At 63.5% G+C, this 57,671-nt stretch carries 47 protein-coding genes and 7 tRNA genes (1 of these 54 only partly in view); 15 read left to right on the top strand and 39 right to left on the bottom strand.

Annotated elements, in window-relative coordinates:
- The 7 genes from B2S33_RS16090 to B2S33_RS16060 all read left to right on the top strand — a co-directional run.
- Positions 1 to 64 carry the 3' end of a DUF4381 domain-containing protein gene (locus tag B2S33_RS16090; protein WP_027916524.1) on the top strand. It extends 431 nt beyond the left edge of the window, so 64 of the gene's 495 nt are visible here — the last part of the coding sequence; its start codon lies off the left edge, out of view; the stop codon is at positions 62 to 64.
- Positions 57 to 1,133: a vWA domain-containing protein gene (locus B2S33_RS16085; RefSeq protein WP_145280833.1), complete on the top strand. Its 1,077-nt coding sequence runs from the start codon at positions 57 to 59 to the stop codon at positions 1,131 to 1,133. Before B2S33_RS16090 ends, B2S33_RS16085 begins: the two co-directional genes overlap by 8 nt.
- Complete coding sequence (locus B2S33_RS16080) at positions 1,130 to 2,848, top strand: tetratricopeptide repeat protein (RefSeq protein ID WP_145280835.1); 1,719 nt, start codon at positions 1,130 to 1,132, stop codon at positions 2,846 to 2,848. The genes B2S33_RS16085 and B2S33_RS16080 overlap by 4 nt, the downstream gene beginning before the upstream one ends.
- A complete protein-coding gene (locus B2S33_RS16075; protein WP_145280836.1) occupies positions 2,845 to 4,473 on the top strand; it encodes a BatD family protein in 1,629 nt (542 codons plus the stop codon). The genes B2S33_RS16080 and B2S33_RS16075 overlap by 4 nt, the downstream gene beginning before the upstream one ends.
- A 132-nt stretch (positions 4,474 to 4,605) precedes the next feature.
- Positions 4,606 to 5,841 carry an exonuclease SbcCD subunit D C-terminal domain-containing protein gene (locus B2S33_RS16070; protein ID WP_288650645.1) on the top strand — a complete coding sequence of 412 codons (1,236 nt, stop codon included), beginning with the start codon at positions 4,606 to 4,608 and terminating at the stop codon, positions 5,839 to 5,841.
- A complete protein-coding gene (locus B2S33_RS16065) occupies positions 5,838 to 9,482 on the top strand; it encodes an AAA family ATPase (RefSeq protein WP_288650643.1) in 3,645 nt (1,214 codons plus the stop codon). The genes B2S33_RS16070 and B2S33_RS16065 overlap by 4 nt, the downstream gene beginning before the upstream one ends.
- A complete protein-coding gene (locus B2S33_RS16060; RefSeq protein WP_028688150.1) occupies positions 9,479 to 10,072 on the top strand; it encodes a glutathione S-transferase in 594 nt (197 codons plus the stop codon). Before B2S33_RS16065 ends, B2S33_RS16060 begins: the two co-directional genes overlap by 4 nt.
- Before the next feature lie 24 nt (positions 10,073 to 10,096).
- Here the strand turns inward: B2S33_RS16060 and B2S33_RS16055 are convergent, their stop codons facing one another.
- The 10 genes from B2S33_RS16055 to B2S33_RS16010 all read right to left on the bottom strand — a co-directional run bounded on the left by B2S33_RS16055 (position 10,097) and on the right by B2S33_RS16010 (position 21,780).
- Positions 10,097 to 11,227, bottom strand: coding sequence for a lactonase family protein (locus tag B2S33_RS16055; protein ID WP_088523045.1), 1,131 nt, complete (start codon positions 11,225 to 11,227; stop codon positions 10,097 to 10,099).
- On the bottom strand, positions 11,193 to 11,483 hold the full coding sequence (locus B2S33_RS16050) for a DUF5629 family protein (protein WP_027916516.1): 291 nt from the start codon (positions 11,481 to 11,483) through the stop codon (positions 11,193 to 11,195). Before B2S33_RS16050 ends, B2S33_RS16055 begins: the two co-directional genes overlap by 35 nt.
- A gap of 76 nt (positions 11,484 to 11,559) precedes the next feature.
- Positions 11,560 to 13,935 (bottom strand): efflux RND transporter permease subunit, encoded by a 2,376-nt coding sequence (locus B2S33_RS16045; RefSeq protein ID WP_027916515.1) that lies wholly within the window; start codon positions 13,933 to 13,935, stop codon positions 11,560 to 11,562.
- Positions 13,936 to 13,955: 20 nt separating this feature from the next.
- The gene (locus B2S33_RS16040; protein ID WP_027916514.1) at positions 13,956 to 14,981 is read right to left on the bottom strand and encodes a WD40/YVTN/BNR-like repeat-containing protein; all 1,026 of its coding nucleotides are present in this window, start codon (positions 14,979 to 14,981) and stop codon (positions 13,956 to 13,958) included.
- 281 nt (positions 14,982 to 15,262) lie between these two features.
- Positions 15,263 to 17,920 (bottom strand): aminopeptidase N, encoded by a 2,658-nt coding sequence (pepN, locus tag B2S33_RS16035; protein WP_028688147.1) that lies wholly within the window; start codon positions 17,918 to 17,920, stop codon positions 15,263 to 15,265.
- Positions 17,921 to 17,933: 13 nt separating this feature from the next.
- Positions 17,934 to 18,764 (bottom strand): DUF2797 domain-containing protein, encoded by an 831-nt coding sequence (locus tag B2S33_RS16030; RefSeq protein ID WP_027916512.1) that lies wholly within the window; start codon positions 18,762 to 18,764, stop codon positions 17,934 to 17,936.
- A complete protein-coding gene (locus B2S33_RS16025; protein ID WP_023533690.1) occupies positions 18,761 to 19,021 on the bottom strand; it encodes a YeaC family protein in 261 nt (86 codons plus the stop codon). Before B2S33_RS16025 ends, B2S33_RS16030 begins: the two co-directional genes overlap by 4 nt.
- Positions 19,022 to 19,034: 13 nt before the next feature.
- Positions 19,035 to 19,922, bottom strand: coding sequence for a rhomboid family intramembrane serine protease (locus tag B2S33_RS16020; protein ID WP_280078070.1), 888 nt, complete (start codon positions 19,920 to 19,922; stop codon positions 19,035 to 19,037).
- A complete protein-coding gene (locus B2S33_RS16015) occupies positions 19,919 to 20,890 on the bottom strand; it encodes a metallophosphoesterase (RefSeq protein ID WP_088523041.1) in 972 nt (323 codons plus the stop codon). Before B2S33_RS16015 ends, B2S33_RS16020 begins: the two co-directional genes overlap by 4 nt.
- Positions 20,890 to 21,780, bottom strand: coding sequence for an NAD(+) kinase (locus tag B2S33_RS16010; protein ID WP_027916509.1), 891 nt, complete (start codon positions 21,778 to 21,780; stop codon positions 20,890 to 20,892). The genes B2S33_RS16015 and B2S33_RS16010 overlap by 1 nt, the downstream gene beginning before the upstream one ends.
- 90 nt (positions 21,781 to 21,870) lie before the next feature.
- On the opposite strand from B2S33_RS16010, the gene B2S33_RS16005 reads away from it, so the two are divergent.
- Together B2S33_RS16005 and B2S33_RS16000 are read left to right on the top strand one after the other, a co-directional pair.
- Positions 21,871 to 22,800, top strand: coding sequence for a DUF1853 family protein (locus tag B2S33_RS16005; protein ID WP_104926003.1), 930 nt, complete (start codon positions 21,871 to 21,873; stop codon positions 22,798 to 22,800).
- A 129-nt stretch (positions 22,801 to 22,929) separates the two neighbouring features.
- Entirely contained in the window at positions 22,930 to 23,475 is a 546-nt protein-coding gene (locus B2S33_RS16000) for a cytochrome b (RefSeq protein WP_049696336.1), read from the top strand.
- Here B2S33_RS16000 and B2S33_RS15995 read toward each other — a convergent pair.
- Together B2S33_RS15995 and B2S33_RS15990 are read right to left on the bottom strand one after the other, a co-directional pair.
- A complete protein-coding gene (locus B2S33_RS15995; protein ID WP_027916506.1) occupies positions 23,466 to 24,356 on the bottom strand; it encodes a 1-aminocyclopropane-1-carboxylate deaminase/D-cysteine desulfhydrase in 891 nt (296 codons plus the stop codon). The genes B2S33_RS16000 and B2S33_RS15995 overlap by 10 nt on opposite strands.
- A gap of 42 nt (positions 24,357 to 24,398) precedes the next feature.
- The gene (locus B2S33_RS15990) at positions 24,399 to 26,435 is read right to left on the bottom strand and encodes an NADPH-dependent 2,4-dienoyl-CoA reductase (RefSeq protein ID WP_288650642.1); all 2,037 of its coding nucleotides are present in this window, start codon (positions 26,433 to 26,435) and stop codon (positions 24,399 to 24,401) included.
- Between the two features lie 186 nt (positions 26,436 to 26,621).
- Between B2S33_RS15990 and B2S33_RS15985 the strand changes: the two genes are divergently transcribed.
- The 4 genes from B2S33_RS15985 to B2S33_RS15970 all read left to right on the top strand — a co-directional run bounded on the left by B2S33_RS15985 (position 26,622) and on the right by B2S33_RS15970 (position 30,586).
- Positions 26,622 to 27,740, top strand: a complete 1,119-nt coding sequence (locus tag B2S33_RS15985; RefSeq protein ID WP_027916504.1) for a nitrilase-related carbon-nitrogen hydrolase — start codon at positions 26,622 to 26,624, stop codon at positions 27,738 to 27,740.
- A 4-nt stretch (positions 27,741 to 27,744) separates the two neighbouring features.
- Positions 27,745 to 28,785, top strand: a complete 1,041-nt coding sequence (locus B2S33_RS15980) for an AraC family transcriptional regulator (protein WP_282478636.1) — start codon at positions 27,745 to 27,747, stop codon at positions 28,783 to 28,785.
- Between the two features lie 439 nt (positions 28,786 to 29,224).
- On the top strand, positions 29,225 to 29,917 hold the full coding sequence (locus tag B2S33_RS15975; protein ID WP_028688139.1) for a 3-oxoacid CoA-transferase subunit A: 693 nt from the start codon (positions 29,225 to 29,227) through the stop codon (positions 29,915 to 29,917).
- A 9-nt stretch (positions 29,918 to 29,926) separates the two neighbouring features.
- Entirely contained in the window at positions 29,927 to 30,586 is a 660-nt protein-coding gene (locus B2S33_RS15970) for a 3-oxoacid CoA-transferase subunit B (RefSeq protein WP_288650640.1), read from the top strand.
- A gap of 49 nt (positions 30,587 to 30,635) precedes the next feature.
- On the opposite strand, the gene B2S33_RS15965 is transcribed toward B2S33_RS15970, so the two are convergent.
- The 21 genes from B2S33_RS15965 to leuC form a co-directional block, all read right to left on the bottom strand.
- Positions 30,636 to 31,532: a DUF2242 domain-containing protein gene (locus B2S33_RS15965; protein ID WP_111475707.1), complete on the bottom strand. Its 897-nt coding sequence runs from the start codon at positions 31,530 to 31,532 to the stop codon at positions 30,636 to 30,638.
- 196 nt (positions 31,533 to 31,728) lie between these two features.
- Positions 31,729 to 31,805, bottom strand: a tRNA-Asp gene (locus B2S33_RS15960).
- 132 nt (positions 31,806 to 31,937) lie between these two features.
- Positions 31,938 to 32,014 (bottom strand) — tRNA-Asp (locus B2S33_RS15955).
- 98 nt (positions 32,015 to 32,112) lie between these two features.
- A tRNA-Asp gene (locus B2S33_RS15950) sits at positions 32,113 to 32,189 on the bottom strand.
- A gap of 66 nt (positions 32,190 to 32,255) precedes the next feature.
- A tRNA-Val gene (locus B2S33_RS15945) sits at positions 32,256 to 32,331 on the bottom strand.
- A gap of 207 nt (positions 32,332 to 32,538) precedes the next feature.
- Entirely contained in the window at positions 32,539 to 33,312 is a 774-nt protein-coding gene (locus B2S33_RS15940; RefSeq protein ID WP_027916500.1) for an SDR family oxidoreductase, read from the bottom strand.
- The gene (locus B2S33_RS15935; RefSeq protein WP_288650638.1) at positions 33,309 to 34,520 is read right to left on the bottom strand and encodes an O-succinylhomoserine sulfhydrylase; all 1,212 of its coding nucleotides are present in this window, start codon (positions 34,518 to 34,520) and stop codon (positions 33,309 to 33,311) included. The genes B2S33_RS15940 and B2S33_RS15935 overlap by 4 nt, the downstream gene beginning before the upstream one ends.
- Before the next feature lie 17 nt (positions 34,521 to 34,537).
- The gene (gene purF / locus B2S33_RS15930; RefSeq protein WP_023535974.1) at positions 34,538 to 36,043 is read right to left on the bottom strand and encodes an amidophosphoribosyltransferase; all 1,506 of its coding nucleotides are present in this window, start codon (positions 36,041 to 36,043) and stop codon (positions 34,538 to 34,540) included.
- Positions 36,044 to 36,085: 42 nt separating this feature from the next.
- Positions 36,086 to 36,643 carry a CvpA family protein gene (locus B2S33_RS15925; RefSeq protein ID WP_027916498.1) on the bottom strand — a complete coding sequence of 186 codons (558 nt, stop codon included), beginning with the start codon at positions 36,641 to 36,643 and terminating at the stop codon, positions 36,086 to 36,088.
- Between the two features lie 159 nt (positions 36,644 to 36,802).
- Positions 36,803 to 37,459, bottom strand: a complete 657-nt coding sequence (locus B2S33_RS15920) for an SPOR domain-containing protein (protein WP_028688136.1) — start codon at positions 37,457 to 37,459, stop codon at positions 36,803 to 36,805.
- On the bottom strand, positions 37,443 to 38,750 hold the full coding sequence (gene folC / locus B2S33_RS15915) for a bifunctional tetrahydrofolate synthase/dihydrofolate synthase (RefSeq protein ID WP_288650636.1): 1,308 nt from the start codon (positions 38,748 to 38,750) through the stop codon (positions 37,443 to 37,445). The genes B2S33_RS15920 and folC overlap by 17 nt, the downstream gene beginning before the upstream one ends.
- Positions 38,750 to 39,643 (bottom strand): acetyl-CoA carboxylase, carboxyltransferase subunit beta, encoded by an 894-nt coding sequence (accD, locus tag B2S33_RS15910; protein WP_023535975.1) that lies wholly within the window; start codon positions 39,641 to 39,643, stop codon positions 38,750 to 38,752. The genes folC and accD overlap by 1 nt, the downstream gene beginning before the upstream one ends.
- A 221-nt stretch (positions 39,644 to 39,864) precedes the next feature.
- Positions 39,865 to 40,485 carry a phosphoribosylanthranilate isomerase gene (locus tag B2S33_RS15905; protein WP_027916495.1) on the bottom strand — a complete coding sequence of 207 codons (621 nt, stop codon included), beginning with the start codon at positions 40,483 to 40,485 and terminating at the stop codon, positions 39,865 to 39,867.
- Positions 40,486 to 40,543: 58 nt separating this feature from the next.
- Complete coding sequence (gene truA / locus B2S33_RS15900) at positions 40,544 to 41,398, bottom strand: tRNA pseudouridine(38-40) synthase TruA (RefSeq protein WP_027916494.1); 855 nt, start codon at positions 41,396 to 41,398, stop codon at positions 40,544 to 40,546.
- A 111-nt stretch (positions 41,399 to 41,509) separates the two neighbouring features.
- Positions 41,510 to 44,128, bottom strand: a complete 2,619-nt coding sequence (locus tag B2S33_RS15895; protein ID WP_288650634.1) for a FimV/HubP family polar landmark protein — start codon at positions 44,126 to 44,128, stop codon at positions 41,510 to 41,512.
- A gap of 71 nt (positions 44,129 to 44,199) precedes the next feature.
- A complete protein-coding gene (locus B2S33_RS15890) occupies positions 44,200 to 45,204 on the bottom strand; it encodes an aspartate-semialdehyde dehydrogenase (protein ID WP_145280854.1) in 1,005 nt (334 codons plus the stop codon).
- 193 nt (positions 45,205 to 45,397) lie between these two features.
- Complete coding sequence (gene asd / locus B2S33_RS15885; RefSeq protein WP_027916490.1) at positions 45,398 to 46,510, bottom strand: aspartate-semialdehyde dehydrogenase; 1,113 nt, start codon at positions 46,508 to 46,510, stop codon at positions 45,398 to 45,400.
- Between the two features lie 62 nt (positions 46,511 to 46,572).
- Positions 46,573 to 47,655: a 3-isopropylmalate dehydrogenase gene (gene leuB / locus B2S33_RS15880; RefSeq protein WP_028688132.1), complete on the bottom strand. Its 1,083-nt coding sequence runs from the start codon at positions 47,653 to 47,655 to the stop codon at positions 46,573 to 46,575.
- Positions 47,656 to 47,709: 54 nt separating this feature from the next.
- On the bottom strand, positions 47,710 to 48,474 hold the full coding sequence (locus tag B2S33_RS15875; protein ID WP_028688131.1) for a class I SAM-dependent methyltransferase: 765 nt from the start codon (positions 48,472 to 48,474) through the stop codon (positions 47,710 to 47,712).
- Between the two features lie 139 nt (positions 48,475 to 48,613).
- Entirely contained in the window at positions 48,614 to 49,258 is a 645-nt protein-coding gene (gene leuD, locus B2S33_RS15870) for a 3-isopropylmalate dehydratase small subunit (RefSeq protein WP_027916487.1), read from the bottom strand.
- Positions 49,255 to 50,688 carry a 3-isopropylmalate dehydratase large subunit gene (leuC, locus tag B2S33_RS15865; protein WP_111475704.1) on the bottom strand — a complete coding sequence of 478 codons (1,434 nt, stop codon included), beginning with the start codon at positions 50,686 to 50,688 and terminating at the stop codon, positions 49,255 to 49,257. Before leuC ends, leuD begins: the two co-directional genes overlap by 4 nt.
- Positions 50,689 to 50,818: 130 nt before the next feature.
- On the opposite strand from leuC, the gene B2S33_RS15860 reads away from it, so the two are divergent.
- Both B2S33_RS15860 and B2S33_RS15855 read left to right on the top strand, forming a co-directional pair.
- Positions 50,819 to 51,697, top strand: a complete 879-nt coding sequence (locus B2S33_RS15860; RefSeq protein ID WP_027916485.1) for a LysR family transcriptional regulator — start codon at positions 50,819 to 50,821, stop codon at positions 51,695 to 51,697.
- 56 nt (positions 51,698 to 51,753) lie between these two features.
- Positions 51,754 to 55,038 carry a sensor domain-containing protein gene (locus B2S33_RS15855; protein WP_110606740.1) on the top strand — a complete coding sequence of 1,095 codons (3,285 nt, stop codon included), beginning with the start codon at positions 51,754 to 51,756 and terminating at the stop codon, positions 55,036 to 55,038.
- A gap of 66 nt (positions 55,039 to 55,104) precedes the next feature.
- On the opposite strand, the gene B2S33_RS15850 is transcribed toward B2S33_RS15855, so the two are convergent.
- From B2S33_RS15850 to B2S33_RS15825, 6 genes are all read right to left on the bottom strand, one after another.
- Positions 55,105 to 55,548, bottom strand: coding sequence for an Hsp20 family protein (locus B2S33_RS15850; RefSeq protein WP_027916483.1), 444 nt, complete (start codon positions 55,546 to 55,548; stop codon positions 55,105 to 55,107).
- A 132-nt stretch (positions 55,549 to 55,680) separates the two neighbouring features.
- Positions 55,681 to 56,652, bottom strand: a complete 972-nt coding sequence (locus B2S33_RS15845; protein WP_027916482.1) for a tRNA dihydrouridine synthase — start codon at positions 56,650 to 56,652, stop codon at positions 55,681 to 55,683.
- Positions 56,653 to 56,702: 50 nt separating this feature from the next.
- Positions 56,703 to 57,137, bottom strand: coding sequence for an acyl-CoA thioesterase (locus B2S33_RS15840; protein ID WP_027916481.1), 435 nt, complete (start codon positions 57,135 to 57,137; stop codon positions 56,703 to 56,705).
- A gap of 160 nt (positions 57,138 to 57,297) precedes the next feature.
- A tRNA-Glu gene (locus B2S33_RS15835) sits at positions 57,298 to 57,373 on the bottom strand.
- Between the two features lie 42 nt (positions 57,374 to 57,415).
- Positions 57,416 to 57,491, bottom strand: a tRNA-Ala gene (locus tag B2S33_RS15830).
- Between the two features lie 51 nt (positions 57,492 to 57,542).
- Positions 57,543 to 57,618: transfer RNA gene (locus B2S33_RS15825), tRNA-Glu, on the bottom strand.
- Positions 57,619 to 57,671: the final 53 nt, after the last annotated feature.

Genomic DNA, 57,671 nt, shown 5'->3' with positions numbered 1-57,671 from the left:
GGACGACAAGGCCATCGCCGGGCTTAGCCAGGCGGTGGAAACCTGGATTCGCAAGCATGTTTGAACTGGCCTGGCCGTGGATATTCGCCTTGCTGCCCCTGCCTTGGCTGGCACGGCTCGTCCTGCCTGCAGCCGACAGTGGAGAGCCTGTCCTCAAAGTCGGCTTCCTGCAAGAGCTTGAAAGCCTGGCGGGACGCCGCGCCCGCCTGAACCTGCCGACCTGGCGCCAGCAGGCCCCGTTCGTCGTGATCTGGCTGCTGTTGCTGTGCGCCGCCGCTCGCCCCCAATGGCTGGGCGAGCCGATGCCGGTGGCAGCCAGTGGGCGCGACCTGCTGGTGGCAGTGGACGTGTCCGGCTCGATGGACTTCCCGGACATGCAGTGGCAGGGCGAAGACATCACCCGGCTCGACCTGGTCAAGGCGCTGCTGGGCGACTTCTTGCAGGACCGTGAAGGTGACCGGGTGGGGCTGATCCTGTTCGGCAGCCAAGCCTACCTGCAGGCCCCGCTGACCTTCGACAGGCGCACGGTGCGCACCTTTCTCGATGAAGCCCAGATCGGCATCGCCGGCAAGAACACCGCCATTGGCGATGCCATCGGCCTGGCCGTCAAGCGGCTGCGCCAGCGGCCCTCGCAGAGCCGAGTGCTGGTGCTGATCACCGACGGGGCCAACAATGGCGGGCTGATCCACCCCCTCACCGCCGCCCGTTTGGCCGCTCAGGAGGGCGTGCGCATCTACACCATCGGCATTGGCGCCGATCCGCAAGCCACCGGCACCCCTGGCCTACTGGGCCTGAACCCAAGCCTGGACCTGGATGAAGCGTCCTTGCGCGAAATCGCCGAGACCACCCAGGGCGCGTATTTCCGCGCCCATGATGGCGCCGAACTCGATGCCATCGGTGACACGCTTGACCGGCTTGAACCGGTGGCGCAACAGCCGACCCAGGCGCGTACGGCAAAGGCCTTGTATGCCTGGCCACTGGCCTTGGCGCTGCTGCTGAGCGTGCTGCTGGTGATCAGCGTGCAGTGGCCGGACAACCCGCTGCAACGACAATTGCGCAAGCCGCGCTTTCTGCAACCGCACCCACAATGGCGGCAGCGCCTCAAACGCCTGCGCCTGAGGAGGCCGCGATGATCGATCTATGGCCCCAATGGTTGCGCCCGCTGTGGTTGCTGAGCGTTCCCGTGCTCGGCTGGTTGCTGTTCAAGCTTTGGCACCGGCGCAGGCGCGCCGGGCGCTGGCAAATGATCCTGCCCCCGGCCTTCCATAACGTGCTGCTCGGTGGCGGCAGTGGCAACACCAGCAAGCTACCCTGGATAGCCCTGGGCCTTGCCTGGCTGCTGGTGGTGCTGGCCCTGCTGGGCCCGAGCTGGCAACGCGTGGAGCAAAGCCGCCAGCGGCCTGCCGATCCTCTGGTCATCCTGCTGGAACTGACCCCGCAGATGCTGGCCGAGGACAGCCCGCCCAATCGTCTTGAGCAGGCGCGTCGCAAGATACTCGACGTACTCGAGCACCGCCGTGACAGCCAGACCGCACTGGTGGTCTACGCAGGGTCGGCGCATACCCTGGTGCCGCTGTCCGACGACCTGGCCACAACACGCAACCTGCTCGAAGCACTCGACCCCTCGATCATGCCCAAGCCCGGGCAGCGGGCAGACCTTGCCGTGCACAAGGGCCTGGCCCTGCTCGCCCAGAGCGGCCTTGGCCAGGGCCGACTGCTGCTGGTCGGGTCCTCGCTCAGCGCCGCCGAGCGCCAAGGCATCAGCCAGGCCCTGGGTCGCCATGGCCCAAGCCTGCTGATGCTGGGCATCGGCAGCCGTGACGGGGCGCCAGTGCGCCAGGCCAACGGGGAATTTCTCAAGGACGACCAGGGCGCGATCCTGTTGCCACGGCTGGACGGCGCGGCGCTCAAAGGCTTCATCAATGGCACTGGCGGGCGTTACCGGCATGCCCGCATCGATGACCTGGACCTGCGCGGCCTAGGGCTGTTCGACAACCCGCGCAGCACACGCAGCGAAGGCCAGACCCTGCAACTGGACAGCTGGGCCGACCAAGGGTACTGGTTGCTGATTCCGTTGCTGCTGCTGGCGGCCTGTGCTGGTCGGCGGGGTTGGCTGTTCTGCCTGCCGCTGTTGCTGGCCCTGCCCCAGCCCGGCCAGGCGTTCGAGCTCGACGATCTGTGGCTGCGCCCCGACCAGCAAGGCCAGCGCCTGCTCGAGCAGGGTCGAGCGGCCGAAGCGGCCGGCCGCTTCCGTGACCCGCAATGGCGAGGCATGGCCCTGTACCAGGCGGGTGACTATGCCGGCGCTGCCGAGGCGTTTCTGCAGGTCGACACGGCCGCCGCGCACTACAATCGCGGCAATGCTCTGGCATACAGTGGTGAACTGGAAGCGGCGCTGGACGCGTATGATCAAGCCCTGGAGCGTCAGCCAGACCTGCAGGCGGCGCTGGACAACCAGGCACTGGTCGAGCAAATGCTGGCCCAGCGCCAAGGCAAGGCTGCCGAACAGCCCGGCAGCACCGACGCCCAGGATTCGCCTGGTCGTGAAACCGAGGGCAACAGCAGCGCGCAAGGTAGCCCGGCAGAGCCTGCGCCGGGTTCCGACGAGCAGACGGGGGACGGCGCCTCGGCCCAAGGCGACGGCGGTGACCAGGGTGCATCTGGCAACCCGCCAGGCGAGGATGACGATGTGGTCGACCCACCCCACGCGCCTGTCACCACCGCGCTCGATGCCGAGCAACGCCAGGCGCTGGAACAATGGCTCCGAGAAATCCCCGACAATCCCGCGCAGTTGCTACGGCGCAAATTCTGGTACGAACAGCAATTGCAACAGGAAACCCCACGATGAGTCGCTGCGGCGTCTTTCTCCTCATGCTGCTCTGGAACGTGCTGGCTCACGCCGAGCCGTCGCTCAAGGCCAGTGTCGACCGTACACGCCTGGAAGCCGGCGAGAGCCTGGAGCTGACCCTCGAAAGCCAGGATGTGACCGAGTTCGGCAAGCCTGACCTGCGGGCACTGGAAGGTGACTTCGAGGTGCGCAGTACCCGGCAGTTGAACAGCCTGCACACCCTCGATGGCGAGACCCGCGCCAGCACCCGCTGGATCATCACGCTCCTGCCCCGGCGCAGCGGCAGCCTGCAGATCCCTGCCCTGCAACTGGGGCAGTCGTTCAGCCAGCCGGTAGACCTGCAAGTGCTGCAAGCCGATGCCAACCGCCAGGACAACGCCCAGGTGTTCATCGAGGCGACCCTGGACAGCACCGATGTCTACGTGCAGGCCCAGGCTGTACTGACCCTGCGCATCTACCATTCGGTTGCGCTGTATGACGACAGCAGCCTCAGCCCGCTGCAATTGGAAAACGCCAAGGTCGAGCCCCTGGGCGAATCGCGCACCTACGAAAAGGAAATTCAGGGTGTGCGCCATGGCGTGATCGAAACGCGGTATGCCGTCTATGCCCAGCAAAGCGGCACCCTGGACATTCCTTCGCTGACCTTCACCGCCACGGCTGCGGCCAATAGCCAGGGCGAGCAGAACGGCAACGGCGCTGCCCGTGCCGGCCGCCAGGTACAGGTAAGCTCTACGCCGCTGCGTCTGACGGTACGGCCCGTCCCGGCCCAGTGGCCGGCCGGGCTGCCCTGGCTGCCCGCGCGTAGCCTGACCCTGGAGGAACGCTGGAGCCCCGATCCTGCCGCCCAGCAGACCCAGATCGGCGACTCGTTGACCCGCACCGTCACCCTGCGCGCCGAAGGGCTGTCCAGCGCTCAGTTGCCGCCAGTGCCGCCCACCGAAGCCAATGGCCTGCGCCGCTACCCCGATCAACCGTTGTTGCGCAACGAGATCAGCGAACGGGGCATGACCGCCACCCGCGAGGAACGCGAGGCGCTCATTCCCACCCACAGCGGCCCGCTGGCCTTGCCTGCGCTGGAAGTGACGTGGTGGAACACCCGCGAAGATCACCTCGAGCACAGTGGCCTGCCTGCACGCTCGATCACCGTGCAGGACAACCCTGCCCTGGTGGCCGAGGCCCCGGTGGTGGGCAATGGCAGCAGCACACTGCTGTGGCCTTGGCAGCTGGCGACCCTGTTGCTTGCGTTGACCACGCTGGTGGGCTTCACCCTGTGGTGGCGCGCCCGCTCGCAGCCAGCGGTGCTGCGTGCGGCGCAGGCAGGGCCGAGCCCGCGCACCCTGCTGGACGACCTCAAGCGCGCCTGCCTGGCCAACGACCCCCAGGCCACGCGCCAGGCCCTGGATGCCTGGGCGCGGCAACAGCCGCAGACCCTGGCCGAGATGGCGGCGCGCTTCGTACCCTTGTCCGACGCCCTGGATGGGTTGAACGGCGCGCTGTACAGCGAAAGCGGCCAGCACTGGCAAGGTGAAGACCTGTGGCGGGCGATCGGCACCATTCCACCGGCCGAACAGGTGCTGCTGCCCACCGGCGAGAGCGGCAGCCTGCCACCGCTGTATCCCAAGTGAGCATGTGGCGGCGCGTCATCGACCGGGTTCGCGCCGCGTACCGACCGGCTTTACCGGCCCGCACAGCGCCGCGCCCATGGGGTACCATAACGCCCTTGCCCGCTCGCCCGACTTCATACCCACAGGTCATCCATGCGTCTGTTTCACACTTCCGATTGGCACCTGGGCCAAAGTCTCCATGGCCAGGAACGCGACTTCGAACACGCCTGCTTCCTCGAGTGGCTGCTCGGCCAGCTGCACCTGCGCCAGCCTGATGCGCTGTTGATCGCAGGCGACGTCTTCGACACCGTCAACCCGCCGGTCAAGGCCCAGGAGCGCTTGTACGATTTCATCGTCAGGGCCCACGAACAGCAGCCGAAACTCGACATCGTGATGATCGCCGGCAACCACGACTCCGGCTCGCGCATCGAGCTGCCTGCACCCTTGATGCGCCGCCTGCGCACCCATGCACTGGGCCGTGTGCACTGGCTGGACGATGGACAACTGGATGTCGAGCGGCTGCTGATTCCGCTGACCAACGCGCGCGGCAAGGTGACCGCCTGGTGCCTGGCCTTGCCGTTCCTGCGGCCGGCGGAGGTGACCGGCCTGCAACTGGGCGACGACTACCTGCAAGGCATCACCCGGGTCCACCAGCAACTGATCGCCGCCGCCCAGGCCAGGCAGCGCAAGGACCAGGCGCTGATCGCCATCAGCCACGCCCACATGGCCGGCGGTGCGGTCTCCGAAGACTCCGAGCGCAGCCTGATCATCGGCAACGCCGAGGCATTGCCGGCCAAGCTCTTCGACAAAGCCATCAGCTACGTCGCCCTGGGCCACCTGCACAAGCCCCAGAAGGTCAATCGCGAAGAACGGATCCGCTACAGCGGGTCGCCCATCCCGTTGTCGTTTGCCGAGGTGAACTACCCCCACCAGGTACTGGAAGTCACCTTCGACGGCGCGGCGCTGGCCAGTGTCGAGGCTCGCCCAGTTCCGCGTGCGGTGCCGTTGCAACGCATAGGGCCGGCCCCACTGGACGAGGTCCTGACGCAACTGGCCGACTTGCCGGTGGTGGACCTGCTCGATGATCCCAACCGCCAGCCTTGGCTGGAGGTGCGCGTCGTGCTGAAGGAGCCGCAGCCCGACCTGCGCCAGCAGATCGAAACCGCCCTGCACGAAAAGGCGGTACGGTTGATTCGCATAGGTGCCGAGTACGCCGGCCGAACGGCCGATGACGAAGGCCCGGCGTTCGTCGAGCTGGCCCAGATGACCCCGCAAGACCTGTTCAGCCGTGCCTGGGCGCAAGCCTATGGGGACCCTGCCGATGAGCAGACGCTGGCCGATTTCGCCCTGCTGCTGCAGGACGTACAGCACGAAGAAGAGCAACCATGAAGATTCTTGCCATTCGCCTGAAGAACCTGGCATCGCTGGCGGGCCCGATCGATATCGACTTCACCCAGGAGCCCCTGGCAGGCGCGGGTCTGTTTGCCATCACCGGCCCCACGGGGGCGGGTAAAAGCACCCTGCTCGACGCGCTGTGCCTGGCGCTGTTCGGTACGGTGCCACGCCTGAATGACATCGGCCGTGAGGCCAAGGTGCCGGACGGCGATGGCGAGATACCCACCTCGGACCCGCGCAACCTGCTGCGCCGCGGTACCGGCAGTGGCTTTGCCGAGGTGGATTTCGTCGGCGTGGACGGGCGCCGCTACCGGGCGCGCTGGGAAGCGAACCGCGCCCGCGAGAAGGCCAATGGCAAACTCCAGCTCAGCCGCCAGAGCTTCTACGACCTGGACAGCGAGCAGGTGCTGGGCAGCGGCAAGAACGAATACAAGCAGCTGATCGAGACGCGCCTGGGCCTTAACTTCGAACAGTTCACCCGCGCCGTGATGCTGGCGCAAAGCGAGTTCAGCGCGTTTCTCAAGGCCGACGACCGCGAGCGCAGCGAACTGCTGGAGAAACTGACCAACACCTCGATCTATTCGCGGCTGGGCCAACGGGCGTTTGCCCGAGCCCGCGAGGCCGGCGAGGCGCATGCCGCCTTGAAAGAGCGAGCTAGCCACCTGTTGCCCATGCCAGTAGACGCCCGCGCCGAACTGGACCAACGCCTGGAACAGGCGCAGCACCAGCTCAAGGCCGACCAGGCTGGCGAGCGACAGCTGGAGCAGCAACGCAGCGGGTTGATCGAGCAGGAGCAGCTTCAAGCCCAGCACGCGCAGGCCCGCACTGCCCTGGAGGCTGCCGAGCAGGACTGGCAAGCCTTGGCCGAGCCGCGCCTGGACCTGGCGCGCCTTGAGCGTCTTGCCCCGCAGCGCCATCAGTTTCACCGCCAGCAGGCACTGGCAGCGCAGCGCGCGCCGATCACCGCCAAACTTGACGAACACACCCGGCAGCTCGCCGAGCTGCAGCAGCGTACGGCCGAGCAGCAGCAGGCGCTGGAAACAGCCCGTCTTGCGTTGACCGCCGCCCAGGCCGCCCATAGCGACGCCGGTCCCTTGCTGCGTCAAGCCTTCACTGCCCAGGACAACTTGGCCCGGCTCGATCAGCAACTGGCCGTCCAGCGCAGCGACAGCCAGCAGGCCGAACATCAGGTGGCTGAGGCCCAACAGCAGTTGCAGCAACTGCACGCCAGCCAAGAACGCAGTCAACAGCAACTGGCCCAGATCGACACGGCGTTGGCCCACAGCCAGCACCTGGCCGGGCTGGCCAGCGCGTGGCATGCCTATCTGCCGCAGCTCAAGCAGGTGATGCTGATCGGCGGCCGCCTGGGCAAAGGCCGCGAGGAACTGCCCGGCCTGCAGGCTCAAGCCAGCCAGGCCACTGCGCACCTTCAGGCCGAACGCGACGCCCATGACGCCCTGTTCCAGGAAGCCAAGGCGCAGCCCGACGCCCTGGCAGAACAAATCGACCTGCTCGGCAGCATGCTGCAGGACAACCGCAAGCAGCATCGCGCCGTGGAGCAATTGACGCTTGTAAACGCCCGCGTGCTTGAGTTGCATCAGCAACAGGCCACCCTGCGTGAACGTCAGCAGCAAGCCATGGTCGAGCGCCAGCGCCTGATCGGCGAAGGCACGGCCGCCAAGGCTGAGCTGGAAAGCGCCGAGCAGGCACTGAACCTGACGCGCCAACTGCTGGAGCGCCAGCGGCTGGCCCGCAACACCACGGTCCAAGCCCTGCGTGAGCAACTGCGGGGCGGCGAGCCCTGCCCGGTGTGCGGCAGCGCCGAACACCCGTTCCACCAACCCGAGGTGTTGCTGCAAAGCCTGGGCGAACATGACCAGGCCGAAGAAGCGGCTGCCCAGCGTCAGGTCACAGCGCTCAATACGCGCCTGGTGGAACTGCGCACCCAGCTAGGGGTGGTCAATGCCCAGCTCAAGGACTATCAGCAACAGCTGCCGGTATTGGACGAACACTTGCAGCCTTTGGTCGCGCAGCTTCATGAGCACGCCCTCTGGCCTGCATTGGCCCCCCAGGACGATCATGCCCGCAGCAGCTGGCTCGACGGCCAACTACGGCGCCTGGATACCGAAATCGGCAACGACGAGACGCGCCAGCGGGCCTTGCTCACCCTGCAAAAAGAAGCCGCTCGCCTCAACCAGCAGCTGCAAGCCGCCCAGGACGCGCACCAACAAGCGCAGCGCCATCTTGAGCAACAGCACCTGGCACTGGAAAACGACGAGCGCCTCCTTCAGCAAGGGCTCGCGGACTTGGCCGGGGTACTGCCCGACGAAGCGCTCAAGGCCCTGCAAGACGATCCGGCCAATGCGTTTCTTGCCCTGGACCAACAGATCGCCCAGCGCCTGCACCAGCTCGACCAACGCAACGATGAGCTGGAAGAACAGCAAGCCCGCCAGGTCCAGCTGGACAAACTGCACGATCAACACCAGGTGCGTGTGCAACGCCTCGCGCAGCTTGGTGAGCAGCTCAGAGCCTTGGAGGAGCAGCGCCAGCACGCAATGGCCATGCTCGCGCAATTACTGGGCGAGCACATCAGTGCCGAGGCCTGGCAACAGCACATGGACACCGCGCTGGAGCACGCGCGCGCGGTCGAGGCGGACCTCGCCCAGCGCCTGCAAGGCTTGCATACCCAGGCTGTGCAAGTGGCCGGTGAGCTCAAGGCCAGCACCGAGCAGTTGCAGGCGCTGGAGCAAGAAGCCAGGCAGCTGCATGATCAGATCGCCCAGTGGCGCGACGCGCACCCGGAGCTGGACGATACAGGGCTCGATCGCCTGCTGGCCATGGACGACACTCAGGTCGGTGAACTGCGCCAGCGCCTGCAGGGCGCTGAAAAAACCCTCGAGCAGAGCCGTGTGCTGCTTCAGGAACGCGAGCAGCGCCTGCACCAGCACGCGGCGCTGATCACGCTGGACACTTCGGTCCAGGCTGTGGACCAGGCGCTGCTCGAACTGCGTGAGCGTCTGGTCGTTCACGAGCAGACCTGCGCCGAGCTGCGGGCCCAACAGGCGGATGACCAGCGGCGACAGCACGCCTCGCAGGCCCTGGCCGAGCAGATGGAGCAAGCCCGACAGCAGTGGCAGCGCTGGGCGCGGCTCAGTGGTCTAATCGGCTCGGCTTCGGGGGACGTGTTCCGCAAGATCGCCCAGGGCTACAACCTCGATCTGCTGCTGCACCATGCCAACGCTCAGCTGCGTCAACTGGCGCGGCGCTATCGGCTCAAGCGCGGCGGCAGTGCGCTGGGGTTACTGGTACTGGACACCGAAATGGGCGATGAACTGCGCTCGGTGCACTCGCTGTCAGGCGGTGAGACCTTCCTGGTTTCCCTGGCCCTGGCCCTGGGGCTTGCCTCGATGGCATCGAGCACCTTGCGCATCGAGTCGCTGTTCATCGACGAAGGCTTCGGCAGCCTCGATCCCGAGTCCTTGCAACTGGCCATGGATGCGTTGGACGGCTTGCAGGCCCAAGGTCGCAAAGTGGCTGTGATTTCCCACGTGCAGGAAATGCATGAACGCATACCGGTGCAGATTCAAGTCCGGCGCCTGGGCAACGGCTTGAGTGACGTTGAGGTGTGCGGTTGATCCTCTATTCGTTTCGCCGCTGCCCTTGGGCCATGCGTGCCCGGCTTGCGTTGCGCTATGCCGGCTGCGAGGTGACCGTGCAGGAGGTGGCCATGAAGCACAAACCCGCCGCCCTGCTGGCACTGTCACCCAAGGGCACCGTCCCGGTGCTGGACACCGGAGATCAGGTAATCGATGAAAGCCTGGATATCATGCGCTGGGCACTGGCGCAGAACGACCCGCAAGACTGGCGCCTGTCGAGCTCGCCCGAAGCGGCGCAGCAAGCCGATGCACTGATCGCCGTGAACGACACCACCTTCAAGGCCCAGGTGAACCTGTACAAGTATGCCGAGCGGTATCCCCAGCAGTCACAGCACGACTACCGCGACGCTACGCACCCCTGGCTGGAGCATCTGGAGCACCTGCTGCAAAACCGCCCCTACCTGTTGGCCGATCACCCGAGCATCGCTGATGCCGCCCTGTTGCCGCTGATCCGGCAGTTTGCCGCAGTCCAGCCCGACTGGTTTGCCACAGCCCCCTATCCGAGGGTTCGTGGTTGGCTGCAAGGCTGGTTGGCCTCGGACGTGTTCAAGGCCATTATGGCCAAGTGATTCAAGCGCCGTACCGCTTGAACGTCATCGTATGAACTTCAGGTCCGACGGTGCCGACTGATCGAAGGTCTGTACCGTTTCCCCCAGCTTGCCCGTGAGCGGATCGCGGCGCATGACCTTGATCTGGTTGCTCTTCTGATTGGCAACCAGCAGGAACTTGTCAGTGGGGTCCAGCGCGAATTCACGGGGGTGGTCACCTTCGACCGAGCGACGTTGCACCAACGCCAACCGTCCATCCTGCTTGCCCACGCTGAACACGACGATCTCATTGGCCGTGCCGCGGTTGCTGACGTACAGAAAGCGACCGTCCGCCGACAGGTGCAGGCCCGCGCCTGCCTTGGCAGCCGCCTCCTGGCGTTCGGTCAATGGCAGACGCTGGCGTTCGATCAGGTTGCCCTCCTGGACATCGAACACCACCACTTCGGCATGCATTTCCAAGGTCAGGTAGGCATGTTTGCCGCTGGCGTCGAACAGCAAATGCCGTGGCCCACTGCCCGCAGGCAACGACACCGAGGCAGGCTGGGACGGGGTCAGTGGCTTTTTCGTGCTCGCCCCGTCGTAGCGGTAGACGAACACCTTGTCTGCACCCAGGTCGCTGGCATAGACATGCTGGCCGTCTGGAGACGGCACCACCGAATGGACATGGGCACTGGCCTGCCGCTCGGGGTTGACCCCACTGGCTTGATGACGCACCTGCTGGACCACCGACTGCAAGGCGCCTTGCCTGTCGACTGGCAACACCGAAAGGCCGCCGCCTGGGTCGGGGTCGACCGCGTAGTTGGCCACGAACAGATAACGCTGGTCCTGGCTGAGGCTGGCGTGGGTCGGCTCGTCGCCCTGGCTGGGCTTTTGATCGAGCAGGCGTACACTCCCATCGCTGGCAATGTTGAATGCGCTGACGTGACCGTCTGCGGTTTCATTGACGGCAAACAGCAGGCGCTTGTCTTCGGAAAGCACCAGCCACGAGGGGCTGACGCTCTCTACCACCTGCAGCGGTTCGGGGCGGATTGTGCCGGCTTCGCTGTCGAAGGCGTAGCGGTAGATGCCTTGGCTGGCACCGTCTGTGTAGGTGCCAACCAGCAGAGTGGCAGCCTGGGCAGTGTAGGTCAGGGTCATGCAGCTAGCGGTCAGCAGAGTCTTCCAGGTCCGGTTCATGGTCTTCTTCTTCCGGTGCGCGAAATGCATCCAGACAGATCAGTCGGTGCTCACCTTCGGCAGTGCAGATGCGCCAGTCGTTCACTTCTTTACTGGCCGCATCGACCTGCGCGGCGGTGAATACCCAACGCCGCAGTTGGCGGCCGTCCATGCATTCGATGGCAAGGCCCTGCTCGTCGCAGGTGAAATCGAACGCGTGAAGGCCGTCTATCAGAAGCATGTCGCAGTGTTGCAAGGCGCTGGCAAGTGGTGACATGGGGGTACCTGTACGGGACATTGCATGTGGAAAAGCCCTGCATTATACCCCCATGGCCGCGCAACGCCCGGTCGTTTCAATGGGCGAAAATCGAGCCCCCCGCCTTGCCTGCCATCTTCTCGGGCTTGATCAGGAACCGCGCCAGCGCCGGCAGTAGCCACAGCGCACCGAACATGTTCCACAACAGCATGAAGGTCAGCATCAGGCCCATGTCCGCCTGGAACTTGATCGCCGAGAAGATCCAGGTACATACCCCGATGGCCAGGCACAGGCCGGTGAACAGCACCGCCTTGCCGGTGGAGCGCAGCGTCTGGTAATAGGCTTCCTGCAGCGGCAACCCGGCGCGCAGGAAGCTCTCCAGACGGCTGTAGATGTAGATGCCGTAGTCCACGCCAATGCCTACCCCTAGCGCAACCACCGGCAGCGTCGCCACCTTGACGCCGATGCCCATGTACGCCATCAGCGCGTTGCCCAGCACGGAGGTCAACACCAAGGGCAGCACGATGCACAGGGTCGCGGCGAAGGAACGGAAGGTGATCAGGCACATGACTGCCACGCACAGGTACACCAGGATCAGAATGGTCAATTCGGCCGACTTGATCACCTCGTTGGTGGCCGCTTCGATACCGGCGTTGCCGGCAGCCAGCAGGAACTGCAAGCCTTCTCTGTCGTGGCTGTCGGCAAACGCCTTGGCAGCGGCCGTCACCCGCTCGAGGGTCTCGGCCTTGTGGTCATTGAGAAACACCAGCACCGGGGCCAGCGAGCAATCGCCGTTGTACAGGCCATCGGCCCGTGCGATGGAGTTGTTCAGGACATCGGGGTTGCGCGAGAGGGTTTCCCACTTGAGGCTACCCTCGTTCATGCCCTTGATCACCTGTTTGGACACGCTGACCAGGGAAATGGCCGACTGCACACCCGGCGTGTTTTCCATGGTCCACATCAGCTCGTCGATCGGCGCCAGGGTCGAATGCACCGAACACTGCTCGGCGGCCGTCTTGACCATGATCACCAGCACATCGGAACTGGTGGAATAGTTGCTGATGATGAAGTTGTTGTCCTGGTTGTAGCGCGAGTCGGGCCGCAGCTCCGGTGCGCCCTGGTCGAGGTCGCCGATCTTCAGGTTCTGGCTGTACCACAGCCCCCCGGCGAAGGCGACCAGGGCCAGGGCGATGGAAACCGGCGCCACCCTGGGGCTGGCAAAGCGCGACAGCATCCGCCAGAACGGGTGCTCGCGGGTGGCGTCGCGCTTGCTGCGCTCGATGGCCTTCTTGCTGATACCCACATAGGAAATGGCCACCGGCAGCAGAATCAGGTTGGTGAAGACGATCACCGCGACGCCGATGGATGCACCGATGGCCAGTTCGCGGATCACGCCGATGTCGATGATCAACAGGGTGATGAAGCCCACGGCATCGGCGAGAATGGCGATCATGCCTGGCAGGAACAGTTGCCGGAACGTGCGCCTGGCCGCCGTCAGGGCGTTGTCTGCATCGCTCGATTGCAGGGCAATGCCGTTGATTTTCTGCACACCGTGGGAAATGCCGATGGCAAAGATCAGGAACGGCACCAGCATCGAATACGGATCCAGGCCGAAGCCGACCGCATGCATCAGCCCCAGTTGCCACACCACCGCCACCAATGTGGTAATGAGCACCGCGATGGTGCTGCGGATGCACCAGGTGAACCAGTACAGCAGCACCCAGGTGATCAGCAGGGCGATGCCGAAGAACATCACCACCATGACCAGCCCGTCGATGAGGTCACCGACCTTCTTCGCGAACCCGACGATATGCACCTTCACATTGGGGTTCTGAGCCTGGAACTTGTCGCGAATCTTTTCTTCGAGCAAGTGGGAGAACTGCTGGTAGTCGAGCTTGACCACCCGCCCTGGGTCCTGTGGGTCGGGGTAACTTTCCAGCAGTGGCACGTCGATGATGCTGGATTTGAAGTTGTTGCCCACCAGCCGCCCTATCTGCCCGGACCGCAGCACGTTGTCGCGCAGGGTATCGAGGCTGGCCTGCGAGCCGTCGTAGGTGTTGGGAATCACCTCGCCACCGGAGAACCCCTCCTCGGTGACTTCGCTCCAGCGCACGCTCGGGCTCCACAGCGACTTGAGCCCGGCCCGATCGACGCCTGGGATGTAGAACACCTCGTCGTGGATCTGGCGCAGGGTCTCCATGTAGTTTTTGTCGAAGATGTCGCCATTGACCGCCTCGACCGAGATGCGCACGGTGTTGCCCAGGTTGGCCAAGTCGTTGCGGTGCTCCATCATCTGTTCGATGAACGGATGCTGCAACGGGATCATTTTCTCGAAGCTGGTGGAGGGGCGAATTTGCGTGGCCTGCCAGAACAGGAAGAGGCTGACCAACACACAGAGGATGATGACCGCCGGCCGATTGTTGAAGATCAGGCGTTCGAGCAGTGTGGCTTTGTCCTGATGATGCGGCTGCATGGGAATGTGCTCCTGGCTGCTCATGGCTGTGCCTCACTGCCGGCGGCATCGAGCCCCTTGGCATTGGCGATGTGGGCGCCGCCCTGCCCTACCAGCAGTAGCTCGCCGTTGGGCAGGCCGCTGACGCCGGACAGGGCGATGCGGTCCGGGCGGTTGTGGACGCTGAAGGTCTGGCCGGCATCGGTGCTGCGCAACACGCTGCCGCCGTTGCCGACCACCACGACGGTGCCGTCATCGAGCAAGGTGGCACCGGCCAGGCCGAATTCGAGCTCGCCTCGCGCAGCCTGCAAGGGGATCGATTGCCAGGTGTCGCCGAAGTCGGTGGAGCGCAGCAGGTTGCCGCGCAAGCCGAACGCCAGCAGGGTACGCGCCTGGGCAGTGCCGATCACGCCGAACAGCGACCCCTGGTAAGGCCCTTCCACTTTCTGCCAGTGCTGCCCGTTGTCCTCGGAGCGGTACATGCTGCCCTGCTCCCCGACGATGAACAAACCAGCGTCACGCACCTGGGTGATGGCATTGAGGTGCAACTGGTCGGGGTTGTCGAGGCGCTCGGCCACGTCCTGCCAATGCTGGCCCCCGTCCGTGGTTTCGAGCAAGGCGCCGTAGGCGCCGACGGCCAGGCCGTGCTGGGCATCGAGGAACACAATGTCGAGCAAGGGCGCTTCGCGCGACACGTCTTCGAACTGCTTGCTCCAGGTCGCCCCGCCGTCGCCGGTGGCGAGGATCTGCGCATCGTGGCCCACGGCCCAACCGCGCTTGTCATCAAGGAAAAAGACAGCCGTCAGCAACTGGCGGGTTGGCACGCGGGCCTGAGTCCAGGTGCTGCCCTGGTCATCGGAGAACAGGATATGGCCACGGTCGCCGACCACGACCACGCGCGTGCCCGCATGGGCAGCGTCGATCAACAGCCTTTGACTGGCTTTGGCCGATTCGGTGGAGTATTCATCGGCTGACGCAGCCTGCGCGCCTTGCCATCCACTCAGTGCAAGGGTGAGCACTGCTGCGGCCGCCATCGGCCATCCAGCGCGCCTGCTCCAATTCCTCATGACTGCCCCCGATTGTATTTTTGTTGGGTGGGTCAATACCTTGCAGAAACGCACAAATGCCTGCAATAGAGGCCTGCAAGGGCGTGCGGTGATCGTAACGGGAGGATTTGGAGGAGCACAACGGGCGGGGTGTTATGTTTTGTTATCAGCGCAAGGCGCGTGGTTCATGCGCAGAAGATGCAGCGCCTGCAGGGGAACAGGATTCCCCGGCAGGCGCTGCGTGTGCAGCGTAACAACGTCGGCAGTCGAAATCGGGGGGCCATCAGGCGCCCCCCGGGGCGTCATGCCAGGCTTTTACTCACGACTTCGTACACGTCACTGGAGAGTTCACCAGCGGCCAGAATCCGCTCCAGCTCACCCTTCATCAGGGCCTGCCGGGCGGCGTCATACTTGCGCCAGCGGGTCAGCGGCGCCAATTGCCGGGAGGCGATCTGCGGGTTGAGCGCATTGAGCTCGATCACCAGATCCGCCAGGAAGCGGTAGCCGGAGCCATCGGCAGCATGGAAGTTGACCAGGTTCTGGCCGGCAAAGGCGCCGACCACCGCGCGCACCTTGTTCGGGTTCTTCAGGGTGAAGGCCGGGTGTTGCATCAACGCCTTCACCCGTGCCAAGCCACCTGGCAAGGTACTGGCCGCCTGCACGCTGAACCACTGGTCCATGACCAGGGGGTTGTCCTTGAAGTGCTCAGCAAAGCTTTCCAGGGCCTTGGCGCGCTCGGCCTCGAAGGGCGAGTTGACCAGCACCGCCAGGGCCGTGAGGCGCTCGGTCATGTTGTCGCACTGCTCGAACTGCTCCAGGGTCGCTTCCAGCACCTGCGGTTTGGCGCTGAGCATCAGGTACGACAGGGCGATGTTCTGCAGGCTGCGGCGAGCAAAGTGCTCGGCAGAGGCAACGTACGCGGTGTTACGCGAGACCGCGCGGTTGGCCTGGTAACGCGTCCAGAGCGGCTCGAACAAGTGCTCGGCAATTTGCCGGCGAGCGAACTCGCGGGCTGCGTGGATGGCGTCCACATCGGCCACCTGGCTGATCTCGGTCAGGTAGCCCTCCCCTGGCAGCGAGAGCATTTCGGCCACCATGGCAGCATCGAGCGAGGTGTCGCCCAGCACCGTATCCAACGCCTTGAGCAGACGCGGGTCCAGTTGCAGCGCCTGACCAAGCTGGTGCTGGCCGATCAGCTCCTGCAACACCTGAACGGCCAGTTGCTGACCGGCTTCCCAACGGTTGAAGCCGTCGCTGTCGTGCTGCATCAGGAACATCAACTGGTCGCGGTCGTATGGGAAGCTCAGCTTGACCGGGGCACTGAAACCGCGCAGCAGCGACGGCAGCGGCCGCGCTTCAATACCCTGGAAGACGAAGGTCTGCTCGGCCTCGGTCACCGACAGCACCCGGGTGCTGCCCACTGCCGAGGACTCGCCCGCCAATTGCAGCGGCAGGTCGTTGCCCTGGGCATCGAGCAGGCCCAATTCGACCGGAATCACGAAGGGCAGCTTCTCGGCCTTGTCTGGGGTGGGTGGGCAGCTCTGGCGGAACGTCAGGCTATAGGTGCGCGCCGCTTCATCGTAGGCATCGCTCACCTCCAGGCGCGGCGTACCGGCCTGGCTGTACCAGCGCTTGAACTGAGTCAGGTCGACGCCGTTGGCATCTTCCATCGCCTTGATGAAGTCGTCGGTGGTCACCGCTTGCCCATCGTGACGCTCGAAGTACAGGTCGCTGCCCTGGCGGAAGCCCTCGGCCCCCAGCAGCGTGCGCACCATGCGTACCACTTCCGAGCCTTTTTCGTACACGGTCAGGGTGTAGAAGTTGGAAATCTCGATGAAGCTGTCAGGGCGCACCGGGTGGGCCATGGGGCCCGCATCCTCGGCGAACTGATGGGTGCGCAGGTAGGCAACGTCCTCGATGCGCTTGACGGTGCGTGAATTCATGTCGGCGCTGAACTCGGCATCGCGGAACACCGTGAAGCCTTCCTTGAGCGACAGTTGGAACCAGTCGCGGCAGGTGACGCGGTTGCCCGACCAGTTGTGGAAGTACTCATGGGCCACCACCGCTTCGACCCGCTGATGCGCGGCATCGGTGGCCGTTTCGGCGCGCGCCAGCACGCAGCTGGAGTTGAAGATGTTAAGGCCTTTGTTTTCCATGGCCCCCATGTTGAAGTCGTTGACCGCGACGATCATGAAGATGTCCAGGTCGTACTCGCGGCCATACACCTCTTCGTCCCAACGCATGGACTTCTTCAGGCTGACCATGGCGTGGTTGCACTTGTCGATGTTCTCCGGCTCGACATAGATGCGCAGGGTCACATCACGGCCCGACTGGCGGGTGAAGGTGTCTTCCACGCACCACAGGTCGCCTGCGACCAGGGCGAACAGGTACGCCGGCTTCATGAACGGGTCTTCCCAGGTCGCCCAGTGACGGCCATCCTCGGCAGGGCCGCTGCCTACCGGGTTGCCGTTGGAGAGCAGCACCGGGTAGCGATGCTGTTCGGCGATCACCGTGGTGGTGAAGATGCTCATGACATCGGGGCGATCGAGGTAGTAGGTGATCTTGCGGAAACCCTCGGCTTCGCACTGGGTGCAGAACATCTTGCCGGACTTGTACAGGCCCTCGAGCGCTGTGTTGGTTTCCGGATGGATCTTGACGGTGGTGTCGAGGGTGAATTGCGCTGCCCGTGGCTGGACGGTCAGGCTGCCTGCGTCGATCTGGTAGTCGCCGGCCTGCAAGGGTTCATCGTCGAGGGCGGCGCGCACCAGCTCGAGTTGCTGGCCGTCGAGCACCAGCGCAGGCAGGCCGCCCCCATGCACCGGGTTGCGGCGCATGATCAGTTGCGCGTGGACCAGGGTGTGGTCTTCGAACAGCTCGAAGGTCAGGTGCGTTTCGTCGATCAGGTACTCAGGCGCCTTGTAGTCCTTGAGATGGATCACTTGCGGTTGTTCGGTACGCATCTGCAGGTCCCTTTTACTGGAGCACGGCCAACTGGTAGGCCGTGTACTTGCGAATATTGATCACACCGGTGTCGAAGATCAGGTACTGGCCCTTGATGCCCAGCAGCGTGCCCTCCACGATCGGGGTCTTGTCCAGGTTGAAGCTGACCACCTTGGTGGGGTAAGCCTGGACCGGGTACGTCATGTGCACGACCTCGGCGTCGGTCAGGGGCTGAATCGCCTGCAGGCCGAAGCGCGCCTGCAGCTGGCCAAGCCCTTCGGCACACGCCTCCAGCACCTGATCGCGCAAGGCCGGCAGATCAAGCAGCGCGGCGTCACCCTTGAGCAGGGCGCGCCAATTGGTGCGGTCCGGCACCTGACTGCGCAGCAGGTCTTCGACCAGCCCGGACTGCTGCCGGGTGGCCACCCTGAGGATAGGCAAGGCCTGGCTGGCACCCTGGTCGAGCCAGCGGGTGGGCAACTGGGTGGCGCGGGTGATACCGACCTTGATACCGGAGGAGTTGGCCAGGTAGACCACGTGGTCGGTCATGCAGAACTGCTCGCCCCAGGACGGATCGCGGCAGGTGCCTGCGTCGTAGTGGCAGCGCTCCGGGGCCATGATGCACATGTCGCACTGGGCCAGCTTGGTCATGCAGGGGTAGCAGTAACCCTGGCTGTAGCTGCTCTTGGTGCGCTTGCCGCAGTGGCTGCAGTGGATGGCGCCCAGGTAGTGCAGGCGCAGCGGCTTGCCGATCAGCGGGTTGACTGGCACCAGGGTATCGCCTAGGCGAAAGCTGTATTGCACCACGGGGGCCGCCAGGCTGACGGCCATTTTGCTCAACGAGCCACGAGCGAGTTCGATCAATGTACCGAGTCCGACTTGAACAGGATGTTGGGAACGGGGGCGGACTTGGACGCACATTCCTGCGGGCCCATGTAACCGGTGCGCTGGTCCTCGGGCAGGTTTTTCATCTCCCAGGCGATGACCGCTTGCAGGGACAGCTCTTTCTGCTCGGCAGTCAGCTTGCGGCCGTCCGACCATTTGCCGATTTCCACGGCCAGTTTCAGGCTCTCGTAGATTTCCGGGGTGATGTTTTCGATCATTTGCGCGAAAGTGGACATGTTGTCTCCTGATTCAAGCCGACAGTTTACGCCGGGCGAGCGCCCCACCCAAGAGCCCGGTCAGGCATCCGATGAGCAACCCGCCGACGTGCGCGGCGTTGGCGATCTGGCCCAGGCCCAGGGTGCCGACGACGCCGGTCAGGCACACCACCAGCCAGAGGAGCATCATCACCAGCACGCCCTTGGGCAGGTTGAAGTGCGGGTTTGGCGCCCGCCATTGATACAGCCAGATGTGCCCGAGCAGGCCATAAAGCACGCCTGAAAGCCCACCGAACAGGCCAGGCCCCGTGGTGTAGTGTTGGGCCAGGTTCGATACCAGGCTGAACAGCAGGGTGAGCACCAGCAACGTCCACGGGCCCTGGCGCAGTTCGATGCGCTTGCCCAGCTCCCAGAACCACAGGCTGTTCATGGCCAGGTGCAGCGCGCCGAAATGCAGCAGCATGGGCGAGACCAGCCGCCACCATTGCCCGTGCGCCAGGCCCTCGGCCAGGGGCGCGAAGTACAGGTAATCGCCCTGCACGTGAAAATCGAGAAACGTGAACCAGCTGATGGTGGTGAAGTTGTCGCCCAAGCCCGTGAGCCCAGCGACCATGAAGGTCAGCAGCAGCGTCAGGGCAGTGACCTTGCAAGCCTTAGCCTGGGCCAGCAGCGACGGCTGTGGCACCTCCTGCATCTGCTGGTCGGGCAACGCGGGGTCAGGCTCGGCCTGCAGGTCGGCGTTGCCATCGGGGTAGCGCTGGTAGAGGTGCAACACCTCGTCGGCCAGGGTATCAGGCGCCCAGAGTACCTGGTCCTCGCCCTCCTCGCTGACCCGGTGCGGGACCTGCAAGCGTTGCAGCATCTGCACGAAACCGCTGAGGTCCACCGTCAGCGGCAGGCGCATCACTTGGATAATGTTCATTGGCTAGCCTGTGGTCGGTCGACATCCACCCAGACGAACTTGCGGGGGTCGATACGGGTTTCATCGTCCAGCCTGTAGGCGACCAGCTTGCCGTACAACACGGCGCTGTAGTCCAGGCAGGCCAGGTTGCTGCGAATCGGGGCAGGCCGGCCGCTGCGCCAGTAATGGCCAACGAACAGCATGGGCTCGTCCTCGGCGTAGCGCAGCAACGCGCTTTTCTGGCTGTGGCTCAGCGGTGTGTTGGCCACCTCCGCTGGCAGCGCATCGGGCTGGAAGACGATATCGCCGTAGGTCTGCGGGTCGTCTTCCCAGAACTTGGTGCGGAAGAAGGCGCGGGTCAGGCCATCGCCACCGGTCAGGGTGAGGCCATCGGGCAAGCGCATGTCGGTGCCGCGCAGCAGGCGGTTGCAGACGTTGGCGGCAAAGCTGCCGCTCACCGCCGACGCCTGGACGAAGTGGCGGTCGACGCGCCCGTCGGGGTACTGGCGACGCAGAGGCTCGATCAGGCGTGCATCCCAGCAGGCGTGTACGAGGCGAAAGCGACCGGCATCGATGAACAGGGGTAGCGTCTGGAACCAGTCGAGAAACGCCTGCCAGTCCGCAGGGTGATGGGCGAACTGGGTGAGGGTTTCGTCGATGAGCCTGGCGTGGCGAGGGGTGTGTTCGCGCACGAAGGCCTTACCGCTGCCCGGCAGTGCCGGCGTCACCCACCCTAGGGCGCTGTATTCGTGATTGCCCATGATGCAGTGCGCCTGCCCGGCGGCGACCATGTCGTGAACGATGTGCAGGGCTTCGCGGATACGCGGGCCGCGGTCCACGATATCGCCCAAAAACAGCGCCTGGCGCCGAGGGTGGCGCCAGACGCCGGCAATGCGCTGGTAACCGAGGGTGTCGAGCAAACGCTCGAGGGTCAAGGCACAGCCGTGAACGTCACCGATGATGTCGAAACTGCGCGCCGGATCCAGCATCAGTCGTCCCTGCCCCCCAGGCGGCTGCCCCAGCCAAGCTTCGTGCGGCAGACTTCGTAGTAGTTGTGGTCCAGCGGGTGGATCAGGCGCAGCTTCTGGGGCTTCTTGCTCACCGTGATGGTATCACCGGGTGCACAGGTGAAGTGGTTCTGACCGTCACACGACACCTGCGGGTAGATCTGCAGGTCCTTGGCCACCACGATCTTCAGCTCGCTGTTGCCATCGACGACGATCGGCCGCCCTGACAAGGTGTGCGGGTACATGGGCACGATGACGATTGCATCGAGCTTGGGGTGCATGATCGGGCCACCTGCGGACAATGCGTAGGCGGTGGAGCCGGTCGGGGTGGCGACGATCAGGCCGTCGGCCTTCTGGCTGCAGACGAACTGGCCGTCGATGTAGATCTCGAATTCGATCATGCGGGTGGACTTGCCGGGGTGCAGGACCACGTCGTTGAGCGCATCGCCCTGGCCGATCGCCTCCTGATGACGGCGCACTTCGGCTTGCAGCAGGAAACGGTTCTCGACCAGGTAGTGACCCTCGAGCACCTCGGAGACTTTCTCTTCCAGTTCATCCGGACGGATGTCAGTGAGAAAGCCCAGGTTGCCCCGATTGATGCCCAGTACCGGGATATTGTGACGCGCCAGGGCACGCGCAGCGCCCAGCAGGCTGCCGTCGCCGCCGACCACGATGACCAGGTCACAGACCTCGCCCAGCAGCTTGCGGGTGGAAGTCTGCAGCCCGTGGCCGGGCAGGACTTCACCGATGGTGTCTTCGAGGATCACATGCAAGTGGCGCTCGAGGAGGAATTTTTTCAGTCGGCGGATGGTGTCCAGCACCTGCGAGCTGCCGAGACGACCGATGATACCGATATTGCGAAATTGCTCCATGGGGCTCCTGCAAGGCTCTGCGACGGGTGACGATGCAGCGATTATGGGCGAACCACGAAGCAGCGGCAAACCGGCTATGCTCGCAGGATGATGCCATTTCCTTCGCTCGTGCACCTGCCCCGGCTGTTCCAGCGCCCCGCGGTGCGTGACCTTGCCTGGACCCTGCTCTCGCCGCCGCTGCTGGAGAACGCAGGCTGCCCCCAGCGCCACCCGCTGGCAGGCAGCCTCTGGGTGGAGCGGCCGCAGGCCTTACAGGCCTGGCTGCACGGGCTGGACGCCGATGACACGCCCTTGCAGCACTGGCTCAAGGGCCTTGGCAGCCGCCGCCTCGGGCTGTATTACGAACGCCTGTGGCAGTTTGCCTTGCAACAGGCGCCCGGCGTCGAACTGTTGGCGGCCAACCTGGCTATCCGCGAAGACGGCCGGACCTTGGGCGAGCTGGATGTGGTGCTGCGTGATCGCGATGGGGTGCATCACCTGGAACTGGCCATCAAGCTGTACCTGGGCCCTGAGCGCTTCGGTACCGACCCCGGGGGCTGGCTGGGGCCTGGCTGCCACGATCGCCTGCAAGCCAAGCTGGAACACACCCGCCGCCACCAGTTGCCCATGTCAGCCAGCACCCAGGGCCGTACCGCCCTCGAGCGGCTCGACCTGCCTACGGTGCAGGCCAGCATGTGGATGGGGGGCTACCTGTTCTACCCGACGCTGGCCGCGAGCCAGGCGCCGCAGGGCGTCCACCCCCAGCACTTGCGTGGCCGGTGGTTGCATCGCAAGGACTGGATCAGCGCACCAGACGGGCATTGGCAACCGCTGGCGCGCAGCGCCTGGCTGGCCCCCGCACGGTGTGCGGCCTGCGAGGTCTGGAGCGCTGCTCAGTTCGCCGCGTGGCTGCACCTGCTGGCGCCCGATGCGCCTGCGCAGTTGCTGGTCAACATGCAACGGCAGCAGGACGGCAGCTGGCAAGAGGTAGAGCGGGTGTTCCTGGTTGCCGATCAGTGGCCAGGCGCGCTGGCTCTCTGACCGTAGATCCTCCCCATAGGCGGCAACATATTTTTCACCGACCTGGAGCAATGATGCAGCCCGGGTAACCCGTAAACTGGACCTGAGCGCCACCAAGAGCGCTGCCCCACCGACCGATGAGGATCAACCATGGTTTCGAGCACCCCAGCGCCCCATTACGCGCGCGTGTCCATTGTCCTGCACTGGCTGATGCTGGTGCTGCTGGCCGCCGTTTATGCCTGTATCGAGTTTCGCGGGATCTTCCCGCGCGACAGCGCAGAGCGTAACCTGATGAAAGACCTGCATTTCATGTTGGGCCTGAGCGTGTTCGTGCTGGTGTGGCTGCGCCTGGCCATGCGCGTGGTCCATCGCGCGCCTCCCATCTCACCCAAACCCCCTGCCTGGCAAACCGGCCTGGCCCATCTGGTTCACCTGCTGCTGTACCTGCTGATGATCGGCATGCCGCTGGCCGGCTGGCTGATCCTCAGCGCCGCCGACAAACCGGTGCCGTTCTATGGCCTTGAGCTGCCGCACCTGATCGGCCCTGACGTAGACCTGGCCAAGTTCATCAAGGGCTGGCATGAGCGTGTGGGTACCTGGGGCTACTGGCTGATCGGCCTGCATGCGCTGGCCGGCCTTTATCATCACTATGTCAAACGCGACAATACGTTGCTGCGCATGCTGCCTTACAAGTAACCCCGACGGCCCTGCAAGCCGCCGGTATGGACGAACACCAAGCGAGTGCCGGGCGCGAACAATCCGGCTTCGACCTGAGCCTTGAGCGCGAGCAATGCCTTGCCGGTATAGAGCGCCTCGAAAGGGATCCCGGCCTGCTGCTCGCAGTCGGCAATGAAGGCCAGCAGTTGTTCGTCGAACTTGCCGAAGCCGCCCCGGCTGGCACTGTGCAGGCGGTAACCCTGGGTGCCGGCAAGTGCCGCCACGGTCTCGGCCACGCCATAGTGGTCGGGTACGGCCAACGCCCCATGCACGGCATGGGCCCCTGACTCGGCCAGCACCAGGCCTGCAAGCGTGGTGCCGGTGCCCGCGGCCAGCCACCAGGCGTCATAGTCCGGCCAGCCCAGTGTCGCAAGCTGCGCGTGCAGGTGGGTCACGATCGACGCGCACCCCTGGGCGCCGGCCTGCCCGCCTCCCCCTTCGGGGATGCAGTGCCAGCCGGGATAGCGCGCGTGCCAGGGCGTCCAGAACCCCACCTCGTTACGTTGTCGGTAGCCCTCGTAACCCAGCCAGTGCAGTTGCATGCCCATTGCCTGCAAGTCCTGCACGGTGGGTGTTTGGCACGGGTGCCCCCGCAGCAGGCCGGCCGTGGCCAGGCCCAACCGCTTGCCGGCAGCGGCCAGAGCATGAAGGTGGTTGGAATGGTTGCCGCCCAGGCTCACCAGGCCAGGGGCCTTGGCATCGAGCGCCTGCTCAAGGTGATGGCGAAGCTTGAACCACTTGTTGCCGCTGATCAGAGGGTCGATCAGGTCAAGGCGCAGGATGGCGGTCTCGACCTGCCCCCTCGCCAGCCAGGGCAATGTCAGGCGTTGCAGAGGGGCCAGGGGGAGTTCGACAGGCATGAGCGCCAGTCTATCAGCACAGCCACTGGTGTGGGCCGTGAATCAAAGCTGCGCCGCCAACCTCGACCCCTGATCGATCGCCCGCTTGGCATCGAGCTCTGCCGCCACGTCAGCACCGCCGATCAAGTGTACCGACTGCCGCGCAGCCACCAGACCATCCTGCAATTCGCGCAGCGGGTCCTGGCCTGCGCAGATCACCACGTTGTCCACCGCCAGCACCTGCGGCTCGCCGCCGCCAATGCGCACATGCAGGCCCGCGTCATCAATGGCCAGGTACTCGACGCCATTGAGCATCTTCACCTGCTTGTTCTTCAACCCGGTGCGGTGGATCCAGCCAGTGGTCTTGCCCAAGCCATCCCCTACCTTGGAGGTCTTGCGCTGCATCAAGTACACCTGCCGGGCGGGTGCGTGGGGCTGTGGCGTGATACCGGCCACACCACCGCGCGCTTGGAGGTGGGTATCGATACCCCACTCCTTCCAGAATGCTTCGCGGTCCAGGCTGGTGGATACGCCCTGATGCACCAGGTATTCGGATACATCGAAACCGATGCCCCCGGCGCCGATCACAGCCACTGTCTTGCCCACAGGCTTACGCTCGAGCAGCACATCCAGGTAGCTGAGCACCTTGGGGTGCCCAATCCCCGGGATCGCCGGCGCGCGGGGCAGAATGCCAGTCGCGAGGATGATTTCGTCATAGCCGCCGGCCACCAGCGCTGGCACGTCGACGCGCGTGTTCAAGCGTACGTCAACGCCCGTGGTGCTTAGCTTGTTGCGAAAATACCGCAGGGTCTCGTTGAATTCCTCTTTGCCTGGCACGCGCTTGGCAACATTGAACTGGCCGCCAATTTCGCTGGCCGATTCGAACAAGGTCACCACATGGCCACGTTCAGCGGCCACTGTTGCAGCGGCAAGGCCTGCTGGGCCGGCACCCACGACGGCAATGCGCTTGGCCATGCGCACGGGCAGGTAGTTGAGTTCGGTTTCATGGCAGGCCCGTGGGTTTACCAGGCAGCTGGTCAGCTTGCCGCCGAACGTATGGTCCAGGCACGCCTGGTTGCAGCCGATGCAGGTATTGATTTCATCAGCACGCCCGGCCGCAGCCTTGTTGACGAAGGCAGGATCGGCCAGAAACGGCCGGGCCATGGACACCATGTCCGCATCCCCTTCGGCCAGCACCGCCTCGGCCACTTCTGGGGTATTGATACGGTTGGTGGTGATCAAAGGAATACCCACTACTCCACGCAACTTGGCGGTGACCTTGCTGAAGGCTGCCCGCGGCACCTTGGTGGCGATGGTGGGAATGCGCGCCTCGTGCCAGCCAATACCCGTGTTGATCAACGTGGCGCCCGCCCGCTCGATGGCCTTGGCCAGGGTCTCGATCTCGTCCCAGGAGCTGCCGCCCTCGACCAGGTCGAGCATCGAAAGGCGGAAGATGATGATGAAATTCGGGCCCACCGCGCCGCGCACCCGGCTGACGATTTCCACCGCCAGGCGCATGCGATTTTCGTAGCTGCCACCCCAACGGTCGGTGCGGTGGTTGGTGTGGGCGGCGAGGAACTGGTTGATGAAATAGCCTTCCGAGCCCATGACCTCGACGCCGTCGTAACCTGCCTTTTGCGCAAGCAGCGCGCAGTGGGCGAAGTCGGCAATCTGTTTTTCGATTCCCGCCTCGTCCAGTTCCCGGGGCTTGAACGGGTTGATCGGCGCTTGAATGGCGCTTGGCGCCACTTGACGCGGGCTGTAGGCATAGCGCCCGGCATGCAGGATCTGCAGGCAAATCTTGCCACCGGCGGCGTGCACTGCTTCGGTGACGATGCGGTGCTGCTCGGCTTCGGCATCGGTGCTGAGTTTGGCGGCGCCTGCGTACACACCGCCCTCGTCATTGGGTGCAATGCCGCCTGTGACCATCAGCCCTACGCCGCCCTGCGCCCGTTCGGCAAAATAGGCAGCCATGCGCTCGAACCCGCCAGGACGTTCCTCAAGACCCGTGTGCATGGAGCCCATCAGGGTACGGTTACGCAACGTGGTGAAGCCCAGGTCCAGCGGGGCCAGCAGGTGCGGGTAAGGGGTGTCGGTCATGGTTCGGATTCCCAAGGTGATCACGGTAAACGGGCATCTGGCCTAAAGGCGGCCTTGTCGTTATATGAAGCAGACAGTAAACAGCCGTTTGAACCGGCTCAATGACCGGAACTGACAAGTTATTGATCATCACGAACAGCGCGTCTACCCTAGGGCTCCCTCATGCCCATTGCCTTCTACTGTTTCATGAAAAAACTCCTGACAACTGCCCTGCTGCTGGTGGTGATCGCCGCCTTGTGTGGTTATGCCTTCTGGACCCAACAGCGCCCGCAGGGGCACTACCTGTCCGACCTGCGCATCGAGCTGGCAGTCAACCACGGGCAACCCGGTGAACACGGCAACCTGCTGGGCGTCGAGCCGCTGCTGTACCCAGGGGACTACCAGGACCTGCAACGTCTGCACCGCAAGCTTGCCGCCTACCTCGAGCAGGCGCGCACGCTGGGCCTGATCACGCCTCGCACCGTGGTGGTATTGCCTGAGCACATCGGTACCTGGCTGTGGGCACGCGGCGAGAAGAACGCGTTGTACCAGGTGACCCACCAGCGTGAGGCCCTGCAATGGTTCGAACTGAGCAATCCGCTTCGCTATGGCTGGGCCATGCTCGCGGCCGAGGGCGATGACCGACGGGCCGATGCTCATCTGCGCATGAAGGCCGATCAGATGGCCGCCGATTACCAGCAGGTGTTCGGCGGCTTGGCCAAGGAATTCGGCGTAACCCTGGTAGCCGGCTCGATCGTGCTGCCGCAACCCTACGTCAGCGAGGGTGCATTGCACCCCGGGCGCGGTCCGTTGTTCAACAGCAGCGTGGTGTTCGCCGGCGACGGCACCATCCTGGGCCAACCCCAGCCCCAGCACTATCCGGACAGCGAGAACAGGCGGTTCATACACCCGGGTGTGGACCAGCCTCTGCAGGTGCTGCAGACGCCTGCGGGGCGGCTTGGCGTATTGGTGGGAAGCGACAGCTGGTATCCGGAGAATCACCACCAGTTGCTGGCCCAGTCGGTCGAACTGGTGGCCATCCCTGCCTTCCTGAGCGGCAGGCACAGCTGGCTGGAGCCCTGGCGGGGAAATCGCCATCAGCCTGTCAGCACGCGCTTGGCCGTCAAGCGTGGCGAAGTCAGCGAGCAGGACGCCTGGCACCGGCTGACCGCGCCTATCGGTCACCAGGTGAGCAGTGTGAGCGTCTTCATGCGCGGCCAGTTCTGGGAGCACGGCGCCGATGGCCAGGGTTTCGTCTGGCAAGCCGGCGACCTGTTGGCTGGGCCACCCAGCCCAGGTGCCCGCTTGCTGAACATATGGCTCTAGCACCATGAGCCGCCCGCAGGTAAGGCTGGGCGACCTGTCGGTAGGCTTTGTGCAACCCTTGGCGGAGGCGATTCGACGGCTGGGTCACGACCCTGCACCCTTGCTCGAACGCTATGGCCTGGACCCGGCGCGGCTGGCCCAGGCCAATGCGCGCCTGTCGATACCGCGCTACATGCACCTGGGCCACGCCGCCATCGCATTGTGCGCCGAGCCTGCACTGGGTTTGCAGATTGGCCAGTTGAGCCGGCTGGCCCATACCGGGCTGGCCGGGGTCACGGCAGGGCAAGCGCCGACCCTGGGCGAGGCGGCGCGCACCCTGCTACGCTTCGAGCCGCTGTACGCGTCCAACTATCGAGGCCATTGCACTTACTGCGAAGATGGCGAAGGCGCTTGGCTGCGTTTTTACTCCATCAGCCCCTACAACGCCTACAACCGCTTTGTGGTCGACTCGCTGCTCGCCGGCTGGCTGGCCCAGCTGGGCGACCTGGTCGGTACGCCAGTGGTGGCCGAGCGGATGGACATCGAGTTCGCAGCCCCAAGCTACGCCACCCTCTATCAGCCCCTGTGCAGCGCGCCGGTTCGCTTTGCCGCCGAGTGCAACCAGTTGCGCCTGAGCCGCGCCACGCTGCAATTGCCAAACCCCAGGCATTGCCCCAGCACCTGGCACCAACTGCTGGCCCTGAGCGAGGCGCACATGGATCAGCTGACCCGCGTGCGCAGCCTAGGCGAGCGTATAACCCATTTGCTAGGGCCGCTGCTAAACGGTGGACGTGAACCAGAGCTCGACGAAATTGCCCTGCAGCTCCAACTTCCGCCCTGGACGCTGCGTCGCAGGCTGGCAGAAGAAGGCACGCGTTTTCGTGACCTGTTGAACGGCACACGACGCGACCTGGCCGAGACCTATATCCGCGACACCCAGTTGAGCTTCGGCGAAATCGCCTACCTGCTGGGGTTCGCTTCGGCAGAGGCTTTCCAGCGCGCGTTCAAGCGCTGGACTGGGCTCACGCCTGGCGGTTACCGCCGCACGCAGCGACGCGGGGACTAAAGTTCGGTAGCGTCTTCGGCCGGTTCAGGCGTGTCCATCTCGTGGGCCTGAAATTCCAGCAGCTCTTCCTGGTAGTCGTCCATCTTCCTGCGTCCTTATCCGAATACGGTTTGCTGAGTTCATCGGCACCCTAGCGCGATGACGTGACAGGAGGGTGACGTGACGATGCTTTTCGCGCAGCGCGCCCTCGCGTGTCAGGATCATGGACCTGTGGACCGGCTCGTTCGTTTAATCCAATTCGCCCCTCACACAGGCCGACGCGACGCGCGCGCGCAACAACGGTTCGGTAATCGCCCAGATATTGCCTCGGCGCCTGCGCCCATGGCCCGGCTTGCGGCAAGCTAGCTTCATGTTCATTCCCCATCAAACGCCAGTCAGTGCTCGAAGCATGGTGCACTGCACAGGTGGCGTTTTTACAAGCATCGACGGGAGCTACGCCTTGATCGACAAGACCCACGCAACCATTGCCAGCGCCGTGGCGGGCATCACCGATGGCTCGACCCTGCTGATCGGCGGTTTCGGTACGGCCGGCATGCCCTCTGAACTCATCGACGGGTTGATCGCCACCGGTGCACGCGACCTGACCATCATCAGCAACAATGCTGGCAACGGCGACACTGGCCTTGCTGCATTGCTCAAGGCCGAACGTGTGCGCAAGATCATCTGTTCGTTCCCGCGCCAATCGGACTCGTACGTTTTCGACGCCCTGTATCGGGCTGGCAAGATCGAGCTGGAGGTCGTACCGCAAGGCAACCTGGCCGAGCGCATTCGCGCAGCAGGCTCTGGCATCGGCGCCTTCTTTTCACCTACCGGCTATGGCACCTTGCTCGCCGAAGGCAAGGAAACGCGGGAGATCGACGGCCGCCAGTACGTACTGGAGATGCCGTTGCACGCCGATTTCGCCTTGATCAAGGCTCACAAGGGTGATCGCTGGGGCAACCTGATCTACCGCAAGGCCGCCCGCAACTTCGGGCCGATCATGGCCATGGCTGCCAAGACCGCCATCGTCCAGGTCGACCAGATCGTCGCGCTGGGTGAGCTGGACCCGGAGCATATCGTCACGCCGGGCATCTTCGTGCAACGCGTGGTAGCGGCCCCCGCCGCCGCCCATCAGACCACCCACCCATTCTGAGGCCTGGCCATGACCATCAACCAACGACTCTCGCGTACCGCCATGGCCCAGCGTGTTGCAGCCGACATTGAGGAAGGTGCCTACGTCAACCTGGGCATCGGCGCCCCCACACTGGTCGCCAACTACCTGGGCGACAAGGAAGTGTTCCTGCACAGTGAAAATGGAGTGCTGGGCATGGGACCCAGCCCTGCGCCAGGCGAGGAAGACGACGACTTGATCAATGCTGGCAAGCAGCACGTGACCCTGCTGACCGGTGGTGCCTATTTCCACCACGCCGATTCATTTTCGATGATGCGCGGTGGGCATCTGGACATCGCCGTGCTCGGTGCTTTTCAGGTTTCGGTGAACGGCGACCTGGCTAACTGGCACACCGGCGCCGAGGGGTCGATCCCCGCGGTGGGCGGCGCGATGGACCTGGCCACCGGCGCCCGGCAAGTCTTCGTGATGATGGACCACCTGACCAAAACCGGCGAAAGCAAATTGGTGAGCGAATGCACCTACCCTCTGACGGGCATCGGGTGCGTGAGCCGCATCTACACGGACCTCGCGGTACTGGACGTCACGCCGGCAGGGCTCGAAGTGGTCGAGATTTGCGCGGCCATCACCTTCCAAACGCTGCAGGCGCTCAGTGGCGTACCGCTGATCGACCGGTCTGCCAAACCTCGCTAGCGCCTGGCCGATTTGACGCCCGAAGCGTGGCGGCGCCGGCTTTGCGGCCTCATGGGGTAGAGGGCTGGCCCTGTGTAGCCGTTTGATCCTGCGGGGCTGGCACGGCCGGCTCAGCCGGCTGCACCTCGATGGGCGCCGCATCGGCCGGGGGCGCAACGGGCTGCGAGCTCAATTCATCCCCACTGTCAGGTGCCTGGAGAGCCTGCTGGCTAGGCGCGACGGCCGCGGGCGATGCACCGTCCTTGGGCGCAGTGTCTGGCTCAGCCGGTGCAGGTGCAGGTGCAGGTGCAGCCTCGACCGGGACTGGCGCTGGGTTTGCCGCAGCCTGCTCCGGCAAGCCCAGTTCCACCGCAGGCTTCTCAGCCTTGGGCGCGGGTTGTTCAGCTTTGGGCTGGCTCAAGGATTGGGCCTTGGGCTTGGTCTTGGGCAGGTAACTTTCCACCAACGCGAAGTAGCGGTCGTAAAACTGCGCGGCGGTGACTGTCTCACTGGCCACTTTCACCATGGAGTCATCGCTCGAGCCAATCGGCATCGACACCGACCCCAGCACCCCTACTCCCAGGCTTGCCGATGTATTGGACTTCTTCAGGGCATAGCGGTCCTGCAAGGCGTTGGCGAACATGGTCGAGTGCTGCTCGTCGCTCGCATCGGGCGCACACGTGACATTGAAGCTGATCTGCAGGTGGTTATCGCTGTTTTGCTGGAAACTCTTGTTGCCGACCACCTGGTTAGGGCCGCTGCTGGTGATGATATAGCCCTGGCTGAGCAGCGCACGGCGTGCGGCTTCGCAGGAGTTGGCATCCCCTACGGGAAAGCTGCGCGAGAACGTGCCTGAGTCGTCGAAGTTCTCATGCTCGTACACCGCAGGTTTCTTGGACGCACAACCGCTCGACACGGCCAACAGGGCGGCCAGCACGAGCGCACCAGAAACGGAAGATCTTGTCATCGAGGGTTCCGGGTATTTCAAGAAGGTGCCTATTGTGCAACACAGCAGCCAGGTACAGGAACCGCTGGTCGGTGAAGTACCCGCAAGGTTTCATGCAGGCGGCAAGGTAAATACGGCAAACGCCAAAAACGCAAAAAGCGACCCGAAGGTCGCTTTCGCGTAGCGCCAAGGTGTTCAAAGGCCCTTGGTGCGAAGATGGCGCAGCGGACGGGACTCGAACCCGCGACCCCCGGCGTGACAGGCCGGTATTCTAACCGACTGAACTACCGCTGCGTATCATTCAGGCTTGCGCCCGATTGAAACTTGGGTCTACCCACCAGAAAGCCTGGGGGAAGGCATGAAAAACGGCTCAATGACCATTCGTCATGGTTGCCTCAAGGTGTTCTAGGGACCTTGATGCGAAGATGGCGCAGCGGACGGGACTCGAACCCGCGACCCCCGGCGTGACAGGCCGGTATTCTAACCGACTGAACTACCGCTGCGTATCGTTCAGGCTTGCGCCCGATTGAAACTGGGTCAGCCCAAGGCGCTCGACCTTGTGGCTTCAGACCGGTGACAAGCACCCATCTGTTAATCAAAATGGCGCAGCGGACGGGACTCGAACCCGCGACCCCCGGCGTGACAGGCCGGTATTCTAACCGACTGAACTACCGCTGCGCAGTGCATTCCTCTCTGGCTGTCAGCTTCTTGCAAAGCTTTGAGCGTCAGGAACATCTCAGGAAGTGGTGGGTGATGACGGGATCGAACCGCCGACCCTCTGCTTGTAAGGCAGATGCTCTCCCGGCTGAGCTAATCACCCTCGCGATGTTGCTTGTTGCGTTTGCTTCGCTGAGGCCGCGAAATTTACGCAGGTGACGACGCTAAGTCAATAGCCCTGTTGAGTTTTTTTCCAAGTCGCTGGTGCCCAGTGCAAAGCCGAGCACACCCTGATTCAGACCCAAGCCAAGCCTGGACATGAAAAAGGGACCTTGCGGTCCCTCCTCTGCCTACCTGCCCACGAGGGCCTTCAGGTGTAGATCATCTTGCGGGTCATACCGCCGTCGACCACGAACTCCTGACCGGTCACGAACGCTGCCTGCCGGGACAGTAGCCAGGCGACCATGGCTGCAACGTCCTCGACGGTGCCCACGCGACCGGTGGGGTGCTGGGCGTGGTCGGCATCGCTCAAGGGCTCGGCACGGCGCTGGGAGGGATCTCGGGCATCAATCCACCCCGGGCTCACGGCGTTGACACGAATCTCCGGGCCCAGGCTGATGGCCAGCGCATGGGTCAGTGCCACCAGGCCCCCTTTGCTGGCGGCATAAGCTTCAGTGTCAGGCTCGGACTGCCGCGCCCGCGTGGACGTCAGGTTGACGATGGCGCCATTGTGCGCGCGCAGGTAAGGCGCACAGTGCTTGGCCAGCAGCATCGGGCCATTGAGATTGACTGCCAGCACACGATTCCATTGAGCCAGGCTCAGGCTTTCAAGCGTCTGGCTGTGGGGGTTGGCAATCGCAGCATTGCACACCAGCGCGTCAAGCCTGCCGAATTGCCCGAGCACCTCGGACACCCCGGCACTGACTTGGGACTCGTCTGCTACATCCATGGTGATGAACCAGGCATTGTCCCCCAGTGCCTTGGCCGCTTTCGCCCCCCGCTGGCGGTCGAGGTCACTGAGCACCACCTGCCAACCTTCGCAGATCAGCCAGGCGGCAATACCAAGTCCAATACCGCGCGCGGCACCGGTGACCAAAGCGACCCGGCCGTTATGGCCGGGCGTATTGAGGCCAATTTCGATCACAATGCCGCCAGTCCACGCGCCAGATCAGCCTGTAGATCCGCCACGTCTTCCAAGCCCACAGCCACACGAATCAGGCTGTCGCGGATGCCGGCAGCCGCACGCTCCTGCGGCGTCAAGCGGCCATGGGAGGTGGTGGCCGGGTGAGCGATGGTGGTCTTGCTGTCACCCAGGTTGGTGGTGATCGAGACGATCCGGGTAGCATCGATGAAGCGCCAGGCCCCTTCCTTGCCGCCCTTGACCTCAAAGCTCACTACAGCGCCGAAGCCACTCATCTGGCGCTTGGCCAATTCGTGCTGCGGATGGCTCGGCAGGCCGGCGTAATGCACTTTTTCGATGCCGTCCTGCTGCTCCAGCCACTGCGCCAGTGCCTGAGCACTCTCGCAGTGTGCACGCATACGCAGGCGCAGCGTCTCCAGGCCCTTGGTGAATACCCAGGCGTTGAAGGGGCTGAGCGTCGGGCCCGCCGTGCGCAGGAAACCGACCACTTCCTTCATCTGTTCGGCGCGGCCCGCCACTGCACCGCCCATGCAACGGCCTTGGCCATCGATGAACTTGGTTGCGGAGTGGAAGACGATATCGGCACCGAGCTTGAGCGGTTGCTGCAAGGCCGGTGTGCTGAAGCAGTTGTCCACCACCAGCATGGCCCCACGGGCATGGGCGATTTCGCTGAGCGCAGCAATATCGACCAATTCGGCCAGTGGGTTGGAAGGCGACTCGACGATCAGCAGCTTGGTATTGGCCTGGATGGCCTGCTCCCAGCCAGCAAGATCGACCAACGGCACGTAGTCCACCTGCAAGCCGAAGCGCTTGAAGTACTTCTCGAACAGGCTGATGGTCGACCCGAACACGCTCTGAGACACCAGTACATGATCGCCTGCACTGCACAGCGACATGACCACGGCCAGAATCGACGCCATGCCAGTGGAGGTGGCCACGGCCTGCTCGGCACCTTCCATTGCCGCCAGGCGCTCTTCGAATGCCCGTACGGTCGGGTTGGTATAGCGCGAATAGACATTGCCTGGGGTTTCACCGGCAAAGCGCGCAGCCGCATCGGCAGCCGTACGGAATACGTAGCTGGAGGTCAGGAACAGCGCTTCGCTGTGCTCGGCCTCCGGTGAACGGCACTGACCGGCGCGCACTGCCAGGGTGTCGAAGCCGACACCCTCCAGGTCGCTGTCCAGTCGCCCGGCATCCCATTGATCGGTCATGCCATCGCTCCCTGAAATCAGTTGTTGTAGAGGTCGATGATTGCGCTGACTGCCTGGGTCTTGACCTTGGCCAGGTCATTGCGGGCCTGCTCGATACGGTCAAGGTAGGCTTCATCGATATCGCCAGTGACATACTCACCGTTGAATACCGCGCAATCGAAATGCTCGATCTTGATCTTGCCGCCACCGACCGAATCGATCAGGTCAGGCAGGTCCTGATAGACCAGCCAATCAGCGCCGATCAACTCGGCCACCTGCTCGGTGGTACGGTTGTGGGCGATCAGTTCGTGAGCGCTCGGCATGTCGATGCCGTAGACGTTGGGGTAGCGCACTGCAGGTGCTGCGGAGCAGAAATAGACATTCTTGGCGCCGGCCTCGCGCGCCATCTGGATGATCTGCTTGCAGGTGGTGCCGCGCACGATCGAATCGTCAACCAGCATGACGTTCTTGCCACGGAACTCAAGCTCGATGGCATTGAGTTTCTGGCGCACGGACTTCTTGCGGGCAGCCTGGCCCGGCATGATGAAGGTGCGGCCGATGTAGCGGTTCTTGACGAAGCCTTCGCGGAATTTCACGCCCAGGTGGTTAGCCAACTCAAGCGCGGCAGTGCGGCTGGTGTCCGGGATAGGGATGACCACGTCGATGCCATGATCCGGGCGCTCGCGCTGAATCTTGTCGGCGAGCTTCTCGCCCATGCGCAGACGCGCCTTGTACACCGAGACACCGTCCATGATCGAGTCCGGGCGGGCCAGGTAGACGTGTTCGAAAATGCAGGGTTGCAGTTTCGGGGCCTGGGCACACTGCTTGGTGTACAGCTGGCCTTCTTCGGTGATGTACACCGCTTCACCTGGCGCCAGGTCGCGAATCAGGGTGAACCCGAGCACGTCGAGCGCAACGCTTTCCGACGCGATCATGTACTCCACACCTTCGTCGGTGTGGCGCTGACCGAAGACGACCGGACGGATACCGTTGGGGTCGCGGAAACCGACGATGCCGTAGCCCGTGATCATGGCAACGACGGCGTAACCGCCGACGCAGCGGCTGTGCACATGGGAGACCGCGGCGAACACGTCCTCCTCGGTAGGCTGCAGCTTGCCGCGCACGGCCAGCTCATGAGCGAATACGTTGAGCAGCACCTCGGAATCGGAGTTGGTGTTGACGTGACGCAGGTCCGACTCGTAGATCTCCTTGGCCAACTGCTCGACGTTGGTGAGGTTGCCGTTGTGAGCCAGGGTGATGCCGTATGGCGAGTTGACGTAGAACGGCTGGGCCTCGGCGGAGGTCGAGCTGCCGGCTGTCGGGTAGCGCACATGGCCGATGCCGATGCTCCCCACCAGGCGTTGCATGTGGCGCTGCTGGAACACATCGCGCACCAGGCCATTATCCTTGCGCAGGAACAACCGGCCGTCATGGCTGGTCACGATACCGGCAGCGTCCTGGCCGCGGTGCTGGAGGACCGTAAGCGCGTCATACAGCGCCTGATTGACGTTCGACTTACCGACGATACCGACGATGCCACACATGCGACGCAACCCCTACTTTGATGAAACTTGAGTGAATAGCGCTCAAGGCCGGGTCGGCCCGAGCAGCTGCTCCTTGAACGGAAGATCGGCCGGTGTGCTGATCGCTCCGTTGGACATCCATTGGCTGGTGAAGCCCACGACCAGGTTTTTGGACCAGTCGGCTACCAGTAGAAACCGTGGGATCAGGCGAGACTCCTGCCACCACGCGTCTTGTTGAACCGGCCCCAGGCTCAGCAGCCCGAGTGCCACGACCACCAGCAGGCCGCCCCTGGCGGCGCCGAAGACCATGCCCAGAAAACGATCGGTGCCCGATAGGCCGGTAACACGGATCAGTTCGCCGATGAGAAAGTTGAGCATCGCCCCCACCAGCAAGGTGGCGACGAACAAGATACCGCAGCCGGCGATCACACGCATGGAGGGCGTCTGAATATAGCTCTCCAGGTACACCGAGAGCGAGCCACCGAACATCCACGCCACCGCACCGGCAATGATCCAGATGAGCAAGGACAGGGCTTCCTTGACGAAGCCGCGTTTGAGACTGATCAGTGTGGAGATGGCGATGATCGCGATGATCGCCCAATCAACCAGGGTAAATGCCACGGTGCTGCCTGCAGATCGTTGAGGCGGCGGATTTTACCAGAGCGACGAGGGCTTGGGTAAGCGGAATGTCAGTGGATCGCCCAGCCAGGACAGCAAGCCTGCTGGGCACCGCCAATATGCTCGCTGACTGGGACGGGACGGCAATGCCGTCCCTCTCCTTCAGCTGCGTTCCGGCTGGAAGCGCACGACGAAGCCTTTAAGGCTGTTTTGGCGGTTGATGGCATCGCGGGTGCGCTCGGCGTCGGCACGCTCGATCAGCGGGCCGACATACACCCGATTCATGCCACCGGCTGCGCGGATATAGGCGTTGTAGCCCTGGCTACGCAGGGTCTGCTGCAGCTTCTCGGCGCCTGCCCGATTGGACAGGCTCGCCAATTGAATCGACCAACTGACCGGCAGGCCGTTGGCGTCCAGTTTGGACGGCGCGCCGGCCTTGGTCGACGTTGCTGCTGGCGCAGAAGCGGCCGGCGCCTTGGGCTCTACCTTGGCCACGGCCGGCGGAGCAGGTTGGGCCTGCTGGGCCTGCGGCGACGGCGTGATGGGCTGGCTGGGCGCACGCGCTGGCGCGGACGACTCGTCTACCACCACCGGCGCCGGATCCGCTTGCTCTGGCAAGGCCTGGGGTTCGGGCACGGCAACAGGGTCGACCTTTACCTCAGGCACCGACGGTGCAACAGGCGCCTGAGGGGCATCGACGTGCACCTCACGCATTTCATCCTGCCGCGAAAACAGCATTGGCAGGAAAATCACCGCCAGCGCGACCAGCACCAGCGCACCGATCATGCGCTGCTTCATTCCTTTATCCAGCACTGCCATCTATCCCACCCTCCTGGGGATGCCGCTGCAACCATTCCAGCGCCTGAGCGACACAGAAAAACGAACCGAACAGCAGGATCTGATCATCTGCCGTGGCGTGCGCGCACTGCCCCTCCAGGGCAGCGTCGACGCTGGCATAAGACTTCACCGTGGCGCCGAGGTTCGTCAGGGCCTGTGCCAATTCAGCAGCAGGCCGACTACGCGGGGTGGCAAGCGGTGTGACGGCCCACTCATCGACCAGGGCCTGCAAGGGCGCGATCACACCCTCGAGGTCCTTGTCGCACAGCAAGCCGAACACGGCCAGACGCCGGCCAGACAGTGGCCTGGATGCCAGACGCCGGGCCAGGTACTGAGCTGCATGTGGGTTGTGCCCGACATCCAGCAGCAGCTCGACCGCAGCGCCACGCCAGTGGATCACGCGCCGATCGAGGCGACCCGTGATGCGCGTATCGACCAGTGCCTGGCGCAGCTGCGCAGGACGCCAGGGCAAGCCGCTCAGCAGGTAGGCCTGCAGGGCCAAGGCGGCGTTTTCCATGGGCAGATCCAGCAGGGGCAGGTCCATCAAGACGACTTTTTCACCTTCGCCGGATGTGCCGTGCCAGCTCCAGCCATGCTCGGCCACCTGAAGGTCGAAGTCGCGGCCCCGCAACCGCAGCGGAGCTGCCAGTTCGCTGGCCTTGTCGAGCAACGGCTGGGGCGGATCGAGGTCTCCACAGAGCGCGGGCTTGCCGGCACGGAAGATACCTGCCTTCTCGAAAGCCACCTGCTCGCGGGTATCGCCCAGGTAATCGATGTGATCGACCCCGATGCTGGTCACGAGCGCGATGTCGGCGTCCACGACATTCACTGTGTCCAGCCGCCCACCCAGCCCGACTTCCAGCACCACCGCATCGAGCTGCGAACGCTCGAACAGCCAGAACGCCGCCAGGGTACCCATCTCGAAATAGGTCAGGGAGATTTCGCCGCGCGCCGCCTCGACCGCTGCGAACGCCTCGCACAACTGCGCATCGCTGGCTTCAACGCCGTCGATGAGCACGCGCTCGTTGTAGCGCAGCAGGTGCGGCGAACTGTACACGCCGACCCTCAGCCCCTGTGTGCGCAGCAGCGAAGCGAGGAACGCGCAAGTCGAACCCTTGCCGTTGGTGCCCGTTACTGTCACCACACGCGGGGCAAGCTTGCCCAGCTCCAGGCGCGCCAGCACCGCTTGCGAACGCTCCAGCCCCATGTCGATGGCAGAGGGGTGCAGCTGCTCGAGATAGGCGAGCCACTCGCCAAGGGTCCGTTGGGTCATCACGCGACAGCAGCCGCCTCGAGGGCCTCGACCGGGGTCTGCTGGCCGGTCATCTGGGCCAGCAGGCGCGCCAGCCGTGGACGCAGGTCGCCCCGAGAGATGATCAGGTCGATGGCACCGTGCTCCAGCAAGAATTCGCTACGCTGGAAGCCTTCAGGCAACTTCTCGCGTACGGTCTGCTCGATGACGCGTGGGCCGGCAAAGCCGATCAGGGCCTTGGGCTCGCCAACGATGACGTCGCCCAGCATCGCCAGGCTGGCGGACACGCCGCCGTAGACGGGGTCGGTCAGTACCGAGATGAACGGGATGCCTTCTTCACGCAGACGCGCCAGCACCGCAGAGGTCTTGGCCATCTGCATCAGCGAGATCAGCGCTTCCTGCATGCGGGCACCCCCGGAAGCCGAGAAACACACCATCGGGCAGCGATGTTCCAGGGCATAGTTGGCTGCGCGCACGAAACGCTCGCCGACGATGGCACCCATGGAGCCGCCCATGAAGGAAAATTCAAACGCGCTGACCACGATCGGCATGCCCATCAGGGTGCCGCTCATGGAGATCAGGGCGTCTTTTTCACCGGTCTGCTTCTGCGCGCCGGTCAGACGGTCCTTGTACTTCTTGCCGTCGCGGAACTTCAGCCGGTCGACCGGCTCAAGGTCGGCGCCCAGCTCGGCACGGCCCTCGGCATCCAGGAAGATATCGATGCGTGCACGTGCGCCGATGCGCATGTGGTGGTTGCACTTGGGGCATACGTCCAGGGTCTTTTCCAGCTCCGGACGGTACAGCACGGCCTCACAGGACGGGCATTTGTGCCACAGGCCTTCAGGTACCGAGCTCTTCTTCACCTCGGAACGCATGATGGAAGGGATCAGTTTGTCGACTAACCAGTTGCTCATGCTTTCTTTCTCCAGTATCGGCGGGAGGGGACCAGCGTAGCCGGCCTGCCCTGCCCTTTTGAGCTCAAATGCTTATGAAACGTAGGTGATGCGGCAACCCGGGTTCATCACCCCTGCCGCACCACCCTGAACAATTCGGTTGACCGCCCCACGCAGGGCCGGCTGGCCCATGGGGCTGAGATAGCTATGGACGATGGCGCGCTGCCTGCCGTCACATCTGCTCAAGCCTGTTTCACCGCGCGTACGAATGCTTCGATCCTGGCCGCGTCCTTGATGCCCTTGGCCTGCTCGACACCGCCGCTGACATCGACCGCGTACGGGCGCACCTGGGCGATCGCCTGCCCGACGTTGTCCGCCGACAGACCACCGGCCAGAATGATCGGCTTGCCCAGGCCGGCAGGCACCAGTGACCAGTCGAACGCTTCGCCCGTGCCTCCAGGGATACCCGGCACGAAGGTGTCCAACAGGATGCCGGATGCGTCGGCATATTGCCGGCACGCAAGCTTCAGGTCGTCACCCGGACGTACCCGCAAGGCCTTGATCCACGGCCGGTGATGGCCTGCGCAATCGTGCGGGGTTTCATCACCATGGAACTGCAAGAGGTCCAGTGGCACCGCTTCGAGTATTTCACTCAGCTCGCAACGCGTGGCATTGACGAACAACCCGACCGTGGTCACGAAGGGCGGCAGCTCGGCAATGATGGCGCGTGCCTGCTGTACGGTCACGGCACGCGGGCTCTTGGCATAGAAGACCAGCCCGATGGCATCGGCGCCAGCCTCGGCAGCCGCCAGTGCGTCTTCGATGCGGGTGATCCCGCAGATTTTACTGCGAACGATGCTCATGGACAGCAACCTGTTTGCGCGGTCAAAGGCGGAATCTTAGCAAATGGCGCTTCGTGCGTCAGTCAGCCAATGCGTCGTAGCCCGTCAGAAAGTGCGGGCCAATGTAACGCTCGGGCAGCGCAAAGGCCTCCGGGTACTCCACCTGGACCAGATAAAGCCCATAGGGGTGGGCCGTGACGCCACCTTCGCGGCGATCCCGCCCCTCGAGCACCTGACGCGCCCACTCCACCGGCCGTTCGCCCGCGCCGATAGCCATCAGCACGCCGGCGATGTTGCGTACCATGTGATGCAGGAACGCGGTAGCCCGGATATCCAGCACGATCATCTGCCCGTGACGGGTAACCCGCAGGTGATAGATGTGCTTGATCGGCGACTTGGCCTGGCATTGGCTAGCGCGGAACGCGCTGAAATCATGGGTGCCAAGCAGGCTCGAAGCGGCCTGCGCCATGCGCTCGATGTCCAGCGGACGATGATTCCAGGTCACCTCCTCGGCCAGGTGAGCAGGCCGAATCGGATCGTTGTAGATCACGTAGCGATAGCGCCTGGCACAGGCCTTGAAGCGCGCATGGAAATCGGCTGGCATGGGCTTGGACCATACGACGCTGATGTCATGGGGCAGGTTGAAATTAGTGCCCATGGTCCAGGCGCGTTCGTCACGCACCGCATGGGTGTCGAAATGCACGACCTGCCCACAGCCATGTACGCCTGCATCGGTACGGCCGGCGCAGACGACTGAAATGGGCTCGTTGGCCACTTTGGAAAGTGCCTGTTCCAAGGCTTGCTGAACACTGGGCACGCCGCTGGCCTGGCGTTGCCAGCCGCGGTAGCGGGCGCCCTTGTATTCCACACCCAAGGCGATACGCGTGCAGCCTTCGGCAGCGGATTCGGCCGAGGCGGTGTCGATGATGTCCAAGAATCTGCAACCTGTTGGTGTACGAAATGCCGGGGATTATAACGACAATGGCAGCCGTACAGGGCTGCCATCGGGTTCACGGGTTACGACCAAAGGGCTCCACGCGAAGGCCTAGACCAGACGCGAAAGCATATCCTCTGCTTCTTCGCGCTGACGTTCATCGCCATCCTTGACCACTTCGTCGAGGATGTCGCGGGCGCCTTGGTGATCGCCCATGTCGATGTAGGCGCGGGCCAGATCGAGCTTGGTGGCCACCTCGTCGGCGCCCGAAAAGAAGTCGAAATCCAGGTCGTCGATCGGTTCGAGCTCAGGTTGCGCGGCGGCATCCTCTTCAGTGAAGTGCGGCTCCAGGGAGGGCGACTCCAGACTTTGCGAGAGTTTGTCCAGCTCGGCGTTGACGTCATCGAGTTCGGAGGCGAACTGTTGCGCGCCTGGCGAATCGTCCTGCAGGGAGAGGTCAAAATCGGCCGGCAGATCGAAATCGGTGGCCGGATCAAAGGCCGGTACCGGATCGATTGCACTGGGCGCTGCGTCATCCCGACCACCCGTCCCCTCGGGTTCACCGATGTCCAGGTCGAAATCGGACAGATCCTGGGCTGGCGTGGCTTCAGCGCTGGCTTGCGCCAGCAAGGTTTCGAAGTCTGCATCGGCCGGGTCTTGCATTTGGGCCTCTGAAGCGAGCGCATCAGTGGTCGGGCTGGCAGCCGATGTCGCGGGCTCGGGAGAAGGCTCGTCCAGGCTCAAGTCGAAATCGTCATCCAGCGCCGGATCATCCAGCTGCGCAGTATCGAGCGTCGGAATATCCCCGAAGGCGTCCGAATCGGCAGCGGCCTGAGCCTGCGGCTCCGCTGCCACTGCAGGTGATGAAACCGGCTGATCATCGAGCAGCCCTTGCACATACTGCTCGTCCAGCTTGGCAGCCAAGGCAGCAGCGCCCACACCGGCCGCCGCCAAGGCCAGCATCGCCGGGTAACGCTCGCGAAGGCCGGCCACTTCTGCGGTGTTCCCCGCCGTCGCCGGCAACTGGCGCTCCTGCTCGGCGAAGGCGCTTTGATCACCTTGGCGAGCGTAGACCTCCATCAATTTCAAGCGCAGGTCATCGCGCCTGGGCGCGCTGGCAACTGCAGGCTCCAGCAGCTCCGTGGCACGGTTCAGGCGACCCTCGGCAATGCACACCTCGGCCTGCGCCAACAAGGGCCCATAAGGGTCTGCCGCGGGCTCACGCACAGGTTGTGCAACGGGTTTTTCAGCGGCCGCTGCCGCTGCCGCCGAGGCGGCGACCGCCGCTGGCGAGAGCGTAACGGTCGGGGGCACGACTTCGACGCCATCCAGGCTGTCATCCTCTGGATCGAAACCCTCGATCTGCTCCTCTTCCAGAGCGCGCGCCATGCGCAAATGCTTCTCGGCTTCCTGTTGGGCCCTGCGCTTACGCGCCAGCAGCCAGAGCAGCAGCGCCAGGACCAGGACGGTAGAACCGGCGATCAGCCATAGCAACCAGCGGCTTGCCAGTACGTCGTCGAGGCTGCTGTCCGCCTGGGTGTCTGCGGCAGCGGGTTGGGCGTCTGGCGCAGCCGAGGGCGCTGGCGCGATCACGGGTTGATCGGGAACGGCCGGCTGGCTCGCCGTCGGGACCGGGTCGGTCACAGGCACAGCCGCCTGCGCAGGCGCCAGGGCCTGTTGACCGGGTTCGCCAGGGACCGCTGCTGCTGGCGCAGGGGTAGCCGCACCTTGAGCTTCCAGCCGGGCCAATTGATCGTTCTTGAGCTCGATCAGGCGCTGCAGCTTGTCCAGCTGGCTCTGCAGGTCGGACATGCGGCTTTTGAGTTCTTCGTTGTCACGGCGGCTGGTGTCCAGGCTTTCCTGGGCCACTGCCAGCTTGTCGTTCAGCGCCTTGGCCTGACCGGTACCCGGCTGGTTGCCGGGGCTAACCAGGCGCAGGTTGTCGCCTTGGGCGATGGCAGCGGGTGCGGCGTCTGCTGCACCACGGCGGGTGGCGTCGAGCTGGCGGGCACGTGGCCCCAGGCGTCTACCCTCGCGCCAGGCCGCGTACTGCTCGGCGACCTCGCGATTGGCTTCACCTTGGGCGATGCTCTGGATCTGTTGCTGATCGGGCAGGCGCAATACCTGGCCTACCTTGAGCTGGTTGATGTTGTTGCCGATGAACGCATCCGGGTTCAGCGCCTGGATCGCGATCATGGTTTGCTGGATCGACCCGCCCTGCGCGTTGCGCGCCGCGATCTGCCACAGAGTATCGCGGCGCTGGGTCGTATAGCTGCCAGGGCCGGTGGTCGCAGCGGCGACAGTGCCCGTTGCGGCCTGCGGGCCCTGGGCCTTGGCCTGATCCAACAGGACGCTGTAGTCACGCAACAGGCGGCCCTGAGGCCACATCACCTGTACCAGGAACTTGACCACCGGCCCCGGCATGGGCTGGCTGGAGGTCACGCGAAGCACGCTTCGGCCATTGGGGTTGATCACAGGCGTAAAGCGCAAGTCCTGCAAGGCGCTGGAGAAGTTCACGCCTGCCTTGGCGAACTCTTCAGGCGGGGCCAGGCTTGGTGCCAGCTGCGCCGCGGTCAGGTCACGCACATCGAGCAGTTCGATTTCGGCCTCCAGTGGCTGGTTCTGCGCCGACTTCAGGGTCAGCTCTCCCAAGCCCAGAGCGTTGGCCATGCCCGAGGACAGCGCCGAGGCTGCTGCCATGGCCAGAACCAGTTTGCGGATTCGAAGCATGAACTCTTCCCTTGTATGGATCGTCCCGAAACGTGCAGGCAGAGCAGGACAAAAGTGCCTGCCAGTATCTTTTACAGACCGTGTTTAATCAACAATTGTGCCACCTGCACAGCGTTGAGCGCCGCGCCCTTGCGCACATTGTCGGTGGTCAACCAGAGGTTGAGCTGCTGGGTTTGATCAACGCCATGGCGTACACGTCCAACATAGACCACGTCCTGCCCCACTGCGTCGCCAACCGGTGTTGGATAGTCGTCCGGATCTACCCGTTCGATGCCTGCCGCCACGTCCAAGGCCTGGTTGACGGCCGACAAATCCACGGCGTGGCGGCACTGCACCGCCACATTGAAGCTATCGCCGAAAAACACCGGGACTTGAATGCAGCTTGCTGAAATACTCAGTTCAGGCTGGCCCAGCAGCTCGCGCAGCTCCTGCACCATCCGCCGCTCCACGGCGGTATGACCCTGTTCGTCGACCTTGCCGACCTGGGCCAGCACGTTGAAGGCGACCTGGCGGTCGAAGAAGCGCGGTTCCAACGGACGGGCATTGAGCAACTCGGCCGTTTGCCGCGCAAGCTCGTTGACTGCCTCACGGCCTTGAGCCGATACCGCCAAAGACGCCACCACCTGTACATGTTCGATGTCCAGCAAATGCTTGATCGGGGCCAGCGCGGCGGCGGCGGCCACGGCTCCTGAACAGGGGCTTGTGATCAGCGCGGGCCGCTTGAGCCCCGCCACCTGCTCGGCGTTGGCCTCTGGAACGACAACCAAGGCGTTGTCCAGGGCACCGGACAGGTCGATGACGGTGCAGCCCGCTTGCACAGCTCGGGCGGCGAAGCTGCGGCTGACCGCGGCACCGGCTGCAAAGAACGCCAGCTTGACCTGCGCGAAATCGAACCCCTCGACTTCACGTACCTTGAGCTTCTTCCCGGCGAACATCACGCTGCTGCCCGCCGATTCGATGCTGGCGAGCAGATGCAGGGTGGCGACCGGGAAATCCAGCTCTTCGAGAATCTGGACCAACGCCTCACCGACGCTGCCGGTGGCACCGACGACGGCGATATCGAATGAAGGTTTCATATTGCAGGCTGCCTCTGGCGAAACGGGAGCGGCACTTTACCCGCATTACACAAGCGAGGCCAACGCCGGCCCGTCGCAGGTAGTCGCCACCTGCCTGTGCGCAGCCTCGTATCCCCTGCCACCTTCACCGCGCGCCTCAAAATAAAAAACCCGCGCTGGGAGCAGCGCGGGTTCGGGTACAGATGGGGCCGTATCAACGTTCCAGCAGGATCCGCAGCATACGACGCAGTGGTTCGGCAGCGCCCCACAGCAGTTGGTCACCTACCGTGAACGCCCCCAGGTACTGGGAACCCATGTTCAGCTTGCGCAGACGACCAACCGGAATGTTCAACGTGCCGGTCACCTTGGTGGGGGTCAGTTCCTGCATGCTGATTTCGCGCTGGTTGGGTACCAGCTTTACCCAAGGATTATGCTGGCTGATCATGCCTTCGATGTCGGCGATCGGCACGTCCTTGTTCAGCTTGATGGTCAGCGCCTGGCTGTGGCAACGCATGGCACCGATGCGCACGCAGATGCCATCCACCGGAATCGGGTTCTTGAAGCGACCCAGAATCTTGTTGGTTTCGGCCTGCGCCTTCCATTCTTCGCGGCTCTGGCCGTTGGGCAACTCCTTGTCGATCCAGGGGATCAGGCTGCCGGCCAATGGGACGCCGAAGTTTTCAGCCGGGTAGGCATCGCTGCGCATGGCTTCGGCCACTTTACGGTCGATGTCGAGGATGGCGCTGGCCGGGTTGGCCAGGTCCTCGGCGACCGCCGCATGGGTGGCACCCATCTGCTTGATCAGCTCGCGCATGTTCTGCGCCCCTGCACCGGACGCTGCCTGGTAGGTCATGGCGCTCATCCAGTCCACCAGACCGGCCTCGAACAACCCGCCGAGGCCCATCAGCATCAGGCTGACCGTGCAATTGCCGCCGATGAAGTTGCGGGTACCGGCATCAAGCTGGTGGTCGATGACCTTGCGGTTGACCGGGTCGAGCACGATGACCGCATCATCCTGCATCCGCAGGGACGAGGCCGCATCGATCCAGTAGCCCTGCCAGCCTGCTTCGCGCAGCTTGGGGAACACTTCATTGGTGTAGTCGCCGCCCTGGCAAGTCAGGATCACGTCGAGGGTCTTGAGCTCTTCGATGGAATACGCGTCCTTGAGCGGCGCGGTATCCTTGCCCACGTTCGGGCCCTGGCCACCAATATTGGAGGTGGTGAAGAACACGGGCTCGATAAGGTCGAAATCCTGCTCCTCCAGCATTCGCTGCATGAGCACGGAACCAACCATGCCGCGCCAACCGATCAGACCTACACGTTTCATCGCAACTACACCTTTGCTAAAAGTGGGCCGCCATCGGGATTGGGGATGGCGGGCCAGAGAGATTACAGATTCCGCAGCGCTGCGACTACTGCGTCGCCCATTTCCTGCGTGCCGACCTTGCGGCAGCCCTCGGAGAAAATGTCGCCAGTGCGCAAGCCCTGGTCGAGCACCAGGCTGACAGCCTGCTCGATGGCCTCGGCAGCAGCCGATTGGTCGAAGCTGTAGCGCAGCATCATCGACACGGACAGGATGGTGGCCAACGGATTGGCGATGCCTGCTCCGGCGATGTCCGGCGCCGAGCCGTGGCAGGGCTCGTACATGCCCTTGTTGTTGGCATCCAGCGACGCCGATGGCAGCATGCCGATGGAACCGGTCAGCATGGAAGCTTCATCCGACAGGATGTCGCCGAACATGTTGTCGGTCACCATGACGTCGAACTGCTTCGGTGCGCGCACCAGCTGCATCGCCGCGTTGTCGACGTACATGTGGCTCAGTTCCACATCCGGGTAATCCTGTGCCACGCTCTCGACCACTTCCCGCCACAGCTGACTGGAAGCCAGAACGTTGGCCTTGTCCACCGAGCACAGCTTCTTGCCACGCACCCGGGCCATGTCGAAACCGACGCGGGCGATGCGCCGCACTTCGCTTTCGCTGTAGGGCAAGGTGTCATAGGCCTGGCGCTCGCCACCTTCAAGCTCGCGCTGACCACGTGGGGCACCGAAGTAGATGCCGCCGGTCAGCTCGCGAACGATGAGGATGTCCAGGCCAGAGACGATTTCCGGTTTGAGCGAGGACGCATCGGCCAGCTGCGGATAGAGAATGGCCGGGCGCAGGTTGGCAAACAGCCCCAGTTGCGAGCGGATCTTCAGCAGGCCGCGCTCAGGACGAATGTCACGCTCGATCTTGTCCCACTTGGGACCGCCTACGGCGCCGAGCAGCACGGCATCGGCCTGGCGTGCACGCTCCAGGGTTTCATCGGCCAGCGGCACCCCGTGCTTGTCGATGGCTGCGCCACCGATCACGTCATGGGTCAGGCTGAGGTCGAGCTGGTACTTGTCATTGGCCAACTCCAGCACCTTGACGGCTTCGGCCATGATTTCAGGACCGATGCCATCACCCGGAAGAATCAAAATCTGCTTGCTCATGCTTTCCTCTATGCATTCACGCAGCGCGGCGAATCGGGCCGCGCCGAAAAAGGCTTAACGTTCTGCCCACAGCACCAGCACATCCGTGCTGAACGAGCCATCGGCCTCGATCTGGTAATACTGCCGTACTTCTTCGCCCATGGCTTGCTGCAGTTCGCGGATGGCCAGGCGCATCGGCTCAGGGGTGCGCATGCGCTCGACCCAACTGCCGAATTCCAGGCGCAGTGACTGCCGGGCATGACTGCGAACACGCAGGCCGGCCTCGCTGACCTGGCGCTGCCACTGGGCAGCAGAATAATTGCGAACATGACTGGTGTCGCGCAGCACTTCTACCGCTTGCAGGTACGTGTCCAGCAGCGGGCTACCAGGCGACATGACGTCGATGAATGCCGCCACGCCGCCCGGCTTGAGCACGCGGCGCACCTCGCGCAGCGCCAGGCCCAGGTCGCTCCAGTGATGGGCTGAGTAGCGGCTGAACACGTAGTCGAACGACGCATCGGCAAATGGCAGGGATTCTGCCGCGCCACGCTCGGTCATGATATTGGTCAGCGCGCGATCGGCGGCAGCGTTGGCGACGACGTCCAGCATGGACTGGGAAAGATCGTACGCGACCACCTGCGCCACCAGCGGCGCAACCTGGAAGCTGACGTGACCTGCCCCGCAGCCCAGGTCCAGCACGCGTGCATCGCCCTGCCCCTGCAACTCGGCCTGCAACAGCGCGAACTCGCTGCCTTGAGCATGCACGGCGCTGCTGAGGTAGGCACCCGCCTGATCGCCAAATTGGCGCTGAACCACATCGGTATGCTGTGTACGAGTCATTGGGATGTCCTGGTGATGGAGGAGTTGCCGATACGGGATCGACCATGGCGGCAGTGGTACTGGCTGTCGCCAGAGAGCGTGGGCGATCCCGCTTGCACCGACCTGCTGGCAAGCAGGCCGGTGAGCGCGTTGGCTTTAGTCAGGCGTCACGGAACAGCCAGGGTTGCGCAGCACGGTGCTTGCCCTCGAACGCCTTGATCGCATCGCTGTCCTGCAGGGTCAGGCCAATGTCGTCCAGGCCATTGAGCAGGCAATGCTTGCGGAATGCGTCGATCTCGAAGTGCAGCACCTTGCCGTCCGGACGTGTCACCGCCTGGGCCTGCAGGTCGATGGTCAGCTGGTAACCTGGCGCGGCTTCTACCTGCTTGAACAGCTCATCGACTTCTTCATCGCTGAGGATGATCGGCAGCAAGCCGTTCTTGAAGCTGTTGTTGAAGAAGATATCGGCAAAGCTTGGCGCGATGATGCTCCGAAAGCCGTACTCGTCCAGGGCCCAGGGGGCATGCTCACGGCTGGACCCGCAACCGAAGTTCTCGCGCGCCAACAACACGCTGGCGCCTTGATAGCGCGGATGATTGAGCACGAATTCTTCGTTTACCGGGCGCTTGCTGTTGTCCTGATAGGGCTGGCCTACGTCCAGGTAACGCCACTCGTCGAACAGGTTGGGGCCAAAGCCTGTGCGCTTGATCGACTTCAAGAACTGCTTGGGGATGATCTGGTCGGTATCGACGTTGGCACGGTCCAACGGCGCAACCAGGCCTATGTGCTGAGTGAAAGCTTTCATGCTGCGCTCCCTTGGATCAACTCGCGGACATCGATGAAGTGGCCGGTGACGGCGGCTGCGGCGGCCATGGCCGGGCTCACCAGGTGCGTGCGGCCACCTGCGCCCTGACGACCTTCGAAGTTACGGTTGGAGGTGGATGCGCAGTGCTCGCCGCTTTCCAGCCGATCCGGGTTCATGGCCAGGCACATCGAGCAGCCTGGCTCGCGCCATTCGAAGCCGGCTTCGACGAATATCTTGTCCAGGCCTTCACGCTCGGCCTGAGCCTTCACCAGGCCCGAGCCGGGAACGACGATGGCTTGCTTGACGCTGCTCGCCACCTTGCGGCCCTTGGCGATCTGCGCTGCCGCGCGCAGGTCTTCGATGCGCGAATTGGTGCACGAGCCGATGAACACGCGATCCAGGTGGATATCGGTGATCGCCTGGTTGGCCTTCAGGCCCATGTACTTCAGGGCGCGCTCAATGGAGCCACGCTTGACCAGGTCGGCTTCGGCAGCCGGGTCCGGCACCCGCTGGTCGACGGCAAGCACCATTTCTGGCGAGGTGCCCCAGCTGACCTGCGGCTTGATCTGCGTGGCATCGAGTTCGACGACGGTATCGAAAACGGCATCGTCATCGGACACCAGGTCTTTCCACGCCTGAACAGCACGCGTCCACTGCTCGCCCTTGGGCGAGTACGGGCGGCCTTCGACATAAGCGATGGTGGTGGCGTCGGTGGCCACCAATCCGACACGGGCACCGGCTTCGATGGACATGTTGCAGATGGTCATGCGGCCTTCCATCGACAGCTCGCGAATGGCACTGCCCGCAAACTCCATCGCGTGACCGTTGCCACCGGCAGTGCCGATCTTGCCGATCACCGCCAGGACGATGTCCTTGGCCGTGACACCCGGCGGCAGCTGGCCTTCGACGCGCACCAGCATGTTCTTCATCTTCTTGGCCACCAGGCACTGGGTAGCCAGTACGTGTTCGACCTCGGAGGTGCCGATGCCGTGGGCCAGCGCACCGAAGGCGCCGTGGGTGGAGGTGTGTGAGTCGCCGCAGACCACGGTCATGCCTGGCAAGGTAGCGCCTTGTTCGGGGCTGATGACGTGGACGATGCCCTGGCGCTCGTCGTTCATCTTGAATTCGACGATGCCGTATTCATCACAGTTCTCGTCGAGGGTCTGCACCTGCAGGCGCGACACCTGGTCGACAATGGCTTCGATCCCGCCCTTGCGCTCCGGGGTGGTCGGCACGTTGTGGTCGGGCGTGGCGATGTTGGCATCGATACGCCATGGCTTGCGCTTGGCCAGGCGCAGCCCTTCGAAAGCCTGCGGCGAGGTCACTTCATGGATGATGTGACGGTCGATGTAGATCAAGGACGAGCCGTCATCACGGCGCTTGACCTCGTGGGCTTCCCAGAGTTTGTCGTAGAGCGTTTTGCCAGCCATCAGACTGTTCCTCATCAGCGTCTTTCTATGCCAAAGACCCCTTGGCTTGTATGGGCGATGCTAGGGGGTTAGAGTGAATAACTCAAATTCATAATTTTTATCCTTTGGATAACCAAAAGGAATTCTCCCAATGGACTTGGCCAATCTCAGTGCATTTATCGCCATTGCGGAAACCGGCAGCTTTTCCAGTGCAGCCGAGCGTCTGTACCTGACCCAGCCTGCCGTCAGCAAGCGCATTGCTGGCCTGGAGCAGCAGTTGAGCACACGGTTGTTCGACCGCCTGGGCCGCGAGGTGACATTGACCGAAGCCGGGCGTGCACTGCTTCCCAGGGCCTACCAAATTCTCAACGTGCTTGAGGATACCCGACGGGCGCTGACCAATTTGTCAGGGGAAGTGGGGGGGCGGTTGACCCTGGCCACAAGCCACCACATCGGCCTGCACCGCCTTCCCCCATTATTGCGGGCTTTCACCCGCCAATACCCGGCAGTGGCGTTGGATATTCAGTTTCTGGATTCGGAACAGGCCTACGATGAGATTCTGCATGGTCGTGCCGAACTGGCGGTCATTACCCTCGCACCTGAGCCCCACCCCCTGATCAACGCGGTACCGGTATGGCAGGACGCGCTGGATTTCGTGGCCGCCCCGGAGCACCCCTTGGCCAACAACGACGCCGTTACCCTTGCCGATGTGTCTTGCCACCCCGCCGTGTTTCCAGGAGGCAATACGTTCACCCACCACATTGTCCAGCGCCTGTTCGAAAGCCAAGGCCTGACACCGAACATCGCCATGAGCACCAATTACCTGGAAACCATCAAGATGATGGTATCGATCGGTCTGGCCTGGAGCGTGCTGCCGCGCACGATGCTTGACGACCAGGTGGCACCCATCGCCTTGCCCGGCATTGGGTTGTCCCGCCAGCTAGGCTACATTCTGCACACCGAGCGGACCCTGTCCAACGCCGCCAAGGCGTTCATGGCCCTGCTCGATGGCCATGCCGCAAGCGTCTGAACAGCCGTCTGCCCGGCCCCTTCAAGGATGTGCCCCATGCCAAAGGTCTGGTAACCATGCCCAAATCAGCAAACCGCTTCATGCGCCTGCCGCGAATCCATGCGGCAGACCCCGAGGCGTCGGAGCAGGCCTGGCAGAGTGCGCCGCAGCTGTTGGCCGCCTTGAATGGTGCGCGCCTGGGTGCGTGGCTTTGGGATATTGAAAGCGGCCGGGTAAGCTGGTCCCGGGGCACCCAGGCCCTGTTCGGTTTCGACCCGCTGCGCGCCCTGCCCGGAGACATCGATTACCTGGACCTGCTTGCCGAAGAGGACCGCGCGCGAACACGCAAGGCGTTCCAGGCGGTGTTCGATGGCGAACCGGTAGGGCGGGCCATGCGCCACCGCATTCGCTGGCCAGACGGCAGCCTGCATTGGCTGGAGATCAATGGCAGCCTGACCTGCGACCCGCACGGCAGGCCGCAGATGATTGGGGTGGTACGCGAGATCACGCGCCAGCGCGAGCGGGAAACTGCGCTGATGAACTCTGAAAAGCGCCTTGCCACCCTCTTCCACCTGAGCCCCAATGCCATCTTGTTGACCCGACGTCACGACGGCATGATCTTCGAAGTCAATCGGCACTTCGAGGATACATTCGCCTGGCCCGCCAGCCAGGTCATCGGCCGTACCAGCGTGGCGTTGGGGTTGTGGGCCGACGCCGCGCAACGCCAGCACATGCTCGATTCTTCGCGCCTGAACAGCGGCCCGCTGACCATGGAGGTGCAGTTTCGCGGCAGCGACGGCAAGGTCCACGACGGCATCCTTTGCACCCAGGGCATCGAGCTTGAAGGCACTACCTATCAACTCAGTACCTTCGTCGACACCACCGAGCGAAAGCGCGCGGATCTTGCCCTCAAGGACAGCCAGGAGCGCCTGGACCTTGCGCTGGATTCGGCCCAGCTAGGCACGTGGGACTGGCACATTCCCAGCGGCATGCTCTACGGCTCGGCCCGGGCTGCACAATTGCACGGGCTGCCGCCAGTAGCCTTTCACGAGTCCTTCGATGCGTTTTTTGAAGGCGTTCCGGAACAGGAACGCCTCTCCATGCGCAAGGCCTACAGCAGCCTGCGCGAAGGGCCGGCTGGCAATTATCAGTTCACCTACCGGGTACAGTTGGAGAATGGCGTTTCGCGGTATATCGAAAGCCGTGCGCGCTTGTATCGCGACGATCACGGCAACCCTCTGCGCATGGCCGGCACCCTGCTCGACATCACCGACCAGGTTGAGCGCGAGCTTCGCCTGAGTGCCTCGGAGGAAAAGTTTGCCAGCCTGTTTCAAGTCAGCCCCGACCCTATCTGCGTAACGCGCCAGGACACGGGACAATTCATCGAGATCAACCCCGCCTTCACCCATACCTTCGGTTGGACGACCGAGCAGTTGATCGGCCGCACGGCCCAAGAAATAGGCTTGTGGGCCGAATCGGCCCTGCGTGCGCACCGCATCGAACGGGTCATCCGCGAGCAGGCCCTGAGCAATGTTGCGTTGGTCGTCCATCACCGCAGTGGCGACGCCTTGACCTGCCTGATCTCCAGCCGCCTGATCACAGTGGACGGCCAACCCTGCAGCGTCACCACGCTGCGCGACATCACCCAACAACAGCGGGCAGAGGCAGCGCTCAAATCCAGCGAAGAGAAATTCGCCAAGGCGTTTCACTCAAGCCCGGACGCCATCACCATCACTGAATGCGCAACCGGGCGTTACCTGGAAATCAACGACGGTTTCTGCCGTTTGACCGGATACTCGGCGGGCGAGGTCGTCGGGCGCACCGTTTTCGACATCGGCATCTGGACCGATGCGCAACAGCGAACCACCCTGCTGGCCGAACTGCGCGAGCATGGCCGGGTACACCACCGGGAAATGCTAGGGCGCAACAAGCGCGGCGATCTCCTGACGGTAGAGGTGTCCGTGGAGCAGATCCTGCTCAACGACGTGCAGTGCCTGCTGATGACCGCGCGGGACGTCAGCCAACTGAAACACGCCCAGGCACAGATCCGTCACCTTGCCTACCACGACCCGCTGACCAATCTCCCGAACCGTGCCCTGCTGATGGAGCGGGTGGGTCAGCAGATCGCCCTGCTCAAGCAGCGCAACCTGCGCGGCGCCCTGCTTTTCCTCGATCTGGATCATTTCAAGCACATCAACGACTCGCTGGGCCATCCGGTCGGTGATGCAGTGCTCAAGATCATCACGGCCAGACTAGAGGCCAGTGTACGTGTAGAGGACACCGTGGCACGGCTGGGCGGTGACGAGTTCGTGGTACTGCTCAGCGGCCTGGAAGGCGATCGTGATGAGGTCGAGGATACGGTTCGCCAGCTGGCTGACACCCTACGCGCGCTGCTGGCCCAGCCCATGTCACTCGACGGCCAGCGCCTGCAGGTGACCCCCAGCATTGGCGTGGCCTTGATCCCGGACCACGGCACAACGCCTGCCGACCTGCTCAAACGCGCCGACATCGCGCTTTACCGCGCCAAGGACTCCGGGCGCAATACGACTCAACTGTTTCATGCCAGCATGCAGAAGGCGGCCAGCGAACGCCTGCGCATGGAGAGTGATCTACGCCTGGCGCTGGCCCGTGGCGAAATGGCCTTGCATTACCAACCGCAGGTCGACGCCCGCGACAACCGGATCGTCGGTGCCGAGGTGCTGCTGCGCTGGCACCATCCTCAACTTGGCCAGCAGTCGCCGGGCCAGTTCATTCAGGTCCTTGAGGAAAGCGGATTGATTCTGGAGGTGGGCAATTGGGTGCTCGATGAGGCTTGCGTTGCCTGCGCCCACCTGCTGGCCGACGGCTTGATAGATGTCGACGATTTCAGCCTGTGCGTCAACATCAGCCCGCGGCAATTTCGCCAGAAAGATTTTGTTGGCCGCGTCCTGCGCAGCCTCGACGACAGTCAGTTGCCCAGGAAACTGCTCAAGCTCGAGATCACCGAAGGTATCGTCATTCAGAACCTGGAAGACACCATTGCCAAGATGCGGGAGTTGCAAAGCCACGGGGTAACGTTTGCCATGGACGACTTCGGCACGGGGTATTCCTCGCTGACCTACCTCAAACGCCTGCCCGTCGATGCACTGAAGATTGACCAGACATTCGTCCGTGACGTAACGATAGACCCCAACGATGCTGAAATCGTCCGCGCCATCGTCGCCATGGCGCTTAGCCTTGGGCTTGCGGTAATCGCCGAGGGCGTAGAGCTGACCGAACAGCTGGCGTTTCTGGAAAAACTGGGGTGTCACCTGTACCAGGGCTACCTGCACAGCCGGCCTTTGCCGCTACAGGCGTTCCGGCGACTGTTGCAAGCGCCCTGAAGTGACCGCGCGCCTGCACAACGCAAGAAGGGCACCCTGGGGTGCCCTTCTTGGTGATGCGCTGGATCAGTTCAGCGCGGGTTGCTCGCCGTTGATCGGGATGCGCTTGGCCTTGGCTTCTTCAGGCACGATACGCAGCAGATCGATGCTAAGCAGACCGTTGGCCAAGCCCGCAGCCTTGACCTCGATGTGGTCAGCCAGGCGGAAGGAGAGCTTGAAGGCGCGCTGGGCAATGCCCTGGTGCAGGTATGTCACTTCTGCCGAGCCATTGTCACGCTTGCCACCGGTCACGGTGAGCACGCCTTTTTCGACCTGAAGGTCGAGATCCTCTTCCTGGAAACCAGCCGCGGCAACCACGATGCGGTACTGGTCATCACCGTGCTTTTCCACATTGTAGGGCGGGTAGCTGCTACCAGCCTCATTACGTGCCGCGGATTCGAACAGGTCATTGAAGCGGTCGAAACCAACGGAGTGGCGGAACAGTGGTGCAAGAGAGAAAGCGGTAGTCATGGTCATAACTCCTGAGATATCAGCAAGTAAGTCATTACGCGACCCGAATTCGGCATCGCGTACTCAAGAGATAAGGTCCATCAAGGCGCTTTCAAGGGCCGTGCAAAAAAAATTTTCGCCTGTGCCAGGTGGTCACGCCACCTGCGCTTGATCTGCCGTCGACGCCACGCCAAGCAAGCGCCCGATGCGCGCGCAGTCATCTTCGCGGCGCAGCTCGGCGAACAGCAGCACGGCCTCAGGGTAGCTGCGCGTCAACATGGCGACCCATTGCTTCATTCGTCCCGGGGCGTATCGGGGTGATAGTTTGGCCTGGGCTTGAAGCCAGAACGCCTGAAGTAGCGGCAGCAATTGCTCCCAACCCATGGCCTGGTAGGGCGTTCCGGCATTGGCTGCGGCAATCTGCACACCCAGGTCAGGGCGAGAAACCAGGCCACGCCCCAGCATGATGTGCTCAGCGCCGCTGACTTCCCGGCAGCGACGCCAGTCGTCGACCGTCCATATCTCGCCATTGGCGAACACCGGCACCTTGACCACGTCCTGCACGCGCGCCACCCACTCCCAGTGCGCGGGCGGCTTGTAGCCTTCAACCTTGGTCCGGGCATGTACCACCAAATGGGCCGCCCCGCCCTCAGCCAGGGCCACGCCACAGTCCAGCGCCCCATCCGGGGTGTCGAAACCCAGGCGCATCTTGGCGGTGACGGGGATCGCGGCAGGCACCGCGCGCCGGACCTCGCGGACAATGGCGTGGAGCAACTCAGGCTCCTTGAGCAGCACCGCCCCACCCCGGGACTTGTTCACCGTCTTGGCGGGGCAGCCAAAGTTGAGGTCGATGACCGGGGCGCCCAGCTCGCAGGCCAATGCAGCGTTATCGGCAAGGCACGCTGGGTCGGACCCCAGCAGTTGCACGCGCATGGGCACGCCTGCCGCCGTATGCGCGCCGTTGCTCAGCTCGGGGGCCAATTTATGGAACGAGGAGGCTGGTAGCAGGCGATCACAGACGCGGATGAATTCACTGACGCACCAATCGACGCCGCCTACGCGGGTCAGTACGTCTCGCAGAATGTTGTCGACCAGCCCCTCCATGGGGGCCAGGGCAATTTGCATGGAATGATCTCGGCGCAAAAGGCGGCAGTCTAGCAAAATTTAGGCGTGCTTCAGGCGGGCATCAGCGCTGGCCCGTAGCCGTCCAGAAATTCGGCAGGCATGCGCTTGGGTTTGCCAGTAGACAGCTCGATACACGCAAAGGTGGTCCGGGCGCGAAGCAAGGTCATCCCATCACGCGCACGACGCAGCTGAAACCGTCGGGTCATGCGCAGACGCTGATCCCAGTCGACGATCCAGGTGGCTAACTCCAATTCGTCACCTTCGTAAGCGGCGGCGAGGTAATCGATTTCGTGACGGACCACCGCCATGGCGCGATCAAGCAGGCGATACGCCGCAAGGTCCAACCCCAGGCGTTGGGAATGTCGCCAGGCGCAACGTTCCAGCCAAGTGACGTAGACGGCATTGTTGGCATGCCCCAGTCCATCGATGTCTTCGCTGCCGACAAGCACGTCGATTATGAAAGGTGTGGGCAGGTCCCAGCTCATGTTCATGTCCCATGGGGCAAAAAGGGAATTTAGCAGTGAGCGGACCAGAAATGTCCACCCCAGAAGGGAGAGCGGCGTTAGGGATTTTTTAGTAGAAAAAACAAAAGGCCCATTCAATATGCGAATGAGCCTTTAAAGTCCCGCAAAACGCGGGTAAACGTGGCGTCCCCTAGGGGACTCGAACCCCTGTTACCGCCGTGAAAGGGCGGTGTCCTAGGCCACTAGACGAAGGGGACGTAACCTTCGCAAAAGTCTGCAATGCAAACCCTGGCAGTAATTGGTGGAGCTAAGCGGGATCGAACCGCTGACCTCCTGCATGCCATGCAGGCGCTCTCCCAGCTGAGCTATAGCCCCAGATTTCTAGCCTCGCGGCCCAGCAATGTTGAAACACTGCTTGTGTAAAACTGGCGTCCCCTAGGGGACTCGAACCCCTGTTACCGCCGTGAAAGGGCGGTGTCCTAGGCCACTAGACGAAGGGGACATAACCTTCGCAAAAGTTTGCAATGCAAACCTTGGCAGTAATTGGTGGAGCTA

Source organism: Pseudomonas sp. UBA5568 (assembly GCF_002425525.1).
Lineage (GTDB): Bacteria > Pseudomonadota > Gammaproteobacteria > Pseudomonadales > Pseudomonadaceae > Aquipseudomonas > Aquipseudomonas fulva.
Note: the sequence above shows the minus strand (reverse complement) of the source record. Positions and strands in the feature narration are given on the sequence as shown.

Bases quoted from the DNA above. Each gene is read 5' to 3' on its own strand.
- B2S33_RS16085 (WP_145280833.1), top strand. From the start codon at position 57: ATGTTTGAACTGGCCTGGCCGTGGATATTCGCCTTGCTGCCCCTGCCT.
- B2S33_RS16080 (WP_145280835.1), top strand. From the start codon at position 1,130: ATGATCGATCTATGGCCCCAATGGTTGCGCCCGCTGTGGTTGCTGAGC.
- B2S33_RS16075 (WP_145280836.1), top strand. From the start codon at position 2,845: ATGAGTCGCTGCGGCGTCTTTCTCCTCATGCTGCTCTGGAACGTGCTG.
- B2S33_RS16070 (WP_288650645.1), top strand. From the start codon at position 4,606: ATGCGTCTGTTTCACACTTCCGATTGGCACCTGGGCCAAAGTCTCCAT.
- B2S33_RS16065 (WP_288650643.1), top strand. From the start codon at position 5,838: ATGAAGATTCTTGCCATTCGCCTGAAGAACCTGGCATCGCTGGCGGGC.
- B2S33_RS16055 (WP_088523045.1), bottom strand. From the start codon at position 11,227: ATGAACCGGACCTGGAAGACTCTGCTGACCGCTAGCTGCATGACCCTG.
- B2S33_RS16050 (WP_027916516.1), bottom strand. From the start codon at position 11,483: ATGTCACCACTTGCCAGCGCCTTGCAACACTGCGACATGCTTCTGATA.
- B2S33_RS16045 (WP_027916515.1), bottom strand. From the start codon at position 13,935: ATGCAGCCGCATCATCAGGACAAAGCCACACTGCTCGAACGCCTGATC.
- B2S33_RS16040 (WP_027916514.1), bottom strand. From the start codon at position 14,981: ATGAGGAATTGGAGCAGGCGCGCTGGATGGCCGATGGCGGCCGCAGCA.
- pepN (WP_028688147.1), bottom strand. From the start codon at position 17,920: ATGCGTACCGAACAACCGCAAGTGATCCATCTCAAGGACTACAAGGCG.
- B2S33_RS16025 (WP_023533690.1), bottom strand. From the start codon at position 19,021: ATGTCCACTTTCGCGCAAATGATCGAAAACATCACCCCGGAAATCTAC.
- B2S33_RS16020 (WP_280078070.1), bottom strand. From the start codon at position 19,922: ATGAACATTATCCAAGTGATGCGCCTGCCGCTGACGGTGGACCTCAGC.
- B2S33_RS16015 (WP_088523041.1), bottom strand. From the start codon at position 20,890: ATGCTGGATCCGGCGCGCAGTTTCGACATCATCGGTGACGTTCACGGC.
- B2S33_RS16010 (WP_027916509.1), bottom strand. From the start codon at position 21,780: ATGGAGCAATTTCGCAATATCGGTATCATCGGTCGTCTCGGCAGCTCG.
- B2S33_RS16005 (WP_104926003.1), top strand. From the start codon at position 21,871: ATGCCATTTCCTTCGCTCGTGCACCTGCCCCGGCTGTTCCAGCGCCCC.
- B2S33_RS16000 (WP_049696336.1), top strand. From the start codon at position 22,930: ATGGTTTCGAGCACCCCAGCGCCCCATTACGCGCGCGTGTCCATTGTC.
- B2S33_RS15995 (WP_027916506.1), bottom strand. From the start codon at position 24,356: ATGCCTGTCGAACTCCCCCTGGCCCCTCTGCAACGCCTGACATTGCCC.
- B2S33_RS15990 (WP_288650642.1), bottom strand. From the start codon at position 26,435: ATGACCGACACCCCTTACCCGCACCTGCTGGCCCCGCTGGACCTGGGC.
- B2S33_RS15985 (WP_027916504.1), top strand. From the start codon at position 26,622: ATGAAAAAACTCCTGACAACTGCCCTGCTGCTGGTGGTGATCGCCGCC.
- B2S33_RS15980 (WP_282478636.1), top strand. From the start codon at position 27,745: ATGAGCCGCCCGCAGGTAAGGCTGGGCGACCTGTCGGTAGGCTTTGTG.
- B2S33_RS15970 (WP_288650640.1), top strand. From the start codon at position 29,927: ATGACCATCAACCAACGACTCTCGCGTACCGCCATGGCCCAGCGTGTT.
- B2S33_RS15965 (WP_111475707.1), bottom strand. From the start codon at position 31,532: ATGACAAGATCTTCCGTTTCTGGTGCGCTCGTGCTGGCCGCCCTGTTG.
- B2S33_RS15935 (WP_288650638.1), bottom strand. From the start codon at position 34,520: ATGACCGATCAATGGGATGCCGGGCGACTGGACAGCGACCTGGAGGGT.
- purF (WP_023535974.1), bottom strand. From the start codon at position 36,043: ATGTGTGGCATCGTCGGTATCGTCGGTAAGTCGAACGTCAATCAGGCG.
- B2S33_RS15920 (WP_028688136.1), bottom strand. From the start codon at position 37,459: ATGGCAGTGCTGGATAAAGGAATGAAGCAGCGCATGATCGGTGCGCTG.
- folC (WP_288650636.1), bottom strand. From the start codon at position 38,750: ATGACCCAACGGACCCTTGGCGAGTGGCTCGCCTATCTCGAGCAGCTG.
- accD (WP_023535975.1), bottom strand. From the start codon at position 39,643: ATGAGCAACTGGTTAGTCGACAAACTGATCCCTTCCATCATGCGTTCC.
- B2S33_RS15905 (WP_027916495.1), bottom strand. From the start codon at position 40,485: ATGAGCATCGTTCGCAGTAAAATCTGCGGGATCACCCGCATCGAAGAC.
- B2S33_RS15895 (WP_288650634.1), bottom strand. From the start codon at position 44,128: ATGCTTCGAATCCGCAAACTGGTTCTGGCCATGGCAGCAGCCTCGGCG.
- B2S33_RS15890 (WP_145280854.1), bottom strand. From the start codon at position 45,204: ATGAAACCTTCATTCGATATCGCCGTCGTCGGTGCCACCGGCAGCGTC.
- asd (WP_027916490.1), bottom strand. From the start codon at position 46,510: ATGAAACGTGTAGGTCTGATCGGTTGGCGCGGCATGGTTGGTTCCGTG.
- leuB (WP_028688132.1), bottom strand. From the start codon at position 47,655: ATGAGCAAGCAGATTTTGATTCTTCCGGGTGATGGCATCGGTCCTGAA.
- B2S33_RS15875 (WP_028688131.1), bottom strand. From the start codon at position 48,474: ATGACTCGTACACAGCATACCGATGTGGTTCAGCGCCAATTTGGCGAT.
- leuD (WP_027916487.1), bottom strand. From the start codon at position 49,258: ATGAAAGCTTTCACTCAGCACATAGGCCTGGTTGCGCCGTTGGACCGT.
- leuC (WP_111475704.1), bottom strand. From the start codon at position 50,688: ATGGCTGGCAAAACGCTCTACGACAAACTCTGGGAAGCCCACGAGGTC.
- B2S33_RS15860 (WP_027916485.1), top strand. From the start codon at position 50,819: ATGGACTTGGCCAATCTCAGTGCATTTATCGCCATTGCGGAAACCGGC.
- B2S33_RS15855 (WP_110606740.1), top strand. From the start codon at position 51,754: ATGCCCAAATCAGCAAACCGCTTCATGCGCCTGCCGCGAATCCATGCG.
- B2S33_RS15850 (WP_027916483.1), bottom strand. From the start codon at position 55,548: ATGACTACCGCTTTCTCTCTTGCACCACTGTTCCGCCACTCCGTTGGT.
- B2S33_RS15845 (WP_027916482.1), bottom strand. From the start codon at position 56,652: ATGCAAATTGCCCTGGCCCCCATGGAGGGGCTGGTCGACAACATTCTG.
- B2S33_RS15840 (WP_027916481.1), bottom strand. From the start codon at position 57,137: ATGAGCTGGGACCTGCCCACACCTTTCATAATCGACGTGCTTGTCGGC.